General features: G+C 68.7%; 55 protein-coding genes (2 of these 55 running past the window's edge). 36 read left to right on the top strand and 19 right to left on the bottom strand.

The annotated features are described in order from the left end of the window. The 4 genes in view from DVH23_RS03715 to DVH23_RS03700 are tightly spaced (at most 57 nt apart) and all read left to right on the top strand, a layout consistent with a single transcriptional unit that may run on beyond the window. Positions 1-964: the 3' portion of an alpha-ketoacid dehydrogenase subunit beta gene (locus tag DVH23_RS03715; RefSeq protein WP_114576095.1), read on the top strand. Its footprint begins 26 nt before the window's first position; the window shows 964 of its 990 coding nt (coding positions 27-990); its start codon lies beyond the left edge, outside the window; it ends in the stop codon at positions 962-964. Next, positions 964-2,541 carry a 2-oxo acid dehydrogenase subunit E2 gene (locus DVH23_RS03710; RefSeq protein ID WP_114576094.1) on the top strand — a complete coding sequence of 526 codons (1,578 nt, stop codon included), beginning with the start codon at positions 964-966 and terminating at the stop codon, positions 2,539-2,541. The genes DVH23_RS03715 and DVH23_RS03710 overlap by 1 nt, the downstream gene beginning before the upstream one ends. A 57-nt stretch (positions 2,542-2,598) precedes the next feature. Beyond that, complete coding sequence (gene lpdA, locus DVH23_RS03705) at positions 2,599-4,074, top strand: dihydrolipoyl dehydrogenase (protein ID WP_114576093.1); 1,476 nt, start codon at positions 2,599-2,601, stop codon at positions 4,072-4,074. A gap of 38 nt (positions 4,075-4,112) precedes the next feature. Then, entirely contained in the window at positions 4,113-4,955 is an 843-nt protein-coding gene (locus DVH23_RS03700) for a sugar nucleotide-binding protein (RefSeq protein WP_114576092.1), read from the top strand. Positions 4,956-5,039: 84 nt separating this feature from the next. Here DVH23_RS03700 and DVH23_RS03695 read toward each other — a convergent pair whose 3' ends face one another. After that, positions 5,040-5,483, bottom strand: a complete 444-nt coding sequence (locus DVH23_RS03695; RefSeq protein ID WP_114576091.1) for a halocyanin domain-containing protein — start codon at positions 5,481-5,483, stop codon at positions 5,040-5,042. Between the two features lie 70 nt (positions 5,484-5,553). Further along, positions 5,554-6,246: a hypothetical protein gene (locus tag DVH23_RS03690; RefSeq protein ID WP_198667826.1), complete on the bottom strand. Its 693-nt coding sequence runs from the start codon at positions 6,244-6,246 to the stop codon at positions 5,554-5,556. Positions 6,247-6,492: 246 nt separating this feature from the next. Between DVH23_RS03690 and DVH23_RS03685 the strand changes: the two genes are divergently transcribed. Next, positions 6,493-7,701, top strand: coding sequence for a CaiB/BaiF CoA-transferase family protein (locus DVH23_RS03685; protein WP_114576090.1), 1,209 nt, complete (start codon positions 6,493-6,495; stop codon positions 7,699-7,701). Positions 7,702-7,711: 10 nt separating this feature from the next. Here DVH23_RS03685 and DVH23_RS03680 read toward each other — a convergent pair whose 3' ends face one another. After that, positions 7,712-8,326, bottom strand: coding sequence for a TetR/AcrR family transcriptional regulator (locus DVH23_RS03680; protein ID WP_114576089.1), 615 nt, complete (start codon positions 8,324-8,326; stop codon positions 7,712-7,714). A gap of 104 nt (positions 8,327-8,430) precedes the next feature. On the opposite strand from DVH23_RS03680, the gene DVH23_RS03675 reads away from it, so the two are divergent. From DVH23_RS03675 to DVH23_RS03645, 7 genes are all read left to right on the top strand, one after another. Continuing rightward, complete coding sequence (locus tag DVH23_RS03675; protein WP_114576088.1) at positions 8,431-9,786, top strand: amidohydrolase family protein; 1,356 nt, start codon at positions 8,431-8,433, stop codon at positions 9,784-9,786. Between the two features lie 46 nt (positions 9,787-9,832). After that, complete coding sequence (locus tag DVH23_RS03670) at positions 9,833-10,717, top strand: fumarylacetoacetate hydrolase family protein (protein ID WP_114576087.1); 885 nt, start codon at positions 9,833-9,835, stop codon at positions 10,715-10,717. A 233-nt stretch (positions 10,718-10,950) separates the two neighbouring features. After that, a complete protein-coding gene (locus tag DVH23_RS03665; protein WP_114576086.1) occupies positions 10,951-11,397 on the top strand; it encodes a DUF4870 domain-containing protein in 447 nt (148 codons plus the stop codon). Between the two features lie 3 nt (positions 11,398-11,400). Further along, positions 11,401-11,874 (top strand): hypothetical protein, encoded by a 474-nt coding sequence (locus DVH23_RS03660; RefSeq protein ID WP_114576085.1) that lies wholly within the window; start codon positions 11,401-11,403, stop codon positions 11,872-11,874. Between the two features lie 39 nt (positions 11,875-11,913). Further along, on the top strand, positions 11,914-12,795 hold the full coding sequence (locus tag DVH23_RS03655; protein ID WP_114576084.1) for a hypothetical protein: 882 nt from the start codon (positions 11,914-11,916) through the stop codon (positions 12,793-12,795). A 71-nt stretch (positions 12,796-12,866) separates the two neighbouring features. Beyond that, positions 12,867-13,580, top strand: coding sequence for a hypothetical protein (locus DVH23_RS03650; RefSeq protein WP_114576083.1), 714 nt, complete (start codon positions 12,867-12,869; stop codon positions 13,578-13,580). 276 nt (positions 13,581-13,856) lie between these two features. Further along, positions 13,857-14,849, top strand: a complete 993-nt coding sequence (locus DVH23_RS03645) for a hypothetical protein (protein ID WP_114576082.1) — start codon at positions 13,857-13,859, stop codon at positions 14,847-14,849. Between the two features lie 140 nt (positions 14,850-14,989). Here DVH23_RS03645 and DVH23_RS03640 read toward each other — a convergent pair whose 3' ends face one another. Then, on the bottom strand, positions 14,990-15,775 hold the full coding sequence (locus tag DVH23_RS03640; RefSeq protein WP_114576081.1) for a winged helix-turn-helix domain-containing protein: 786 nt from the start codon (positions 15,773-15,775) through the stop codon (positions 14,990-14,992). 364 nt (positions 15,776-16,139) lie between these two features. On the opposite strand from DVH23_RS03640, the gene DVH23_RS03630 reads away from it, so the two are divergent. The 6 genes from DVH23_RS03630 (at position 16,140) to DVH23_RS03605 (ending at position 23,231) form a co-directional block, all read left to right on the top strand. After that, positions 16,140-17,135, top strand: a complete 996-nt coding sequence (locus DVH23_RS03630) for a Gfo/Idh/MocA family protein (protein WP_114576079.1) — start codon at positions 16,140-16,142, stop codon at positions 17,133-17,135. Continuing rightward, on the top strand, positions 17,132-18,055 hold the full coding sequence (locus tag DVH23_RS03625; RefSeq protein WP_114576078.1) for an NAD-dependent epimerase/dehydratase family protein: 924 nt from the start codon (positions 17,132-17,134) through the stop codon (positions 18,053-18,055). The genes DVH23_RS03630 and DVH23_RS03625 overlap by 4 nt, the downstream gene beginning before the upstream one ends. A 51-nt stretch (positions 18,056-18,106) precedes the next feature. Then, positions 18,107-19,537, top strand: coding sequence for a polysaccharide biosynthesis C-terminal domain-containing protein (locus DVH23_RS03620; protein WP_114576077.1), 1,431 nt, complete (start codon positions 18,107-18,109; stop codon positions 19,535-19,537). A 168-nt stretch (positions 19,538-19,705) separates the two neighbouring features. Next, on the top strand, positions 19,706-20,941 hold the full coding sequence (locus DVH23_RS03615) for a hypothetical protein (protein WP_157972315.1): 1,236 nt from the start codon (positions 19,706-19,708) through the stop codon (positions 20,939-20,941). A 52-nt stretch (positions 20,942-20,993) separates the two neighbouring features. Next, positions 20,994-21,941 carry an NAD-dependent epimerase/dehydratase family protein gene (locus DVH23_RS03610; protein WP_114576075.1) on the top strand — a complete coding sequence of 316 codons (948 nt, stop codon included), beginning with the start codon at positions 20,994-20,996 and terminating at the stop codon, positions 21,939-21,941. 51 nt (positions 21,942-21,992) lie between these two features. Then, positions 21,993-23,231 (top strand): hypothetical protein, encoded by a 1,239-nt coding sequence (locus DVH23_RS03605; RefSeq protein ID WP_114576074.1) that lies wholly within the window; start codon positions 21,993-21,995, stop codon positions 23,229-23,231. Between the two features lie 27 nt (positions 23,232-23,258). Here DVH23_RS03605 and DVH23_RS03600 read toward each other — a convergent pair whose 3' ends face one another. Further along, on the bottom strand, positions 23,259-24,035 hold the full coding sequence (locus tag DVH23_RS03600) for a polysaccharide deacetylase family protein (protein WP_114576073.1): 777 nt from the start codon (positions 24,033-24,035) through the stop codon (positions 23,259-23,261). Between the two features lie 136 nt (positions 24,036-24,171). Between DVH23_RS03600 and wecB the strand changes: the two genes are divergently transcribed. The 5 genes from wecB to DVH23_RS03575 are packed head-to-tail and all read left to right on the top strand — an operon-like array spanning position 24,172 to position 29,489. Then, positions 24,172-25,290, top strand: a complete 1,119-nt coding sequence (wecB, locus tag DVH23_RS03595) for a non-hydrolyzing UDP-N-acetylglucosamine 2-epimerase (RefSeq protein ID WP_114576072.1) — start codon at positions 24,172-24,174, stop codon at positions 25,288-25,290. Continuing rightward, positions 25,280-26,518 (top strand): glycosyltransferase family 4 protein, encoded by a 1,239-nt coding sequence (locus tag DVH23_RS03590; protein ID WP_114576071.1) that lies wholly within the window; start codon positions 25,280-25,282, stop codon positions 26,516-26,518. Before wecB ends, DVH23_RS03590 begins: the two co-directional genes overlap by 11 nt. Beyond that, positions 26,515-27,765 (top strand): glycosyltransferase family 4 protein, encoded by a 1,251-nt coding sequence (locus tag DVH23_RS03585; RefSeq protein ID WP_114576070.1) that lies wholly within the window; start codon positions 26,515-26,517, stop codon positions 27,763-27,765. Before DVH23_RS03590 ends, DVH23_RS03585 begins: the two co-directional genes overlap by 4 nt. Next, entirely contained in the window at positions 27,758-28,687 is a 930-nt protein-coding gene (locus DVH23_RS03580; RefSeq protein ID WP_114576069.1) for a glycosyltransferase, read from the top strand. The genes DVH23_RS03585 and DVH23_RS03580 overlap by 8 nt, the downstream gene beginning before the upstream one ends. A 28-nt stretch (positions 28,688-28,715) precedes the next feature. Next, positions 28,716-29,489: a glycosyltransferase family 2 protein gene (locus tag DVH23_RS03575; RefSeq protein ID WP_114576068.1), complete on the top strand. Its 774-nt coding sequence runs from the start codon at positions 28,716-28,718 to the stop codon at positions 29,487-29,489. Between the two features lie 31 nt (positions 29,490-29,520). Here DVH23_RS03575 and DVH23_RS03570 read toward each other — a convergent pair whose 3' ends face one another. Both DVH23_RS03570 and DVH23_RS03565 read right to left on the bottom strand, forming a co-directional pair. After that, a complete protein-coding gene (locus DVH23_RS03570; RefSeq protein WP_114576067.1) occupies positions 29,521-31,119 on the bottom strand; it encodes a hypothetical protein in 1,599 nt (532 codons plus the stop codon). Further along, the gene (locus tag DVH23_RS03565; RefSeq protein WP_114576066.1) at positions 31,116-33,119 is read right to left on the bottom strand and encodes a hypothetical protein; all 2,004 of its coding nucleotides are present in this window, start codon (positions 33,117-33,119) and stop codon (positions 31,116-31,118) included. Before DVH23_RS03565 ends, DVH23_RS03570 begins: the two co-directional genes overlap by 4 nt. Before the next feature lie 85 nt (positions 33,120-33,204). On the opposite strand from DVH23_RS03565, the gene DVH23_RS23460 reads away from it, so the two are divergent. Beyond that, positions 33,205-33,474 (top strand): hypothetical protein, encoded by a 270-nt coding sequence (locus DVH23_RS23460; protein ID WP_157972314.1) that lies wholly within the window; start codon positions 33,205-33,207, stop codon positions 33,472-33,474. Here the strand turns inward: DVH23_RS23460 and DVH23_RS03560 are convergent. Continuing rightward, the gene (locus DVH23_RS03560; RefSeq protein WP_114576065.1) at positions 33,358-34,167 is read right to left on the bottom strand and encodes a hypothetical protein; all 810 of its coding nucleotides are present in this window, start codon (positions 34,165-34,167) and stop codon (positions 33,358-33,360) included. The two genes, DVH23_RS23460 and DVH23_RS03560, sit on opposite strands and share 117 nt — an antisense overlap. Before the next feature lie 153 nt (positions 34,168-34,320). On the opposite strand from DVH23_RS03560, the gene DVH23_RS03555 reads away from it, so the two are divergent. Further along, positions 34,321-35,241, top strand: a complete 921-nt coding sequence (locus DVH23_RS03555; protein WP_114576064.1) for a DUF1616 domain-containing protein — start codon at positions 34,321-34,323, stop codon at positions 35,239-35,241. Here the strand turns inward: DVH23_RS03555 and DVH23_RS03550 are convergent, their stop codons facing one another. From DVH23_RS03550 to DVH23_RS23455, 3 genes are all read right to left on the bottom strand, one after another. Next, the gene (locus DVH23_RS03550; protein WP_157972313.1) at positions 35,242-37,056 is read right to left on the bottom strand and encodes a glycosyltransferase family 2 protein; all 1,815 of its coding nucleotides are present in this window, start codon (positions 37,054-37,056) and stop codon (positions 35,242-35,244) included. Positions 37,057-37,132: 76 nt separating this feature from the next. After that, the gene (locus DVH23_RS03545) at positions 37,133-37,324 is read right to left on the bottom strand and encodes a hypothetical protein (protein WP_114576062.1); all 192 of its coding nucleotides are present in this window, start codon (positions 37,322-37,324) and stop codon (positions 37,133-37,135) included. A gap of 58 nt (positions 37,325-37,382) precedes the next feature. Continuing rightward, the gene (locus DVH23_RS23455) at positions 37,383-37,574 is read right to left on the bottom strand and encodes a hypothetical protein (protein ID WP_157972312.1); all 192 of its coding nucleotides are present in this window, start codon (positions 37,572-37,574) and stop codon (positions 37,383-37,385) included. 267 nt (positions 37,575-37,841) lie between these two features. Between DVH23_RS23455 and DVH23_RS03540 the strand changes: the two genes are divergently transcribed. Continuing rightward, positions 37,842-38,027, top strand: coding sequence for a hypothetical protein (locus DVH23_RS03540; protein WP_114576061.1), 186 nt, complete (start codon positions 37,842-37,844; stop codon positions 38,025-38,027). Positions 38,028-38,074: 47 nt separating this feature from the next. Here the strand turns inward: DVH23_RS03540 and DVH23_RS03535 are convergent, their stop codons facing one another. Then, a complete protein-coding gene (locus DVH23_RS03535; RefSeq protein WP_224828451.1) occupies positions 38,075-39,259 on the bottom strand; it encodes an MFS transporter in 1,185 nt (394 codons plus the stop codon). 213 nt (positions 39,260-39,472) lie between these two features. Here DVH23_RS03535 and DVH23_RS03530 point away from each other — a divergent pair, with 213 nt between their 5' ends. The 3 genes from DVH23_RS03530 to DVH23_RS03520 all read left to right on the top strand — a co-directional run bounded on the left by DVH23_RS03530 (position 39,473) and on the right by DVH23_RS03520 (position 41,825). Then, positions 39,473-39,946 (top strand): hypothetical protein, encoded by a 474-nt coding sequence (locus DVH23_RS03530; RefSeq protein WP_114576059.1) that lies wholly within the window; start codon positions 39,473-39,475, stop codon positions 39,944-39,946. A 66-nt stretch (positions 39,947-40,012) separates the two neighbouring features. Beyond that, positions 40,013-41,107: a Gfo/Idh/MocA family protein gene (locus DVH23_RS03525; protein ID WP_114576058.1), complete on the top strand. Its 1,095-nt coding sequence runs from the start codon at positions 40,013-40,015 to the stop codon at positions 41,105-41,107. A 61-nt stretch (positions 41,108-41,168) separates the two neighbouring features. Next, positions 41,169-41,825 carry a bacterio-opsin activator domain-containing protein gene (locus DVH23_RS03520; RefSeq protein WP_114576057.1) on the top strand — a complete coding sequence of 219 codons (657 nt, stop codon included), beginning with the start codon at positions 41,169-41,171 and terminating at the stop codon, positions 41,823-41,825. A gap of 131 nt (positions 41,826-41,956) precedes the next feature. Here DVH23_RS03520 and DVH23_RS03515 read toward each other — a convergent pair whose 3' ends face one another. From DVH23_RS03515 to phoU, 4 genes are all read right to left on the bottom strand, one after another. Further along, positions 41,957-42,199 carry a hypothetical protein gene (locus DVH23_RS03515; RefSeq protein ID WP_114576056.1) on the bottom strand — a complete coding sequence of 81 codons (243 nt, stop codon included), beginning with the start codon at positions 42,197-42,199 and terminating at the stop codon, positions 41,957-41,959. A 292-nt stretch (positions 42,200-42,491) separates the two neighbouring features. Next, on the bottom strand, positions 42,492-43,181 hold the full coding sequence (locus DVH23_RS23450; RefSeq protein ID WP_157972311.1) for a hypothetical protein: 690 nt from the start codon (positions 43,179-43,181) through the stop codon (positions 42,492-42,494). Positions 43,182-43,284: 103 nt separating this feature from the next. Beyond that, complete coding sequence (locus tag DVH23_RS23445; protein ID WP_157972310.1) at positions 43,285-47,136, bottom strand: hypothetical protein; 3,852 nt, start codon at positions 47,134-47,136, stop codon at positions 43,285-43,287. 451 nt (positions 47,137-47,587) lie between these two features. Beyond that, a complete protein-coding gene (gene phoU, locus DVH23_RS03505; protein WP_114576055.1) occupies positions 47,588-48,259 on the bottom strand; it encodes a phosphate signaling complex protein PhoU in 672 nt (223 codons plus the stop codon). Between the two features lie 108 nt (positions 48,260-48,367). Between phoU and DVH23_RS03500 the strand changes: the two genes are divergently transcribed. Next, positions 48,368-48,754: an AtzH-like domain-containing protein gene (locus tag DVH23_RS03500; RefSeq protein ID WP_114576054.1), complete on the top strand. Its 387-nt coding sequence runs from the start codon at positions 48,368-48,370 to the stop codon at positions 48,752-48,754. Next, a complete protein-coding gene (locus DVH23_RS03495) occupies positions 48,744-48,935 on the top strand; it encodes a hypothetical protein (RefSeq protein ID WP_114576053.1) in 192 nt (63 codons plus the stop codon). Before DVH23_RS03500 ends, DVH23_RS03495 begins: the two co-directional genes overlap by 11 nt. On the opposite strand, the gene DVH23_RS03490 is transcribed toward DVH23_RS03495, so the two are convergent. Next, on the bottom strand, positions 48,932-49,888 hold the full coding sequence (locus DVH23_RS03490) for a zinc-dependent metalloprotease (RefSeq protein ID WP_114576052.1): 957 nt from the start codon (positions 49,886-49,888) through the stop codon (positions 48,932-48,934). The genes DVH23_RS03495 and DVH23_RS03490 overlap by 4 nt on opposite strands. 167 nt (positions 49,889-50,055) lie before the next feature. Here DVH23_RS03490 and DVH23_RS03485 point away from each other — a divergent pair, with 167 nt between their 5' ends. The 4 genes from DVH23_RS03485 (at position 50,056) to hjc (ending at position 53,508) form a co-directional block, all read left to right on the top strand. Beyond that, positions 50,056-51,336 (top strand): adenosylhomocysteinase, encoded by a 1,281-nt coding sequence (locus DVH23_RS03485; RefSeq protein ID WP_114576051.1) that lies wholly within the window; start codon positions 50,056-50,058, stop codon positions 51,334-51,336. Positions 51,337-51,449: 113 nt separating this feature from the next. Further along, entirely contained in the window at positions 51,450-52,265 is an 816-nt protein-coding gene (locus tag DVH23_RS03480) for a CPBP family intramembrane glutamic endopeptidase (protein ID WP_114576050.1), read from the top strand. 110 nt (positions 52,266-52,375) lie between these two features. After that, the gene (locus tag DVH23_RS03475; protein ID WP_114576049.1) at positions 52,376-52,909 is read left to right on the top strand and encodes a DoxX family protein; all 534 of its coding nucleotides are present in this window, start codon (positions 52,376-52,378) and stop codon (positions 52,907-52,909) included. Between the two features lie 86 nt (positions 52,910-52,995). Then, positions 52,996-53,508, top strand: coding sequence for a Holliday junction resolvase Hjc (hjc, locus tag DVH23_RS03470; RefSeq protein ID WP_114576048.1), 513 nt, complete (start codon positions 52,996-52,998; stop codon positions 53,506-53,508). Between the two features lie 858 nt (positions 53,509-54,366). Here hjc and DVH23_RS03460 read toward each other — a convergent pair. Further along, positions 54,367-55,026 carry an SWIM zinc finger family protein gene (locus DVH23_RS03460; protein WP_114576046.1) on the bottom strand — a complete coding sequence of 220 codons (660 nt, stop codon included), beginning with the start codon at positions 55,024-55,026 and terminating at the stop codon, positions 54,367-54,369. Positions 55,027-55,182: 156 nt separating this feature from the next. Here DVH23_RS03460 and DVH23_RS03455 point away from each other — a divergent pair, with 156 nt between their 5' ends. Further along, the gene (locus tag DVH23_RS03455; protein WP_114576045.1) at positions 55,183-55,434 is read left to right on the top strand and encodes a hypothetical protein; all 252 of its coding nucleotides are present in this window, start codon (positions 55,183-55,185) and stop codon (positions 55,432-55,434) included. On the opposite strand, the gene priL is transcribed toward DVH23_RS03455, so the two are convergent. After that, positions 55,435-56,093, bottom strand: the 3' portion of a protein-coding gene (gene priL / locus DVH23_RS03450) for a DNA primase regulatory subunit PriL (RefSeq protein ID WP_114576044.1). Its footprint extends 409 nt past the window's final position; the window shows 659 of its 1,068 coding nt (coding positions 410-1,068); its start codon lies beyond the right edge, outside the window; it ends in the stop codon at positions 55,435-55,437.

Below are 56,093 nucleotides of genomic sequence, written 5' to 3'. Positions count from 1 at the left end.
CACGCTAGTCGAATCGGTCCGCGACGGCCTCGCCGGCGAGCTAGAGCGCGACGAGGACGTCCTGGTGATGGGCGAGGACGTTGGCGAGAACGGCGGGGTCTTCCGGGCGACGGAGGGCCTCCACGCCGAGTTCGGCGACGACCGGGTGATCGACACCCCCCTCGCCGAATCCGGGATAATTGGCACCGCCATCGGGATGGCCGCCTACGGACTGAAGCCAGTCGCGGAGATCCAGTTCCTGGGCTTCATCTACCCCGGATTCGACCAGATCGTCTCCCACGCTGCACGCCTGCGAACGCGCTCGCGCGGGCGATTCACGTGTCCGATGGTCGTTCGTGCCCCCTACGGCGGCGGGATCAGAGCCCCCGAACACCACTCCGAGTCCAGCGAGGCCTTCTTCGCCCACCAGCCCGGGCTCACCGTCGTCGTCCCGAGTACCCCACACGACGCCAAGGGGCTGCTCGCGAGCGCGATCCGCAGCCCCGATCCGGTGATCTTTCTCGAACCGAAGCTGATCTACCGGGCGTTCCGCGAGGACGTTCCGACCGAGCCCTACGAGGTGCCGATCGGCGAGGCCGCCGTCCGCCGCGAGGGAACGGATATTTCGGTCTACACCTGGGGCGCGATGGCCCGGCCGACGATGGAGGCTGCCGAGGAACTCGCTGGCGAGATCGACGTCGAGGTGGTCGATCTCCGGACGCTCTCGCCGCTCGATGAAGAAACGATCGTGGAGTCCTTCGAGAAGACCGGGCGAGCGGCGATCGTCCACGAGGCGCCCAAGACGGGCGGCTTTGGGGCCGAAATCGTCGCGACCCTCCAGGAGCACTCGCTGCTCTACCAGGAGGCACCCATCGAGCGCATCGCAGGGTTCGACGCGCCGTTCCCGTTGTATAGCCTGGAGGACTACTACCTGCCCGAACCGGCACGGATCACGGAGGGCATCAGGGAGGCGGTGGAGTTCTGATGGTCCGGGAGTTCACACTCCCCGACGTCGGGGAGGGAGTCGCGGAGGGCGAACTGGTCTCCTGGTTCGTCGAGGAAGGCGACGCCGTGAGCGAGGACCAGCCCGTCGCCGAGGTCGAGACCGACAAGGCCCTCGTCGAGGTCCCCTCGCCCGTAAACGGCACCGTCCGAACGCTCCACGCAGAGCCGGGCGAGGTCGTCCCCGTCGGGGACGTGATCGTCACGTTCGACGTCGAGGGCGAGTCCGCCGCGGAAACCGAAGCACCGACGACTGAAAACGGCGAACACCGCGACGAATCGACCGACGACGAGAGCGAGGAAACCGCGAGGGTCGAATCGAAATCCGAGGGGGAGCCCGAGACGCCCGACGACCGGGTGTTCGTCCCGCCACGGCTCCGCCGGCGCGCCCGCGAGGAGGGGGTAGACCTCGGCTCGATCGCGGGAAGCGGTCCCGGCGGCCGGGTGACGGAGGCCGACGTCTACGCCGTCCTCGGTGACGGCTCCGAGGCCCGTGAGACGACTCCCGCGACCGACGAGGGCGGTTCGGAGACGACCGAAGCGACGGCGACGGGCGCGGTCGCCGAGGCCGACACCGAGCCCGCAGCCGGAACGGCACCGACGACGGCCGCCGGGAGGGCGGGTGGAGAGGGTGCCGACCGCGACCGCACCCTCGCGGCGCCGGCGACCCGCCGGGTCGCCCGCGAGGAGGGCGTAGATCTGAATCGGGTGCCGGCGAGCGACCGGCGCGACGGCGAGGCGTTCGTCACGCCCGAGGCCGTCCAGGAGTACGCCGCGGCCCAGCGGGAGGCCCAGGAGGCCGACGCCCGGGCCGTCGCCGGCGGTCCGGCGAGTGACGAGGCGGGCGCCCGCGAGACCCGCACGCCGTTCTCGGGGGTCCGGAAACGGATCGCGGAGGCGATGGTCGAGTCGAAGTACTCCGCACCCCACGTCACCCACCACGACGCAGTCGACGTCACCGAACTCGTCGCCACGCGCGAGCGGCTCAAACCCGTCGCCGAGGAGCGGGGCATCTCCCTGACCTACATGCCGTTCGTGATGAAGGCGGTCGTCGCCGCCCTTGAGGCATTCCCCGAAATGAACGCGATGATCGACGAAGAGACCGACGAGATCGTCGAGAAGCACTACTACAACGTCGGCGTGGCGACGGCGACCGACGTCGGCCTGATGGTTCCAGTCATAGAGGACGTAGACCGGAAGGGACTGCTCCAGCTCTCCTCGGAGATGAACGAACTGGTCTCCCGGGCCCGCGAGCGCTCGATCAGCCCCGACGAACTCCGGGGGTCGACCTTTACCGTGACGAACGTCGGCGGCATCGGCGGCGAGTACGCCACCCCGATCATCAACTACCCCGAGGCCGCGATCCTCGCGATGGGCGAGATCAAACGCAAGCCCCGCGTGGTCGAAGGTGAGGACGGCGAGGAGACGATCGAACCACGGTCGGTGATGACCCTGTCGCTGTCGTTCGACCACCGGCTGATCGACGGCGCGACCGGCGCGCGCTTTACCAACGAGGTCATGCGGTATCTGGAGAACCCAGACCTGCTCCTGCTGGAGTAGGGGAAACTCGCGGCAATTCCTGCGATTTTATACGGTCGGCGGGCGAGGAAGGAACCAATGGTCGTCGGAGACGTCACAACCGGAACGGACGTGTTGGTGATCGGCGGCGGGCCCGCGGGGTATACGGCCGCGATACGGGCCGGACAGCTTGATCTGGACGTGACCCTGGTCGAGCGGGAGGCCTACGGCGGCACCTGCCTCAATCACGGCTGCATCCCCTCGAAGGCGCTCATCACGGCGAGCGACCTCGCCTACGAGGCGGGCCACGCCGAGGAGATGGGGATCCACGCCGACCCCGCGATAGACCTCTCGGGGATGGTCAACTGGAAGGACGGGGTCGTCGATCAGCTGACGGGCGGCGTCGAGAAGCTCTGCAAAGCAAACGGCGTCGATCTGATGGAGGGCACTGCCCGGTTCGCCGACGAGGGAACGGTCCGGGTCTCTCACGACGGCGACGGCCAGGGCTCGGAGTCGGTGTCCTTCGAACACGCCATCGTCGCGACGGGCTCCCGACCGGTCGAAATCCCGAACTTCGCGTTCGACGACGAGCCCGTCCTCGACTCGCGGCAGGCGCTCGCGCTCGATTCAGTCCCCGACTCGCTGGTCGTCGTCGGCGCGGGCTACATCGGGATGGAACTCGCGGGCGTCTTCGCGAAACTCGGGACCGATGTGACGGTCGTCGAGATGCTCGCGGGGATCATGCCGGGCTACGAACGCGACCTCGTCCGTCCGGTGAAATCGCGTGCCGAGGACCTCGGGATCGACTTTCACTTCGAACGGACCGCGACGGAGTGGGAGGACGCGAAGGACGGAATCCGGATCCACACCGAGCCCGCGGGCCAGGCGGCCGCCGATGGGGGTGGCCCGGCGGAGACAGCGGACGAATCCGACGCCGAGGACGAACTCGCGTTCGAAGCCGACCACGTCCTCGTCGCGGTCGGGCGTGCGCCGGTCACGGACACGCTCGACCTCGAAAACGCCGGAATCGAGACCGACGAACGGGGCTTTATCCCGACCGACGACCGCGCCCGGACGGAGGTCGATGGGATCCTCGCCGTCGGCGACGTCGCCGGCGAGCCGATGCTCGCCCACAAGGGCAGTGCCGAAGGGAAGGTCGCCGCCGAAGTCGCGGCCGGGGAGCCAGGGGCGATCGACTATCAGGCGATGCCCGCGGCCGTCTTCACCGACCCCGAGATCGCGACCGTCGGCCTCACCGAGGCCGAAGCCGAGGATGCAGGCTACGACCCTCTGATAGGAAAATTCCCGTTCCGGGCAAGCGGCCGGGCGCTGACGGTCGGCGAGACCGACGGCTTCGTCCGGATCGTCGCCGACGACGAGGGCTACCTGCTCGGTGCGGCGATCGTCGGCCCCGAGGCCTCCGAGCTGATCGCCGAACTCGGCCTCGCGATCGAACTCGGCGCGACCCTAGAGGACGTCGCGTCGACGGTCCACACCCATCCCACCCTCGCCGAGGCGACGATGGAGGCCGCCGAGAACGCGCTGGGTCAGGCGATCCACACGCTGAATCGCTGACGGTAACCGTTTTCACTCCGCTGGCAGTTTCTCCGATAATGCCGGAACGAACGCTCGTCGTCGGTACGAGCGGTTTCCTGGGGTCCGAAGTGACCCGTCAGCTCCGGGACGCCGACACTGACGTGGTCGGCACCGTTCACGAAGGGAAGGTCCCGATATCCGGGGTCGAGACGGTCGGGTACGACTTCTGGAACGACGATCTCGGGACAATACTCGACACGGAGGGGATCGAACGGGTCGTCTTCGTAGCGACCGTCGAGCGGGGGGACGGCCGGAATCGGGGGCTCTTCGACCGATCTCTCGATCGGTTCGTGGACGCCTGTCGCGACCGGCGGGTCGTCTACGTCTCGACGGACGCCGTTTTCGACGGTGCTGACGGCCCGTACGACGAGGGTAGCGATCCGTCTCCGGCGAGCGAGTACGGACGGCGCGTCCGGGCGTTCGAACGGGTCCTCGAAGATCACTGTCCCGACCACTGTATCGTCCGGCCGAGTTACCTCTATGGCTTCTCCGGGGGAACGCTCGATCCTCGACTCGCGGCTACGCGTGAGCGGATCCGTGACGGCGAGACGGTCGCGTACTTCGAGGATGCCTACAAGAGCCCGATCTCGATCGGCGACGCGGCCGAAATCGTCACCGACCTCACCCGCCACGAGGTGACTGGCGTCGTTCACGCCGCCGCCCCCAGAACGAGCATCCACGAGTTCCATCGGGCGGCGATGGACGCGCTCGGCGAGCCCGCAGGACGGGTCGTCCCGGAATCGGTTCCTCCCGAGTCCGACTACCCGCGCGATACGTCGCTCGTCTCGGGCCGGCTCGAGTCGGTCCTTGGAGCCGACCCGGGACCGGTTTCGGAGGCTCTCGAACGGTCGAGGCCCTGATTCGGACGGTCGGTTACAGGTCATTGCACCGCCGGTCGAAACACGGCACTTCGATCGACCGGTACATCGTTGTCACCGACCGTATCAGACGACGTCGACGGCGCCTTTCATCCCCTGGCGTTCGTGAGGCGTACAGACGTAGGCGTACCTACCCTCCTCCTCGAACGTGTGTTCGAACGTGTGGCCCGCCTCCCCGGTCTGGTCGCTCTCGAAGGTGCCCTCGCGTTCGACGACGTTGTGGCGGCCGCCCGCCCCGGTCCACTCCCAGACGACGGTCGCTCCCCGGTCGACCCGGATCGCCGTCGGGAAAAAGGCGAGGCCGTCCCTGCCGGCACCGACCTCGACGCCCGTCTCTCCCTCCCCGGTCCGGTCGACCGTCCCGGGATGGTCGGCGTTTCCGAGCCAGCCGCCGTAGTCGGGTTCGTTCTCGACCATCTCCTCGTCGGCGTAGGGGTCGTCCTCGCCGAGACAGCCCGCAAGCGCGAACGTGCAGGCGGCGAGGAGGGGGCGTCGCGAGGTCGATCGCATATCCCCGTTTTCGGGGCCGGCGCCATCACGGTTTCGAGCCCGCCCGGCGTACCCGACCCGCCGGGGCCGGTCAGCCGAGACCGAGCAGCGACCGCACCGTCCGGGTGCGGACGCCACAGTCGCCGGCGTACTCGCAGTGCTCGCACTTCGAGCGGTTGGTGGTCCGCTCGGGCACTCCCTCCATCCCGCGGACGGTCGAGAGCGTCCGGCGGTACTCGGCCTTCCGGCGGATCGAGAGCGTGATCCGACGGATCACGCCGTAGCGAGGGTACTCTACGCAGGCGGTCTCGATCCGTTGCTGGCGGTCCCAGGCCAGGGCCTTCGCCGCCGCGACGGCGTAGACCGACTGGGCGTGCCAGACACCCTGTTCGGGTGGCTCCCCGACCGAGACTATCGAGGGCACGAGGGGCTCCTCGAGCACCTTGTGGACGATCCCGTGGCAGTCCTTGCCCGCGACGTAGACGTCCCGCGCCGCGGGGTCGCGGATCGCCTCCCACCGACCGCTCTCCTCGAGCCGGTTCCGGGTGGCCTCGAGGGTCCGGCGGTACGCCGGGGGATCGACCGCGACCGGTTCGGCCGCGAGGTCGGCGTCGTCGGCCGCCAGCAGGTCCGAATACCGGACGGCGAGCGACCGCCGGTCGCCCACCTCGGGAGGCGGTTCGCGGTCGTCCTCCCGATCCCGGTAGTAGTACTTTCGGGGGCAGTAGGCGGCCGTGCGGAGGTCACTGAGCGCGACCAGCGAACCGTCGTCCGCGGGAGTCACGGGGCGTCTGGCCACCCGATCGTATAAAACCCGCGGACGGAGTGGATCGGTCGCGGACTCCCGCTCGCGGCGGTCCGTCAGGGGGATCGGCCCGCGGCCGGAACCATCGTCGACAGGTTTACCAGTCGGTACTCCGACTCCCTACAGGAGCGTGCGGTACGGTTCCATCCATCGTACCGTGGGCGGCCCGGCGGGAATCATGACATTCGAACGCATGCGGCGACTCGGCGACGCCGGAGAGGGGCCATGAGCGGACGGATACTCGAGGGCGTGACCGTTCTGGATCTCTCGACGTTCGTCACCGGTGGCTTCTGCTCGGCGATGCTCGCCAACCAGGGCGCGGAGGTCCTCAAGGTCGAACAACCCGGCTACGGCGACGCCATCCGCCACTCCGGACCGCCCTTCGTCGAGGGCGAGTCGCCGTACTACTGGACGCTGAACTACGGGAAGAAGAGCCTCGAACTCGACCTGAAGGAGCCCCGGGCACGGGAGGCGCTGTACGAGTTGGTCGAGGAAACCGATGTTTTCGTCCAGAACTTCCGGCCGGGCACCGCAGAACGTCTGGAGGTCGATTACGACACGATCGCCGAGCACAACGAGGACGTGATCTACCTCGCCATATCGGCGTTCGGCCAGACGGGTCCCTGGCGCAAACGCTCGGGGTACGACCTGCTGATCCAGGGGATGAGCGGGATCATGAGCGTCACCGGTGAGGCCGAGCGCCAGCCGGTGAAAGTCGGTCTGCCGATGACGGACCTGATCACCGCGATGTGGGCCGCCTTCGGCGCGACGACCGCGCTCTACCGCCGCGAGCGCACCGGCGAGGGCGAGTACGTCGATCTCGGGATGCTCGAGGCGACGCTGCCCTGGCTCACCAAACAGGCCGGGATGGCCTTCGCCGGCGAGAAGACCGGACGGATGGGGACGAAAGATCCCGTTCTCGCGCCCTACCAGACCTACGAAACCGCGGACGGCTACCTCAACGTCTGTGTCCTCAACGAGAAGCTCTGGGCCGAACTCTGTGGGGCCATCGACCGCCCCGACCTCCCCGAGGACGACCGCTTCGAGACGAACGCAGACCGGGTCGAACACGTCGAGGAACTCGAAGCGGAGCTGGAGGCGACCCTCCGTGAACGGACGACCGAGGAGTGGATCGAGGTCATCGCCGAGGACGCCGGAGTTCCGGCCGGGCCGGTCTACGACGTCGAGGAGGCTCTGAACAATCCCCAGATCGAGGCCCGGGGGACGATCACCGAACTCGAGCACCCCGAACTCGGGACGATCCCGGTGATCGAACACCCGCTGAAGTTCGAGGGCGCCGACAGCGGCTTCGAACTCCCGCCGCCGCTGTTAGGCGAGCACAACCGCGAGGTGTTCCGGGAACTGGGCTACTCCGAAGGAGAGATCGACGAACTGGCCGAGGCGGGCGTTTTCGGGGACGACGGCGGGGAGTGAAGTTCACCAGTCAGTCGTCGGCGGACAGCGAGTCGAGGACGAACTCGTCGATGGCCCGCCGCGCTTCCCGGGGGGCGTCCTCGTGGCCCAGCGCGATCCGGCGCCCGCGGGCGGCGTGGATGACGTCCGTGAGGAGTTGGCCCATCAACTCGGCGTCCACGTTTCGGAACTCCCCCTCCTCGATTCCCCGCTCGACGACCTCGACGACGCTCCCGCGGATCCGGTCGTAGTGGTCGTCGAACAGCGCCCGGTGGTCGTCGTCGTTCTGGGCGTAGGTGTAGAGTTCGTGGTAGACCTTCATCCGGTCCCAGTGGCCGAACTCCTCGAACTCTGGGCCGAACAGACACTGGTCGATCCGGGCGTCGAGTTCCGTCCTCGGGTCGGCGTCCTCCTCGACCTCGACGCTTCCCTCGTACTGGTCGATGACGTACTCGAGAAACGAGGACATGAGGGCGCGCTTTCCCTCGAAGTGGTAGTGGATCACTTGGCGGGTCAGGTCCATCTCCTCGCCGATGTCGCGCATCCGGAGGTCCGTGTAGCCGTGTTTGCTCAGCGCGCGGAAGGTCGCCTCCATGATCACGTCCTCGGTGTCCTTCGCCGAGACCGTCTCGCCGGGGTCGCTCATACCGACTCTCGTAGAGAGACCCACATAACACGAACGTTCCGATCCATCGCGTCCCTTACCGGGCGGTAAAGTTTTACCCTCGCGGTCAGATTACCGTACCGCCCATGACACGAACGATCGTGAAGAACGGAACCGTCGTTTCCCTCGATCCGGAGATCGGCCAACTCGAGGAGGGGGACGTCCTGATCGAGGAGGGAGAGATCGTCGAGATCGGACGCGGGCTCTCGACGGACAACGCCGACGTCATCGACGCCGAGGGCCGGATCGTCCTGCCGGGGTTCGTGGATTCGCACGTTCACCTCGCACAGACCCAGGTCCGGGGGATTGCGGGCGACTGGTCGCTCATGGGCGAGTACTTCGAGCACATGCTCGGTAACGTCACCGGACTCTACCGGCCGGAGGACATGTATCTCGGCGGCCTCTTCGGCGCCTTCGAGAAGCTCCATACGGGGACGACGACGGCCCTGGACTGGTCGTACCCGAACACGCTCGAACACGGCGATAGAGCGGTCGACGCGCTCCGGGACGCCGGACTGCGTGCGGTGTACACCTACGGCCCGCCGGGCGACGACGCCGCCAAGTGGTGGTTCGAGAGCGACGTCGGCCTGCCCGAGGAGAACGTTCGTGACCTCTACGAGGAACGGATCCGCGACGACGACCTGCTCGGCCTGGCGCTCGGGCTCCGGGGACCGGATTTCTGTACCGACGACATCGCCCGGGCCGATCTGGAACTGGCCCGCGACCTCGGCGTCCCCGCGACGGTCCACATGGGTGCGGCGTGTTGGCCCTCGTCGGTCTACGGCGACGACTACCAGGGCTTTGGCTGTCTCGAGGACATGCTCGATTCCGACGTCAACGTCGCCCACGGGAACCACTTCTCCCAGGAGGACGTAGACCACGCCGTCTCCCAGGGAGTCTCCTTCTCCTCGACCCCCGAGGTCGAGATGCAGATGGGCCACGGCATTCCGGTCACCGGGAAGGTTCTCGAAGCTGGCGGCCGGCCGGCCTGGGGCGTCGACGTCTGTTCGGACGTCAGCGGCGACGTGACTTCCCAGATGCGGATCGGGCTCCAGGTCCAGCGAATGTTCGAGAACCAGGCGATTCTGGAGGGTCACGAGGAGGTCACCGAGGTCGGGATCACCGCGCGGGACACCCTCGAGATGGCGACGATCGAGGGCGCGAAGGTCCTGGGGTTAGAGGAGGAGATCGGGACGCTCACGCCCGGCAAACGCGCCGACCTCATCACGATCAGAGCCGACGACTTCATGACGGCACCCTCCCACTCGCCGATCCAGACCGTCGTCTTCCAGGCCGATCCCTCCCACATCGACACGGTGCTCGTCGACGGCGAGGCGGTCAAACGCGACGGCGAACTCCTGAACCCCAAAGTCGAGGGGGAGTTCGACCGGTTCGTCGAGTCGGGCCTGCGCCTGATGGACGAAGCCGGGATCGATCTCTGAGTACGGACCAAAGTACCTACCACGACACCCATCCACGTATCCACCTATGCGCCTCGGACAATACCGAACGGAAGACACGAACCGCCCGTGGTGTGGCGTCTCGACCGACGACGGCGTCGTTTCCCTCCCGGAAGCCAGCGAGAGCGCCGGAATCGAGATCGGCCCGGGAACGACTGACCTGCTCGCCGGCTGGGAGTGGCAGCGAAAGGCCGAGTTGGCCGTCGAGTACGCCGCCGAGACGGGGATCGGCCTCCACGACCACGAAGCGGTCGAACGGGCCGCCCCCGTTACCGACCCCGGGAAGATCGTCTGCGTCGGGCTCAACTACCGGGACCACGCCGAGGAGGGCGACAACCCGATCCCCGAGGAACCCGTCCTCTTCTCGAAGTTCCCGACGTGCGTGACGGGGCCCGAAAGTTCGATCGCGTGGGACCCCGAGCTCACCGAGAAGGTCGATTACGAGGCCGAACTCGTCGCCGTCATCGGCCGGGAAGCCCGCCGGGTCGATCCCGAGGAGGCCATGGAGTACGTCGCCGGCTTCACCGTCGGCAACGACGTCTCCGCGCGGGACCTCCAGCACGGCGACGGCCAGTGGGTTCGGGGCAAGAGCCTCGATACGTTCGCGCCGATCGGCCCCGACCTCGTGACGACCGACGAGATTGAGGACCCCCACGACCTCGAGATCTGGACCGAGGTGAACGGCGAGCGCCTCCAGGAATCGACGACCGACCAGCTGATCTTCGGGATCGACGACCTCGTCGCCTTCTGCAGTCGGGCGTTTACCCTCCGACCGGGGGACCTGCTCTTTACGGGAACGCCCCCCGGCGTCGGCGTCTACCGGGAGCCGCCCGTGCTCCTGGAGGACGGCGACAGCGTGACGGTGGGGGTCGAGGACATCGGCGAGTTGACCAATTCCTGTCGGTACGGGTAGTCGGCCGGGAGACGGGCGGAACCGCTCGGATACGGGTCGACTCCCTCCCGCCTCCGGGACCGGAGCCGAACCCCCTCCCGTGGCAGACGCGGCGGGCCTCGACGGGTGTTTCACCCCCCGAGACGATCCCACCTCGTGAGACAATCCCACCCAATTAATATATCTGACTATCACCCCTGTTGACTGGTAGGAGAGGAACCGCCACGGGACGGCTATCCTCACCGAGACAACAAATGGCAAGCAAGACATCAGACGTGGATATCGAGGCGGAGGCTGCGGCGGAACCAACGGAGCCGACCGAAACCGGATCGGGACTGGACGAGAACGTCGCGGGGGCGCTCTCGTATCTGTTCGGGTTCGTCACAGGACTGATCTTCTTCCTGATCGAAAAGGAGAACCGGTTCGTGCGGTTTCACGCCGCCCAGAGCATGGTCGTTACCGGCCTGCTCTTCCTGGCGTACGTCGCTCTCAGCATCGTCGGGACCGTCATTTCGACGGTGCTGTTCGCGAGCACGAGCACGTTCCTCGTCGGCAGCATCGTCTCGCTGGTCCTCGGACTGGTCTGGCTGGCGCTCATCGTCGGCGGGTTCGCGCTCTGGGTCTACCTCATGGTCAACGCCTACCGGGGCGAGACCACCCGACTACCGGTGGCCGCGGGGATCACCGACAAACTGGTCTGAGCGGTGGTTCCCACGAACCGGGGGGAGAAACCGACGGCAAGGGTCGAGACCTACGTCGACGACGAATACGGCTACCGGCTCGTGTACCCCGCCGACTGGCGCGTCGAGGCCGAGCCGGCGGGCGGGGCGTCGTTCGACGACCCGCGGGGATCGGCCGGCGCGACCGTCACCGTCGACGACGGCGTCGACTGCACGCTGACGGCGTACGTCGCGGCCTTCCTCGACGCCCTCGAGGCCGACGACCACATCGGATCCCTCGAGGCCCTCGACCGCCGGGACGTCGCCCTTGAGGGCGGACGAACGGCGAGCGTGGTCGAGTACGCCTACCGCTCGGACGGCGAACGCTGGCGGCTCACCTACCTCTTCGCGCTCGCGGAGGGGACCGGCTACGTCCTCGGGGTGGACTGGAACGACGAGGACGACCTCGACGAACTCGCGACGCGGGTCGCCGAGTCGTTCGCCCTCGAGACGGACTGAGGACGGACCGGAACCCGAAAACGACACGGACGATACATCATGCACGAACCACGCGGACGAACCGGACTGGATCGCCTCTTGAACATTCGGCTCACTGCCCACACCCTCGTGGTGGTGGCGGTCGTCCTCTCGGTCGCCCTCGCCGGGTGTACCGGGATGGGCGGGCTCGGCGACCTCGGCGGCGAGGACGACGGCGTCGCGGAGGCAGACTCCGCCGACGACGGCGAGAGCGACGGGAACAGCGGCGACGACGCGGCGGACGACGGCGCCAGTTCGGACGGTGCCGGGGATAGCGACGACGCGGGCGATGGCTCGTCGGGAGCGGGCGCCGACGATAGCGACGGCGACGTCGGCCTCGACTCGATGGTCGGCGACGGCGCGGACGGCGAGTGGTTCAACCTGAGCGCTCCCGGCCACTATGCGTTCGATCTCGCCGGAATGGACGAGGAGACGGGTGAACAGGTCACCGGCCGGCTGGTCTACGACATCGAGGACGCGGGCAACGAGGAGGTGACGACGAGCATCGACTACGAGTTCGGTACCGAACAGTACCAGTCGACGACGACCGGGCCCGCCGACGAAGTGATGGGGCAGCTGTTCCTCACCCAGGCCCACGCGCCCGTGCTCGCCCTCCAGAGCGCTTCCCTGCTCTACTACTTCGAGATGGGCTTTACGGACCCCTCGGTCGGCAACCGCAAGCAGACCACGGTCGACGGCCAGACCCAGGTCACCGAAGTGGTCGAGGAACGCTCCTACGCGGGCGTCGACTGCTACTTCGTCGAGACGACCGTCGACGGCGAACTCTCCCAGCAGAGCTGCCTCCGCGGCGCCGACGGCGGGATCGCCCCCTACGTCGCGACCTACACCGAGGACGGCGACCTCGAGCTCGAGGTCGAACTCGCCGACTACGAGTCGCGGTGACGAGGGAGTTCACCATGGCGTCTGAACCATCCAACTCGGGTGGCACATCCGAAGGGCCTCGAGCACGTCCGATGGGAGTGCACCGCCGATCGATCGTGGGCGCTCTCGTTGGGTGCGTTACTCTGAGCCTGAGTGGCTGTCTCAGCACGGAGGCCATTACCGATCGGGTCAAAGCCGAAGCCACGGATCGCGCGGGTGACGAACTCGGCGAACGGGTTGGTATCGATATCGAGATTCCCGACGATCCACCCGAAACCAACGACGACGAGTGGCGACTGTACGAGTTCGGAGCCGGTGAACACTACGAGTACCGTGTCGAGAGCGAGGAAGACGGGGCTGGCGTCTTTCTCTGGACCGTCGAAGACGCCGGTGACGACCGTCTGACCGTCGAAACCGAGCTGACATACGAAGAGGGTGAAGAGTTCGCCCGGACGGTGACCGGAACCGAGGACGAGATCTTCTCGCAGCTGATGACGACTCCGGCTGCGATCTTCATCGGCTCGGGATTGCACTCGCCCCACGTCGCGGCCAACGAAGGCGTGTACGTCGGGTACGAGTGGCGCTTCGGCACTGAGGAGGGCAGCCTGCGGTACGCAGTCGAGGATACTGCCTCCTACGTCGGAACGGAGTGTTACGTGGCCGTAACGGAGATCAACGACACGGTCGTCCACGAGAGCTGTCTCGCACCCGAGCTCGCGTTTCCGGCATACGTCGCGTACTATGACGACGAGACGGGTGAGACGCTTCTCGAAATGGAGCTGGTCGAGTATAGCGGAAGCGAATAACACCCACTGAGACGGACCAATGAGAACGGAAGACACCGAAACCAACGGAGAACCGACCGACGAACGGGCCGAAGAAAGAACAACCGCGGATCCAATTGGTGTGGAGACACCCGATTGGGCATCAAGGATGATCGGAGCGGCCAGCGACCGTACAACCCGAGCCGATCAGCAAAGAGGGATTCGGGAGATGGGTCCTGTTGGAATCGCGCATGTGACTGGCTGTCTTGGTCGCAGCGAGACGTGGGCCGCCACGGTGAGTGACGACTTAGAACACCAATGAAACTACACTTCATCAAAGCGACCGGCGTCTTCTTTCGGACGTTGCCGTTCGTCGCACTACGACTCGCCGTCGGAGGGCTGTTCGGTCTCCTGACAGTTCTCTACTTCGGGGTCATTGGGTGGCTAGTACTTACGCTGCTGGACGCGGGGACCCTCTCCGGACCGATCGCCGGGATCGGGCTGTTCATTGCGACGCTTATCTTCCTCGGTGTGATGCGACTCGCAAGGCGATACGTCCTGTATCTGGTTGCCGCGGGCCACATCGCCGTCATCGCCCATATCGTCGACACGGGTGAGACCCCATCGAATCAGATCGCGTTCGGGACGAGCAAAGTAAAGGAGAACTTCGCGGGGGCGAGCGCACTGTTCGTCGTCGATCAGCTGGTGAAATCGGTCATCAGGCAGTTCAACAATACGGTGATCTCGCTGTCGAATCTCCTGAGTTTCGTCCCGACGCTCGGCAACATCCTTGCGGTGCTTCGCCGAGGGATCGCACTCGCCGCTTCCTACATCGACGAGGCAATCCTCGCACACGTCTTCCTCAACGAGGACCAGAACAACTGGCGGGCCGCTCGCGACGGGGTAGTGCTCTACGGCAAGACCTGGAAGCCGGTGCTAGCGTCGACGCTCATCATCGTCCTCGGAATGTATGCGGTTGCGTTCGGCGTTTTGTTAGGCTTGACCCCGTTGGCGGCCGTCTTCGGTGGCCTCTCGCCGACGTATGAGATCCTCGGCTGGGTCGTCGTCGGTGGAATTGCGCTGACGGTCTACCTCGGCGTGCTCCGCCCCTGGGTCAAGACGGTCGTGATTACGACGTTCCTCGTCGAATCCCGAGAGCTGACACCGGACAGCGACACGATGGACTTCATCGCGACTCGTTCGCAGAAGTTCAACGAACTCGTGGCCAACGCGGAAGCCGAAGCATCCGATGACCCATCACCTGGTGACGTCCCGGGTAATGAATTACCCCGCGACGAAAAACCAACATGAGGAGTTCGGCACCGTTCGGCCGGATTATTCGAGATCGATAGTTCTGATACGCAACCTGTGACTACAGTTCACATGGACATCGATTCGCTCCGGCCGGACCACGTCGGGGCCACCAGGAGATCCGACCCTCGACCCCGGAGCTATCGCCCGACCCACGCGTTCAGCGGCGTCGCCCGTTTCTGAAGCGATCGGAACCGGCCGTCGAGCCACGCCCACGCCGCCGGCGAGTCGGACTCGACGATCACCGTCGGCAGGCCGCTGGTCGGGTCGTGGCCCGACACCGAGACGTCGTCGCGGTCGACCGAGAACGTAAAGGGGACGGCCTCGTCGGGGACGACTCCGATCGAGAGGTGGGGCGCCTCGAGCGCGTCGAGGAACGCCTCGCCGCCGACGGCGTCGTGGGCCGCAAGCGCGCGCTCGGCGAACAGCCACTCGATGCGGTCTTTGGTGTCGACGATCTCCCGGGCGTCCTCGAGCAGTCCCGTCGGACTCGCGCTCGAGACGACGCCGCGGGGGTCGTGGGCGGCCTCGAAGCGTTCGATCGCGCGGTCGGCGACGCGGTAGGGGTCGGTCGCGTCGACGGTCGTCACCGTCGGATCGGTCAGCGTGTGGGCGTGGTCGAGCAGGTCGGGGTGGGAGACGACCTCGAACAGCGGGTCAAGGCGGTCGATCGCCTCGATGCCCTCGAGAAAGGTTTCCGCCAGCCGGCCGAAGGCCTCGCCCCGTGTGGTCGTCCGGTAGCCGTCCGCGGTCCGCTCTACGTACTCCTGGTCGGCGAGAGCGACCGTCATCCGGTAGACCGTCGTGCGCGAGACGTCGGTCGCCTCGGCGAGTTCCCGTCTCGTCCGCGGGGCATTCCGGCACGCCTCGAGGATCGGGGCGTACCGGAGGCGGTCCATCGCGTCCGCCCGTCGATCTCCGGCCATGCTCGCGTGGTTCGAGGAGCGCCGGTATAACGGTTCACTGACGAACGGGCTGTTCGCGGGTGAACAACCGTTCGAACGGTGGGTATATTTCTCCGTTCGTCAACCGATAGATGATGTCTGGCGGGCGGTCTATCGGTGGTGGGGGAAGGCAGTGGCGGTCGTCGCACCGACGATACGCCACTCGGTCGACGACGACGGGCCCGCTCGGACATCGATCGCGGAGATTGGAGAGGACGGTCCGAACGGGCCGGTTCTCCCGGGGCTCTCGATGTCGACGCCGGGGACCCCGGTTCGCCGACGCCGAAAACCGGACCGGGAGAGGAGCGTCGCCGGGGTTTAAGCGAAGGAGGGTCGAGAAGCCGGCATGGACGAGCTTGCTGTCGGGGTGATCGGTGGTGGCTGGATGGCGAGCGACTACCACCTCCCGACGTACGACGAGCACCCGGCGACCCGGGTCGCCGGGATCGCAGAACTCGACGACCGGCGTCGGCGCGAACTCGCCGAGCAGTACGGCGTTCCGGGCTACGCGACGATCGAGGAACTCCTCGACGGCGAGCGGATCGACGTCGTGAGCATCTGTACGCCGCCGGCGACCCACCACGACGTCTTCCTTTTGGCCGCGCGGGCGGGCTGTCACGTCTTCTGTGAGAAGCCCCTCGCGATCGACGCCGAGAGTGCTCGGGAGCTCCGTCGAGCGGCAGACGAGAACGGAATCATCACCCAGGTCGGCTACCTCGCTCGCTACTACGGCAACGCGGAGCGGGCGATGGCGATGCTCCGCAACGACCTGCTCGGGGAGCTACTCGAGGTCCGGACGAGCCACCACTCGACGCTGCCCGGCCAGCGGTGGTACTTCGATCCCGCCCTCTCGGGCGGCGGCGTCATGCGGGACCTGTTGCCCCACAGCCTCGACGTCTACATCGACCTCTTCGGCGAGGCGACCGTCGAGCGGTGTCGAACCCGCGAGATCCACGGCCGGGGCGTCGAGGACACCGCAACCCTCGAACTCCTCGCAGGGGAGGTCCCGATCGAGATCACGGTCGGCTGGACCCACACCGAAGGGTATACCCGCCACGTCGCCGTCGGCACCGAGGGCTGGCTCGAGTACGACGGCGAGCGCCTCGAGGGCGCCGTCCACGGCCGCCCCTTCGAGTTCGAGAACGGGGAGTCGCCGCTCGTCGACGTCGGGCTGACGAAGCTGTACGGCGCGACCGACGACGACGCCCACACCGAACGGATCCGCGATTTCGTCGAGCACGTGGTTCGAGGGGACCCCGAGACGCAGGCACCCGTGTCCCGGGGAGTACGCGTCGCGGAGACGATCGACTCGGCCTACGACTTCGCGGAGGAGAGCCAATGAGAACGCTCGTCACGGGCGCGACGGGATTCGTCGGGATCAATTTGATCCACCGGCTCGCCGAGAGCGACCGGGAGCCGATCGCCCTGCTCCGGCCCGGCGCCGACCGGCGCCGGCTCCCCGAGGGCGTCGAGGTCGTCCGCGGCGACATCCTCGATCCCGACTCCCTCGAGGGCGCCCTTTCGGGAATCGACGCCGTCGTCCACCTCGCGGCGTCGGTCTACCCCCACCCCGAGATGACCCGGATCAACGTCGAGGGCACGGAGAACCTGCTCGAGGCTGCGGCCGACGCCGACGTCGAGCGCGTCGTCTTCGCGAGCACGATCGGCGCCCACCCGGAGGTCCCCACGGATCTCGACTCCGTCTACCAGCGCTCGAAGGTGCGTGCCGACCGACTCTTCGCCGACGGCGAGTGGCCCTTCGAGCACACGATCCTCTATCCGACCTACATCCTCGGCCCGCGGGACTACCGGCTCACCCGCTACGACCTCTTTCAGCGGGCCGACTCGAATCGCCTTCTGGTCCCGCCGCTTTACACCTACGACGAGTACAACATCGTCCACGTCGGCGACGTCGTCGGGACGATCGGCGCCGCCCTCGCGGGGCGGACCGACCGCCGCGAGATCGTCTCGGGCCCCAATCTCACGAACATGGAGGTGCTCCGGTTCGTCGCTCGCGCCGTCGACACGCCGTGTCGGGTCGTGGACGTCCCCTACCCGCTGACGAAGTACGGGGTCGTTCCGGCGATCGACGCCGCCCACCGGCTGGGAGTCTCGCCGGTCGGGGGGAGCGGGTTCGCCGAGCGAAGCGACTACGGCACCCTTCGAGCCGACCTGACCGAGCAGTCGCCGGTCGCCCGGCGTGGCTGGCGGGCGGCGATCGCCGACACCGCTGCGTGGTACCGGGAGGTCGGGCTGTTGTAGATGCGAAAAACACGTCGCGGTCCCGATCCTGTCAGGCCCGTCTCGAGGGCGATGATCCCGCGACGGCTCAACGTCGCGCGGGCGGGCGGACTGCTGTTCGGGGTCGAGGTCGTCGGGGCCGTCGTCGCCTTCGCGAGCACCGTCTACTTCGCGTCGGCGCTCGGGGCGACCCTGCTCGGGGTCTTCTTCCTGTTCGAGGCACTCCTGAGCACCGTCGCGACGGTCGCCGACTTCGGGCTCCGGGGCGCCGTCGAGAAGCGGATCAGCGAGGGCCGGGAGGCCGCCGAGTTACTCGCGGCCGCCCTCCTCCTGAAACTGGCCTTTCTGGGCGCGCTCGCCGCCGTCGTCCTCGCGGCCAGGGAGCCGATCGCGGCCTACGTCGGCGCCGACGTCGCTCCCCTCCTGGTCGTCGCCGCGGTCCTCTACGAGTTCTCGGTACTCACCGTCCACGTCCTCCGCGGTGAGCTCCGGACCGAGGAGACCGCCGCTCTCTATCTCCTCCGCTTGCTGACCTACGTCACTGTGGCGGTCGCGCTCGTCAGACTGGGATACGGCGCCGAGGCGCTGATCTACGGGCTGATCGTGAGCTACGCCGTCATGTGTCTCGTGGGTGTCTCGCGGATCTCGGTCGGGCTCGCACGCCCCTCGATCGACCACTTCCGCTCGCTGATCGCGTTCGCGAAGTTCAACGGGATCTGGGCGCTTGGGGGGTACGTCTACAACACGATGGACCTGCTCGTCGTCGGCTTCTTCCTCAGCCAGGCCCACGTCGCGGGCTACGAACTCGCCTGGCGCGTGACGGTGATGGTCGGACTCGTCGGCGGGGTCGTCTCGGAGACGCTCTTCGCCCAGCTCAGTGCCTGGCGGAGCGCCGGCGAGGAAGAGCGAATCCGCCGGGCGCTCCGGGACGGCCTGACGGCGTCGCTGTTTCTCGTCATCCCCGCCTTTTTCGGCGCGCTCGTGCTCGCTCCCGAAATCCTCGGGTTCGTCTTCGGCCCGGAGTTCGCCATCGCCGCCGGGGCGCTCGCCGTGTTGATGGGCGAGAAGGTAGTCGCCGGGGTCAACAACGTGTTCGACGCCGCGATCCGGGCGTTCGACCGGCCCGACGTCGGCGCCTACGCGACCGTCGGCTCGCTGCTCCTGAACGTCGCCCTGAACGTCGCGCTCGTCCCCCGCTTCGGGCTCGTCGGCGCCGCGGCGGCGACGACGATCGCGATGGTCGCGAACACCGTCGTGCTCTGGTGGGCGCTCGGGCGGCTGACGACCCTCTCCGTTCCGGTCCCGGAACTCGGGGCGTGTCTCGGCGCGGCCGTCGCGATGGCGGTCGTCCTCGTCGGCCTCGAGACCCTGTTGCCGGTGACGACGACGGTGGCGCTTTTCGCCCACATCGGCGTCGGCGGCGCGGTCTACCTGCTCGCGGTCCTCGCCTCGCCGACCCTCCGGGGGAAGGCACTGACGGTCGGAACGCGCTTCATCGGCTAGTCGTGCCGCTGTACGCTTACAGGAAGACTCGACAGACGCCGAGCTGATTTCCGGCCAGTTCGTGGGACTGGATCGAACGGCGCTTCGGAATCGACCCCAGCGTAGTGGATGCCGGCAACGGTAGTTACCACCGTCAATTTGATGTGGTGTCCCTTCCCACGGGTGGTGATGCTCGATTCCTTCGGTAACGAGTCCGACGAACGATCGACTCGACTCTCCCGGCGGCAGTATCTAGCGTATACTGGCGTCGTGGCGGGTGGAGTGATCGGAGGGTCCAACCCGGCCAGCGCGACGAGCGCCGCTGCCGCCGACAGCGGCGTCACCGAGGGGGTCTTCGCGGACCTCGTGGACGGGAACGTGGTCGCGGTCGCCCCGGATCTGGAGGCACCTCGGAGTATCGATCCCGACGGACGGGAGACGCCAATCCAGGACGCACTGGACGTCCTCGCGGAAGGCGGCGGGGGCGAGGTTCGGTTGCCGCCGACGACGGTGTTCGAACGCGGGACGATCGAACCCCCTTCGGACACGGCGATCGTCGGCTTCGGTCCGACCGTCTCCGAGATCGCGATCGCCGACTCCGGGATCGACGGCATCCGCTTTGCCGACCCCGACGGCGTCGCACGCGTCCGTCTCGACGGCTTCGCGCTCAACGGGCCCGGGTTGGAGACCGACTCGGGGGCGGCGATCTCCCACGCCGAGGGCGACACCCAGGACCTCTCGGTCAGTCGCCTCGTCTTCTGGGCCTGGAACGACGCCGTCTACCGGGTCGAGGAGGGCGTCGGTCCCTTCCAGTGTCGCCACGATCTGTTGACCGTCTACGACTGTGACGCCGGAAACGCCGACGGCCTCTTCGAGTTCCGGTCGTGGTACGGCCCGGCGAACTGGTTCGGGACGGTCGCGGTCTACCCGAGCGCTCACCAGAGCGGCGAGAACTCGACGGTTTTCTTCACTCGCGGGGGAACCCAGCGCATTGAGTACCTGACGATGGGCGGGACGGCTGCGCCGGCCGTCCACCAGAAGTGGGACGCCCACGTCGAGATCGACCATCTCCACTGGGAACCGGTCGGCCTCGAATCGACTCCCGAGGCGGTCGTCCGACTCAAGGGCCACGGCCCCGCACGGATCGGGAGCGTCAAACACGTCACCGGGACGGCCGACTACCTCTACGAACTCGCGTACGACCCTTACATGGGTTCTCGCCCGGCCCGGAAGGCGCTGGGGGTCTACTACCCGGTCGGCTCCGAGGCAACGCTCGCGGCAAACGTCGTCGGCCTCGCGGCACCCAACGACCCCGACCACCCCTCCTTTTACTGGGGCAACACGGGTGACGTGGACGTCACCCACGCCGACGAGGAGACGGGCGGGTTCAGGGCCATGGGCGGCGCCGGAACCCCGGTCGGCTGAACCGCGGGACACGAGGATCCGTTTTAAGTGACCGTTCGGAGAACAGGACGGTATGACCGTTGACGGGTCGGCGGACGCGGCGGAGGGTCTCGAGGGCCAGCGGGTGTTGATCACCGGCGGCGGCGGGTTCGTCGGCGGCCACCTCGCTTCCGATCTCGCGAGCGAGGCGGACGTCCGCGTTCTCGACGATTTCTCGAACGGGAGTCGCGACCGGGTGCCTCCGGAGGCCGAGGTCGTCGAGGGCGACGTCCGCGACCCCGATCGCCTGCGCGAGGCGATGGCGGGCGTCGATTGCGTCTTCCACCAGGCCGCCGTCGTCAGCGTCGAGCGCTCCGTCGAGGCCCCCGAGGAGACCCACGGGGTGAACGTGGACGCCACCCTCTCGGTGCTCGAACGGGCCCGCGAGACCGACGCACGGGTCGTCTTCGCCTCGAGCGCGGCGATCTACGGCGCTCCCGAGTCCGTGCCGATCACGGAGGACGCCCCGAAACGGCCGAGTTCGCCCTACGGGCTCGAGAAGCTGGGTGCAGACCAGTACTGCCGGCTCTACGCCGATCTCTACGGCGTCGAGACGGTCGCGCTCCGGTACTTCAATATCTACGGGCCGGGCCAGTCGGGCGGCCCCTACAGCGGCGTCATCGCCAAGTTCCGATCGCAGGCCCGCGAGGGCGGCCCGATCACGGTCCAGGGCGACGGCTCCCAGACCCGCGACTTCGTCCACGTCTCCGATATCGTCCGGGCGAACCGCCTCGCGGCGACGACCCCCCACACGGGCGAGGCGTTCAACGTCGGCACCGGCCGGTCGATCGACGTCGCGACGCTCGCCCGGGTCGTGGGCGAGGCCGCCGGCGGCGTCGAGGTCGTCCACACCGATCCCAGAAGCGGCGACATTCGGAACAGTCTCGCCGACGTCTCGAAGGCACGGTCCGTGTTAGGCTACGAGCCGACGGTCGATCTCGAGTCGGGGATCGAGGCGCTCCTCGCCGACGGATCCACGTGAGCCCCCGCGGCCGGGGACACCCTCATGTAGCGGCGAACCGTACGGCTCCCGATGGCCGACCCCTCCGACGGTCGCTACGAGCCGGACGATATCGCCCGGGGACTCTCGCGGCGCCGCTACCTCTCCGCGACGGGCGTCGCGGCGGGCCTCGCTGGCTGTCTCGATCGGTCGTCGCTCCCGTTCGGCTCGAACCCCGCCCCGGCGGTGGTCTCCGATGAGGTCCTCGTCGCCCTCCTCGCGGGAGACGTGATCGCGCTCGCCGAGAGGGAGGGGCCACAGGCGGTCGATCCCGACGAGACCGACCGACCCGTCCGGGACGCCCTCGAGATCCTCGCGGACAACGGCGGCGGCGAGGTCCGCCTGCCGCCGACGGCAGTGGTCGAACGCGGGACGATCGAGCCCCCCTCCGACACGTCGATCGTCGGCTTCGGTCCGACCGTCTCCGAGATCACGATCGCCGAACCCGGAATCGACGGGATCCGGTTTACCGACCCCGACGGCGTCGCACGGGTCCGCCTCGACGGGTTCGTGCTCAACGGGCCCGGCCTCGAAACGGCGTCGGGCGCCGCGATCCGCCACGCGGAGGGCGACACCCAGGACCTCTCGGTCGGCCGGCTCGTCCTCTGGGGATGGACCGACGCGGTCTATCGCGTCGAGGAGGGCGTCGGTCCGTTCCAGTGTCGCCACGATCTGTTGACCGTCTACGAGTGTGACGCCGGAAACGCCGACGGCCTCTTCGAGTTCCGGTCGTCGTACGGGCCGGCGAACTGGTTCGGGACGGTCGCCGTCTACCCGAACGCTCACCAGAGCGGCGAGAACTCGACGATCCTGTTCACCCGCGGGGGAACCCAGCGCATCGACCACCTGACGATGGGCGGAACCGCGGCGCCCGCGATCCACCAACAGCGAGACGCCCACCTCGACGTCGGTCACCTCCACTGGGAGCCGGTCGGCCTCGAATCGACCCCCGAGGCGATCGTCCGACTCGAGGGTTACGGCCCCGCACGGATCGGGAGTGTCAAACACGTCACCGGGTCGGGGAACTACTGTTACCGACTCGAGTACGATCCGTATACCGACGCCCTGCCGGCCCGCAAGGCGCTCGGTGTCTACTACCCGACCCGCCCGGAGGCGACGCTCGCGGAGAACGTGGTCGCGCTCGCGGCGCCCAACGATCCCGATCTCCCCTCGTTTTACTGGGGCAATGCGGACGACGTGGACGTCACCCACACCGACGAGGGGACGGGCGGGTTCAGGGCCATGGGCGGCGCCGGCACGCCGGTCGGCTGATAGGGTCGGAGGAACGGTTTGCCGGCGCTACCGGAGCCGGCGCCATCCCTCCCGAAGGCGGTCGGCGACGCCGGTCAGCTCCCACTCGAGGCGGCTCCGGGGATGCGAGCCGTCGATCCGGGGGATCGAGAGGGGGTCGGTCCTCGGCCCGACCAGGCCGTCCCCGACCGTCGCGTACGAATGGCCGGCAGCGACGAGTTCGGCCGCCTTCGGAGAGGCGTCGCCGTAGGGGTAACAGAACCGATCGATCTCGCAATCGAAGCAGCTCTCGAGGGCCTCCTTCGCTCCGAGAATCTCCTCGCGGAGGCGCTCCTCGTCCTCGATCTCGCCCAGCCAGGGATGACTCCGCGTGTGGTTGCCGATCGTCACCAGCCCGGTCCCGACGAGGTCCTCTATTTCGCTCTCGGTCATGTAGGGGACGCCCCGCTCGGTCTCGCCGCCGATCCGGTCGGCGATCAGAAAGCAGGTCGCCGGAACCGAGAACTCGGAGAGGACGGGCGCGGCCTCGGTCGCGACGCTCCGGAAGCCGTCGTCGAACGTCACCGCGAGCCGGCGCTCGTCGCTCTCCTCGAGAACGGCCGGCAGATCGACGAACTCGTACTCGGCGGCGAGCCGGCGGATCCCCTCGCAAAACTCGGCGGTCGGGAGCGTCCGCCCGCGGGCGTTTCCGGTCCCCGACCCGACGGAGTGGTACATCAACACGGCGTTTCCGGTCGTCGGAACGAGCCGCGAGACGCCGACCCGGCGGTCGATCGCCGCCAGCGCGCTCCAAGCGGCGTCGGTCACGGGGGGGCGCTCGTCCATACTCCCGTATGGCGCGAGCGGTACTTAGTGTCTCGTCGAACGGACCGTCACCGAGCCCGAAAGGATAAGCGCGTTCGCGTCGAGGTCACGCCGAGAGACGTGTTCCGTACCGACTCGATACGGTGGGGGGATCGGCGTGGCAAGTGAGGACCCGGCGCTCGCGTTCGTGTTCGGCACCCGGCCCGAGTTCATCAAGTGTGCGCCCCTGATCAGGGGCGCCGAGCGCCGGGGGATCGGCTTCGAGGTGATCCACACCGGCCAGCACTACTCGCGGGAACTCGACGAGGTGTTCTTCGAGCAACTCGACCTGCCCGAGCCGACGTACAACCTGGAGATCGGATCGGGCTCTCCGGGCCACCAGACCGGCTCGATGATCGCCGCGATCGAGCCCGTGCTGTCGGCGGCCGACCCTGCCGTCGTCGTCGTCCACGGCGACACGAACTCGACGCTCGCGGGCAGCGTGACGACCTGCAAGCTGGAGAGTTCGCTCGCCCACGTCGAGGCGGGGCTTCGAAGCGGCGACCGGAGTATGCCCGAAGAACACAACCGGGTGCTGACCGACCACGCATCCGACCTGCTGTTCGCGCCGACCGATCGCGCCCGCGACCAGCTCGCGGCCGAGGGCATAGAGGCGGGGGTGTGGGTCACGGGCAACACCATCGTCGATGCCGTCCTCGAGGGTCGAGAGATCGCCGCCGAGCGAAGCGACGCTCTCGATCGGCTGGGTCTCGAGCCGGGCGGGTACGTGTTGCTCACCGCCCATCGCGGGGCGAACGTCGACGACCCCGACCGCTTTCGAGCCATCCTCGAGGGCATCGCGCGGGCGGCCCGCGAGCACGATCTGGACTGCGTCTATCCGGCCCATCCCCGAAGCGGGATGCGCCTCCGGACGTTCGGGATCGAGGTCCCCGACCCGATCCGGGTGATCCCTCCCGAGGACTTCCTCAGCTTCCTCGCCCTGGAGAGCGAGGCCGCGCTGGTGGTCACCGACTCGGGGGGCGTCCAGGAGGAGACGGCCGTCCTCGGGACGCCCTGCGTCACCGTCAGGGAGAACACCGAGCGCCAGGAGACGATCGAGATCGGATCGAACCGGCTGGCGGGGAGCGACCCCGACCGGATCGTCGCCGCCGCGCGGGAGATGGTCGGCGCCGGCGGCTGGGAGGCCCCCTACGGCGACGGTCGGGCGGCGGAGCGAATCCTCGACGCCCTGGAGGATCACATCGGCCGCGATACCCCGGAGGACCATGCCGGGTGAGCGCGGCCGGATCGCCGTGGTGAGCCAGCAGTACCCGCCCGAACTCGGGGGCAACGCCTCCCGCGTCGGCGACACGGCCCGCCAGCTCGCCCGCGAGGGCTGGGACGTCTCGGTCGTCGCGCCCCCCCGGTCGTACCCGCCGGGGACCTACCCCTGGTCCTGGACCCGCCACGAGCGCCGCGAGGACGAGGGCGTCTCCGTCCACCGTCTCTGGAGCGTCCAGCCGACCCGTCTCGATCCCCCAGTGAGCCAGCGCCTCGCGTACTACCTCACCTTCGCCGTCCACGCGACGCTCTGGCTCCTCTTCTATCGAAAGCGCTTCGACGCCGTCGTCTGTACGGCGCCGCCGCCGTTTACGGCGATCCCCGGGATCGTCGCGAGCGAGGTGACGGGAAAGCCGTTCGTCGCCGACGTCGGCGACCTCTGGATCGACGCGACCGCGAGCCTGGGGTTCGTCCGCGAGGAGAGCCTCTCGACGCGCCTCGCCCGCCGGTTCGAACACGCGGTCCTCATGCGCGCCGACCGCGTGCTCACCACCACCGACGAGATGAGCCGGCTGATCGAGCGCGCCCACGGCCCGGCGATCGGCGGGCGCCTCGTCGTCGTCCCCAACGCCGTCGATACCGAGCGGTTCCGGCCCGACGCCACGACCGACGGCGGCGAGGGCCACGATGGGGCGACCATCGTCTACACGGGGAACTTCGGCCACGCCCAGGACCTCGAGTCCTGCGTCCGCGCGATGGCCCACGTCGAGGAGCCGGCGACCCTCCGCCTGATCGGGGACGGCGACCTTCGCGGGAGACTCGAGGCCCTCGTCGCCGACCTCGGACTCGGAGACCGGGTCAGCATCGAGGCCCCGATCGACCGGAGTGAGGTGCCTGGCGTCCTCGCCGGCAGCGATATCGGGATCGCGACGCTTCGCGATTCCGATGGGCTCCGGTACGCGGTTCCCTCGAAGACCTACGAGTACATGGCTTCGGGTCTCCCCGTCGTCGGCACCGACATCGGCGCGCTCGCCGAGTTGCTCGCCGAGTCGGGCGCCGGCGTCGTCGCCGAGAACGACCCCGAGGCGCTGGCGGCGGCGTTCGACCGCCTCCATTCGGACCCCGACCTGCGCGCGGAGATGGGCCGGAAAGGGAGAAAACACGCCGTCAAGAACTACGACCGGGCGACGGTCGCCCGAGGGCTGGACGAAACCCTTTGTGACCTGATCGAGAGCCACGCATGACTGCAAATACCACAGCGGAACGGAGCCGAACGGAATCGTCCGCCGACGAAGACCCCTACCGCGTGCTCGCGTGTGCGAGCCACCACCAGAGCCACGTCTTCCAGGTTCGATCCCCGTTCAACCACCGGTCGCTCGACGCGATCAACCGGACCGACGCGAACCTGGACGTCGTCTCGCCGACGCCGTACGCGCCGCCGGTCGGCCCCCACTCCGAGTACGGCGACGTTCCCCAGACCGAGCGCTGGGGCACCTACACCGTCCACTACCCCCGATACTTCTATGCGCTTCCGAAGAGCCGCTTCTATCACGTCTCGGGGGACTCGATGCAAAAACGAGTGGGCCGCTACGTCGAACGGAGCTTCGAGACGCCCCACGACCTCGTCCACGCCTGTGACATCTACATGGACGGCTACGGGATGTTGCCCTACTGCCGGCGCCACGACCTCCCGCTGGTCGTGACGAGCCACGCGAGCGAACTGAAAAACTACGACTCGTTCAACCGGAAGACCCGACGACGCATCCGCGAGACGATCGACTACGCCTCCCGGGTGATCACCGTAAGCGACGAGCTCTCGGCGATCGCCCGGCGGTTCGCGCCCGCCTCGAAGGTGGCGACGGTCCCCATCGGCGAGGACCCCCGGAAGTTCCCGACCGACCGCCGCGAGGAGATCCGGTACGAACTCGGCGTCGGTCCCGACACCAAGCTCCTCCTGTTCGTCGGCGCCTACGTCGACGACAAGGGCGTCGGCGACCTCGTCAAGGCACTCCAGGGGCTCGACCGCGAGGACGTCTACCTCGTGACCGTCGGCCACGAGGGCGACCGCCGGTGGTGGCTGCTCGACCGGATGGGCGAGCTCTCCCACCCGGCCCACTCGTTCTGGCGGCTCGACCCCGTCGCGCTCCGGCGCTGGCAGATCGCCGCCGACGCGTTGGTCCATCCCAGCTGGGCCGAGGCCCGCCCCACGGTGATCTACGAGGCGATGGCCGCGAAGACGCCCGTGGTTGCCACGACCGTCGGCGGCATCCCCGAGATGGTCGACGACGGCGAGACGGGTCGGCTGGTCCCTCCGCGGGACGCCGGTGCGCTCGCGAGTACGCTCGATGACCTGCTCGATCGACCCGAAGAGCTCCGGGCGATGGGCGAGGCGGGCCACGACCGCCTGATCGAGCAGGGCTGGACCTGGCAGCGCCACGCCGAACGGACCGAGGAGATCCACCGCGAGGCGATGGGAGCAGACGATGGCTGACCCCCCGAAAGTCAGCGTCGTCGTCCCGACCTACCAGCGTGCCGCCGTCGTCGGCGGGGCGGTAGACAGTGCGCTCGCCCAGACCGTCGAGGAGATCGAGGTGATCGTCGTAGACGACGGCTCGACCGACGACACCGAGGCCGTGGTCTCGGCCTTTGACGACCCCCGCGTTCAATACGTCGCCCACGACCGAAATCGGGGCCGAAGCGCGGCCCGAAACACGGGAATCGCCCACGCCGAGGGCGAGTACGTCGCCTTCCTCGATTCGGACGACCGGTGGCTCCCCGCCAAACTCGAGCGTCAGCTCTCGGTCCTCGAGGAGCGCTCCCCGGAGTGGATAGGCGCCTACTGCGAGTTCCTGACGCCGCCGCCCTCCCGGCCGGCCGCCCTCGCGGGCTGGCTCTCGCGTGCGTTCGCCGACCCCGCGGTCCGGGAGGGCGGGCGCGCCCTCGCCCGCGAAATCCTGACGATGAACGTCCTCATGGGACCGGGATCGACCTTGCTCGTCGAGCGGGCCGTCCTCGCCGACACGGACGGGTTCGACGAGGAACTGGTCGATCACGAGGACTGGGACCTCGTGCTCCGGTTGCTCGCAGAGGGGAGGATCGCCCACGTCGATGACCCCCTCGTCGTCGTCCCCGAATCCGGCGGCGACCCGCCCGCGGAGGTGCTCGTCGATGCGAAACGGCGATTCCTCCACCGGCACGCCGATCTGATCGACGAACTCGAGGCGGAGGGAACCCCGATCCGGGCGATCCACGAGGTCTCGATCGCGGGGGTCTTCCTCCGGGAGGGCCGGCCCGTCGGCGCCCTTCCCTATCTCGGTCTCCGCACGCTCCGCGAGCCCCGCAACTGGCTCCGGCTGCCGGCGTGGACGGCCGTCGGGCTCCGCCACCACCTCGCCGGGCGGCCGAAACAGTGAACCCCGCGGTCGTCGAACCCCTCGAGCCGTGAGCAGTCACCCGACGGTCTCGGTCGTGATCCCCTACAGCGAGCGCTACACCCCCAGGGCGATGCTGGCGGAGGCCGAGCGGTCCGTCGAACGCCAGTCCGTCCCCACCGAACCGATCGTCGTCGAGGACGTCGAGACGGGTCCCGCCGACGCGAGGAACGCGGGACTCGACCGGGCAGAGACGAGATACGTCGCCTTCCTCGACGCCGACGACCTCTGGAAGCCGGACAAGCTCGAACGCCAGCTCGAGGCGCTTTCCGAAGGGGAGGCGGGGATCTGCGTCGAGGGCGAGCCGATGCCGGTCGAGGAGTTCGTCTACCGGACGTTCGTCGGCGGGATGGACTCGCTTACCTCCTCGATCCTCGTCGATACCGAGCGGGTCGATGCCCGTTTCGAGTCGGGGCTCGCCCGCGGCGAGGACCTCCTTTTCGTCATGGAGGCGGCCTCCGAGGCGGGGGTCCGTCTCCGTCCCGATCTCTTCGCCCGGCGGCGCCACCCCGACAGCGTGATGGCGAGCGGGATCGCCCCCGAGGAGTTCGTCGCCCACGACACCCGGTTTGCGTATCTCGTGGGCCAGCGGGTCCCCGAGGCCCAGCCCTATCTCACCACCTACTACGTCCAGACCTTTACTCGGGCCGGCACCCTGGCCCACGACGCGGGGGAGTACGACCGGGCCGTCGAGTACTTCTCGCGGGCGCTTCGCATCTCCCCGCATCCGTACACGCTCGCGTATCTCTGTCGGAGCCTGCTCGTCCGGGCGCTCTCCCCGTGAGCCGCGGTCGAGTCGGCCGGCGGTGCGGCGATCACGTCCGTCGCCGGGTCACCGCCGACGACAGGGTTCGCGCGACGGTTCGGACCTGCGTCGAGACGTGGTAGGCGTCGAGGAGGCTCCCGTTGGCGTCGATGGCGGTCACCTCGCCGTCGGTCGAGAGCGTGTGTCTGCCGTCCGGGTAGGCGCCGTCGGGGTCGGGCGCGATCCGCCCGACCCGTCGCTCCTCGAACGCCGTCGGCGACAGCGTCTCGACGCGGTTGATAGCGATCGCCCGGCCGTAGCCGCCGGCGCAGTCCTGGGCGGGCCGGTAGAGGGCACCCTCGCGGATCCAGGGGGTGCCCGCGGGCCGGGCCGATCGGACGTCCGTCTTCACCGGGTTGTTCGCGTGGGGGGTCCACTCGCCGGTCGGCGACGGGGCGCAGTAGACGTGGAGGTTCGTCTCGGGGAGGTCGTCGAGTCGCGTACAGAACAGCCACCACCGGTCGCCGTACTCGACGACCGAGGCGTCGAGGATCGGCAGGTCGAGGATCGTCCCGACTCGCTCCCAGTCGTCGGGGGCCGCGAGCCGGTAGAGGGCGACCTCCCCTCCCATCGCCGTCTCGGGGATCACGTACGGTTCCCCCTGGTACTCGAAGCAGTAGGGATAGGAGAGGTGAAACGGCCGTTCGAAGGCCGGACGGGCCGCCTCAAGCCGAAGGGGACCGTCGAGCGGGAGATACGAGAGGGTTCCCAGACCGGTCTCGTAGTCGTACTCCTCGAAGAAGAGGTAGCTCTCGCCGTCGATCCGGGCGGGAAACGGGTCCGCGACGAACCGCCGGGGGTCCGATCGCGGGATCCACTCGAAGGAGACGTCCTCGGGATTGCGGGCGACCTCGTGGATCGGTCGATCCGTGAGTCCGATCGTCCAGCCCGCGCTGCCGCCGCTTACGACCGCGCCGATCGCCCGGGCCTGCCGGCCCAGCAGCGCTCCGATCTCGCGGACGCCGGGCTCGAACGCCGGTCGGTCGGGAGCGTCGGCGGCGCCGACCGACGGTGCCGGTGTGACGCCGTATGCGAGGTCCGTCGCGGCCCGTGCGGGCCAGCCGGCCATCCCGAACAGCACCCGGTCGACGGTCCGGGCCGCCGAGTGGGCGACCGTCGGGAAGACGCCCTCGCGGAGGATCGCCCCGTCGAGCCGCGAGAGCGCGGTCCGGACGGTCACCTCGCCGGCCCGGATCTCGCGGAGGCCGGGGAGCGCGTCGCCGGGGGAGAACCGCCAGACCCCCTCGGAGAAGGCCGATCGAACCGCCTCGGAGAGCGGCCCCGAGTGGAAGTCGAGCAGGACGTCCACGCCGGCCGACGAGAGCCGCTCGGCGGCCCGCTCGTTCGACCGGATCCGGTCCGTGCCCTCGAGTTCGGCGGTGGCGTCGGTCGGCCGAAGCGCCTCGAGGCGCCGGTCGAGCATCGAGCGGTAGGCCCGCCAGGCCGGTCCGGCGTCACGTCCATCGGGATCGGAGCCGTCCACGAGGATCGCCCGTAGGTCGGCGGAATCGGCGTTCCGTAGCTCCCGGAGGCAGGCCACCTGCCAGGCCGGCAGCGTCGGTCCCCGGGCCCGGATCGCGAGACAGACCGGCGAGCCGGGGCCGGTCACGGCACCTCACCCCCGAAGACGCCGTCGAACCCGTCGGGGTCGGCGAGGACGTACGTCCCGCCCCCATCGTGGACGACGGTTCGCTCGGCTATCGCCCGGTCGAACCGGTCCCGGGAGACGCCGAACCAGGACCGATCCGGGGCTAGAAAACTGTTCCCGGCGCCGACGAGCACCGAGTGATCCGTCCAGGCCGAACGGACGACGGCCCGCTCGGACGACGTGGAGAGCCCGTCGGGACCGGCCCGCAGGCCGTCGGTCACCGCCGCGGAGGTCGCAGTCGAGTCGACCGCCCGGTGGGTGACGTAGTCGGAGGCGACCGGTCCCGTCGTGTGATCGTCTACGAACCGTGCCGTGGTCTCGATCGCGGCGTACTCCCGTTCGCTCATCGTCGTCTGTGCGTCGGGTTCGTCGAAGTACACCTCGTCGATGTCGTCGGCGGCGAGGGTCGTGAAGGCAGCGGACGTCCCGAGGGCGGCGACGAGGACCACCGCGAGTGCCGCGTACCGGCGATCGACCTGCGGGCGCCCGAGCGTCCGCACGATCCCGATCCCGAGCGGAAAGACGAGGAAGAAGGCCAGAACGAGGAGGACCCGTTCGACCTGTGGGATCGCCAGGGGAAGCGGGACGAAAAGCGGCGTCGCGGCGATGCCGACGACGAGGACGCCAGCCCGGTGGGCGTAGCGATCGAGCGAGGAGAGGACCTCGTAGAACCCGACGAGCGCGACGGCGGTGACCAAGGTGTAGTAGACGCCGGTCGGCAGCGCCAGCCACTGAAGGGAGCGGCCGACGCTATCGACGACCGGATCGACGCCGTAGAGGTAGACCGGCGCCGACTCCCCGCCGGCGAAGACTTCGGTGACCACCAGCGAGGCCGAGGAGGCGATGTCGAACAGGACGGTGGCCGGCGAGAAGACGAGGTAGGTCGCGATCACGAGAACGCCGAAGACGACCGGGAACGACCGCCGGAAGCGAAACAGTTCCCGGGGCGACGCGGCGCTTTCGCCCTCCGTTCGCGAGAGGAGGGAGGGTGAAAGCGCGACGACCGCGCCCGCGACGAGCACCGGCCCCAGCAAGAAGACGTACGTGAGGTGATGGGTTATCGCGAGCAGGCAGACGAGCCCGACGAGGTAGACACTGTACCCGCGGCGGCGACGCGCCGTCCGGGTGGCCGGAAGCGACGCCGCCGCGTGGAAGCCGACGACGACGAGCGCGATCGCGAGCGCCTGGGGGAAGAAGTACAGCGCGTGATAGGCGACCAGATCGACGGCGGTGACCGCGAGGGCGGCGGCGAGCCCGAGCCGGCGGTCGTCGAACAGCCGGGTCGCCAGCAGGTAGACCGTCGGGACGAGCGCCACGAAGACGACGGTCCCCGTCGAGAGGACGGCGTCGTACGGCCGGAGATGGCCCAGCATCGAGACCGCGCCCGCCAGGAGGTGAAATCCCGGGAAGTAGTCGTAGCCGTAGGGGAGGGAAGCGATCGTCCCCGTCGCCGCGAGGCGGTTGAGGGCGTTGACGTGGGCGAACGTGTCGGTTCCGCCGAAGTAGAAGCCGGTGGTGTGGTACTTGGCGAGTACCGGTACCGCGAACAGGACCGCGATCGAACCGAGGGCCGATCCCGTCGGCCCGCCGCGGCGTATCAGATCGACGGTGAGGAGGTAGCCGACCGGGAGAAAGACGGCGAGCGGGAGCAGTCTGTCGTCAGTCAGGACGGTCGCGGTGAGCGCGAGCGCCCCGAGGGCGAGGACGACCTTCAGCCGCCGGTGGCCGTCGCGGATGGCCGACGCGTCGGCCGGTGTCTCCCCCGCGCTCTCCCCTCGCCGGGTCGCCAGGTAAACCCCGAGTGCGATCGCCGCGCCGACGACGGTGAAGCCGGTTCGGACGGCCGGGGGGATCGGGAACGCCCCGATCGCCGCCAGCGCGGCCGTCCCGCCCGCGCCGGCGAGGACGACCGCGAGGGCGAAGGCGGCGACGGGGTCCCGGATGCCGCGTGGACTCCACATTGGCCTCCAGTTCCAGCCCGGCGAGTAAAACAGTACTGGCGGCCGGCGCCCGCGGTTTTAACCTTCCCGCCGACCCACATCGGGTATGGTCACGGCCGAACAGCGCCGGTTCGTCCGGCTCGTCGCTGGCTGGTCGCTCGCCGTCGTCGTCGGGCTCTCGGCGGCCGGGATGCTCTCGCCGGCCCACTGGCTGGTCGCGACGCTGCTTGGCTTCCTGGCGCTCGTCCAGATCACCGCCTCACGCTTCGTCGTCCCGCCCTGGCGGCGACGCCTCCGGCTCCCGATCGTCGCCGGGATCGGCCTCTTCTGTCTCGCCGCCGGCTACGAACTGGCCGTCCGGGCCGGCCTCCTCTGAGGAGGAGTCCGCGTCCGGTACCCACCGCAGTTCGATCGTCGCGCCCCGCTCGCCGTCCTCGTGGACGTCGGCGACGACCGGGTGGCCGGTTCGCGCGGCGAGACCGACCGCGAGAACGGACACCGCCGGGTGGTCGGTCCGGTCGAGCGCCGGCAGCGCCCAGCCGGCGACCGTCACCGTCGTCTCGCTGCCCTCGACCGAGACGGCCGGATCCACGAGGAGACCGAACCGGCCCGCGAGGTGGTCGCCGATCCGCGCGAGCGTCGCCTCGAGCGGCTCCCCCTCGGGCAGGTCGTCGGCGATCAGCCGATGGATCGTCGCCCCGGTCGGACGGACGCCGTCTTCCGTTCCCCTCTCGAGGGAGCCACCGCCCGGGCGGAGCCGTACCCGTCCGTCCTCGGTCGGAACGTACACCGGAGACCCCTCCATGGCGGTCTCGACGGCCTCGGCCGACGCCTCGAAGACGCTCTCGGCCACCGCCGGCGGGAGGTCGTCGCGGGTCGGAAGGAGGTGGTTCAGCCCCCCCGCGACCAGGAGGGTTCCCGAGAGCGCGACCAGGAGGTCACGACGGGGGATCGAGGCCGACGCGAGCGCGACGAGCAGCCCGAGGGCGCCACAGGCGAGAAGCGCCGTCGTCGCCGCCGTCGGAGAGGCGACGACCGAACCGTCGGCCCGCGTCGAGGACCCGCTCATCGGCCACGATCGGGCCGCCGGAACCGGTCGTGGCGGCCGCCGTCTCGATTGTGAGTCATTCGCGTTCGGCGACGACGTTCGGCTTCCTTAAGACTGTGCTGGCTCCGCGTGCCCACCAGGGGGCTTTTGTAGCCGCCCGGCCCACCACACCGTGTGACGGAGCCGCGTGGACCCCCCTCGACGAACGCCGATCTCGCCGCTGTGGCGGCGGCGTTGGTGCTCTTCGATGCGGTCGCGCTGGCGCCCCATCTCATCCCCGGGACGATCCGGGCGGCGCTCGTCGCCTGCTTCCTGCTCGTGGCACCGGGCTACGTCGCCGTCGCCGCCCTCTTTCCCGGCCCCACTGGGGGCGACGGGCCGTCGGCCCTCGAGCGGCTCGTTCTCGGCGTCGGGGCCAGCGTCGGCTGCGTCGTCGCCGTCGGTCTCGTCGCCGAGGGGTCGGGTGTAGGCGTCCGGTTCGGGCCACTGCTCGTCGGGATCAACGCGGTCACGATCGGCGCGGTTGCGGCCGCGGCGTCCCGCCGTCGTGCCCGTCGTGGCGGGGCGACGGTCGGGAAAGAGGGCGGGAGAGTCGCCGGATTTCGACGATTTCTCGTCGGCGACGGCCGCGTCGATCTCGGGCTCACAATCGCCGTCGTGGTCTGTCTCGGCGCGCTTCTGGGCGCGATAGCCCTGGACCCCGGCGAGGAACGAACCGCCGGCGAGGCGTCGTTGTTGGCCGAGCAGGACGGCGACCTCGTCGCCGCCGGCTACCCGACCGAGCTCGCGGTCGGCGAGGCGACGACCCTCCACCTCGCCGTCGGCGACGGCCGCGAGGAGTCCAGCGAGGCGACCGTCGTCGTCACGCTCGACGAACTCGAGGACGGGACCGTCTCCGCCTCGACGGCGGTAGACCGGTTCGTCCTCGAGCTACCCGACTCGGAACCCGTGGTCACCGAACACGAGGTCGTACCTCCCATTGCGGGCGAGGACCTGCGGCTCACGTATCTCGTCTACTTCGGGGCGGTTCCCGACGACCCCGCGCCGGCGACGGCCGACCGGCAGGTCCACCTCCGGGTCACCGTCGCGGAGTGACTAGCGCCCTCTGAGGAACATCGGATGCGTGTTGAGGACGTGAAAGAGGATCGCGAGGACGATCATGACCCCGCCGATCGCCGTCGCCACCGTGGCGATGGCGACCACCAGGAACAAGAGGCCGTCGGCCGGGAGACGGAGCGCCCACTGCGAGAGGACGGCGCCGACGACGACCGCCGCGAGACCGGGCAGGGCGAGCAGGGCGATCGGGTGGGCCCGTTCGAGGATCCCGGCGATGTTGTGGACGAGGCCGGTCCCGTGGGTGAGGGCGCTCTCACTGCTGCCGTGTTCGACGTCGTAGGCGATCGCCGTCCCGATCTCGTGGAAGTCGAAGCCGTCGACGCTCGCCTGATAAAGGATGTCTGTACTCGCCCACATGCCCTCGCCGATGTCCCAACCGCCGTGGATCGACGCGACCGCGGGGGCCGTGTACGCCCGGAACCCGCTCTGGGTGTCTCTGACCCATCCCGAGGGACGGACCCGGCCGAGGCTCAGGTTCGTCAGGAGGTTGACCACCCCCAGGCCGATCGAGCGCACGAACGGGATCTCCGTTCGCGCGTCGGCGACGTACCGGCTGGCGATCACGACGCCGGTCCCCGTCTCCTCCTGGGCGGCGACGAGCCGCGGGATCTCCGCGGGGTCGTGTTGGCCGTCGGCGTCGATCGTCACCAGGTGGGCGGCCTCGCGGTCGTGGGCCTCGGCGAAGATCGTCTTGAGCGCCCCGCCGTAGCCCCGATTGCGCTCGTGGACGACGACCGTCGCGCCGGCCTCGCGGGCCCGATCGGCGGTTCCGTCGGCGCTCCCGTCGTCTACTACGAGCACCTCGTCGGCGAACGCGCTCGCCCCGCGGACGACCTCCGCGATGGCTCCCTCGGCGTTGTACGCGGGAATGCCGACGAGGACGCGTGGCGCCTCGCTCGCGGGTTCGGATCGTCGCCCGATCGCGTAGATCTCGAACCCGCCCTCCGAAAACGCCTCGAGCGTTCGTGGATAGTCGATCGGCGGACAGCCCTCCGGCTGGAGGACGATCCCGGGATGGCCGGCCGAGCGGGCCCTCGCGGCGAGCGCCGCCCGGGCGTCGAGCCAGTCGTCGGAGCCCGGATCGACGACCGTGACGCCCAGGTCGTCGGCGATCTCGGCGAGTTCGGCCGTCCCGGGACCGATCGGGGCCAGAAACGTCCGCAGGCCCTGACAGCGCGTCTCGAGGATCGTCCGGTAGATCGCGTCGGCGTCCCGACTGCGAGCGATGATCCCGATCGCCGGAGCGTCGCGCTGGCCAGGCCGAACGCCCGCCGAGCGAGCGATCGTCCCGCCGTCGGCCGCCGGAGTCGACATCCCCTCGATTCGGTACGTCTCGGGAGTGCCATCGGGCCCGTTCGACCCGTCCGAACGGACCGCGAGCGGGACCCGTCGACCGTCGGGCGAGAGCCATCGGAGCGACGGCCGGGCCGGATCGGTCGACGGACGGCCGAGCACGGCGGCGATCCGGGGCGCTGGGAGCGGCCCGGAGTCGTCCGGGGACCGATCGGAGTCGAGTCGGTACGCCAGCGTCGCCGACGACCCCGCGGGGACCGTCACGATCCCGTCGATCGACCCGCCCTCTATGGGCGCCGATTCGTCCTCGGTCGCCGACCCATCGATCGCGAGGCGCCCCTCGGCAGGCAAGCCGTCCTCGAAGCGAACGGCGACCGGCCGATCGGCGTCCGGGACCACATGGAGGGCCACGGCCAACTGCCCGCTCCCGTCGGTCCGGACCGCCTTCTCGATGGTCACTCCAGCCTCCGTCACCGCCATCTCCCGACGCTCCTCGTCCAACTTCTGATCCCCCGATTCCCGGGACGACAGGACGGCTCATAAATATGTACGTCGAACCAATGGATCGCCGTGACGGTCACGTCCCTGTATGGAGGCCGGCGGCGACCGACGCCGAGCGGTATCCGGGACCGAGCCGTCCGTCGGAAACCGGCCCCGTAGGACGAGCATACCCGACGCCGTCGGCCGCCTCCTCGGGGTGTCGTGTCGGCCCACGGGGGATCGGCCATCGGGCGACCGGCAGCGCGGTGTCTTCGGCCTGGTCCGCCATCGATGGTTCTCGGCGGGGCGAGACGTCGGGGATCGGTGCGCAGGGGCGGCCGGCGGGATCAGGAACCGCTCTCCGCGTCCCGTTTCTCGGAGTCGCTTCCCGGCCGACGGACGCGGCGTTTGAGACGGGACACCGGTCCCACGAGAGCGGCCCGGAGCAGGCAGACCCAGCAACAGTCCTCGGCCCGTGCCCGATAGCAACCGGTCCGGTACTCCGGCGCGTGAACGTGTCCTTGCGGGCCTCGTTCCATACTAGCGACACTCACCGGAAGGCAATAAGTATTGTCTCCGTTGGAAATAGCCGACGCCCCTATCGACCGGGGCTTCGTCCGAAACCCGGGTCGTCGATCGGGAACCCGTGGATGGAATCGCGCTGGCACCGAATCGTAACCGACAGTTCGGTTCGACAGACTGTCGTTCGTCCCGAATTCAACCCGCTTGATCGCCATCCACTCCGATTGATCCACGAACGGTATCCGGGGTTCATGGACCCGTCCGTCCCAGTAGGGAGCACGCCCATGACCCACATCACGGAGAACGACCGGGCGGCCGGGCGGTGTGACGGCTGCGGGAACATCTACACCGTTCGGCTCTCCCCCGACGGGGAAATCGAGCCGATCGGGGTCCCCGCAGGATGTACGCAGTGTGGCGGCACCGAGTTCACCGTCCTCGGACGGGCCGACGGGTCGCCGTCGGCGCCGTAACCTACGTCGACCGCCGAGCCGTCGGGTCCCAACCCCGGCGGCGGGAGTCACCGTCCAGTCGGCAACCGCCCGGAACGAGCGAGAACGGCCATCCCGACGGCGATGGCGGCGACCGCGACGGCGTACCCCCGAAAGACCTCCGAGTAGGCGATCCCGCCCTGGGCGAACAGCCCGACCGCGACGCTTCCCGGCGCCTGGATGAGCATCATCGTCGCGCTGAATCCCGAGTAGGCGCTGGCACGGTTCTCGTCGGGCAGGGTCTCAAGGAGGTAGGCGTCGCCGACGGGGAACAGGCCGTGGATGACGACGCCCATCACGATCGAGACGGCGGCGATCCCGGCGACCCCGGAGACGACGGTAAAGGCGAGCAGGCAGGCGACGAATCCCCCGAGGACGGCGAGCAGGACGGGGAGATACGAGAACCGGTCCGCGAGGCGGCCGGCCACCAGAAACGAGGGGATGCCGGCGGCGAACATCACGGTCAGGAGGGTGTTAGCCGTTCCCGACCCGATCCCCTTGGCGGCGCCCAGATAGGTGACGTAGAAGTTGAACACGCCCTGCCAGACGAACCCCGTGAAGCCGACGAAGACGATGCCGGCGGCGACCAGGCGCCACTGGGCGGCGATTCCCGCCAGCAGGTCGCGGTCCTCGCGGCCGGCGTCGGGGAGGTCGGCCCGGCGGACGGCGACGGCGAGGACGGCGGTCGCGACGACCGCGAGGGCGGCGAGCGCGCCGAAGCCGAGCCGCCAGGAGCCGAGTGCGATCGTCGCGGTCACCAGGAACGGCGCGCCGACGGCGGCGACCTGAGAGGACATCCCGCGGATTCCGACCGCGAGCCCGATCCGCTCGGGGTAGAGTTCGCTCACGAGCGGGTTGGCCGCGATGAAGAAGACGCCGGTCGCCAGGCCGATCAGCAGGGCGCCGAGGACGGTCAGTCCGATCGTCGGCGAGAGGGCGGTAAACGCCGCCGCACTCGCGAGAAAGGCGCCCATCCCCAGCAGGACGCGGTGGCGGGAAACGAACGTGAGCAGGTAGCCCGTCGGGAGCCGAGTGAGCGCGCTCCCGATCCAGACGGCCGTCGCCGCAAGCCCCGCAGTCGCCGGACTCACGCCCGACTCGATGAAGAAGTCCACGAGGGGTGCAAACGCCATCCGGCCGTAGTTCACCAGAAAGGAGAGCAGACAGATCGTCCCGAACAGGCCCGCCCGCCCCGACGGTTTCGGCCGCGTCACGGCCGCGACCACCCACGCGGCTCCGGCGGTTCGGCCGACCCGCTCGCGGCGCGGGCGCCGACGGACGTCGCTCGATCCACGTTCGACACGTCCGGCGGTCTCTCCCTCGTGGAGTTGAACGCCTCGGTGTCGGCCGACCCTGCCTCTTTCGATGGGTGCCGACGCGTCCCTCGCACGCTGAAGCTTTTTGCCGCCGTCGGTTGATCGGTGCCCATGACGAGACACGTCAGCGACGAGCAGGTCCGCCACTGGCTCGACGACACCGTCCTCCGGTCGGTCGAGAGCCACGACGAGTCGGGAACCGAGTTCAACTTCGAGCTCGAGCTCTCCCGGCTCCCGATTCACGTCATCAAAGAGGAGCAGTGGGGACCGGTGCGGATCGTCGGGCGAAACGGGTTCGAGGGCGAGGGTGCCACGGAACTCCTCCGGGACGACGACCGGCGAAGCCAGTTGCTGCAGTCGATCGGGCCGATGCTGGCGGCGACGCCGGGCTTCTACACCTTTCTCGACGGGGAAGGCGCCCCCGCGGCGCTTCGCCACGCCTCGACGCTCCAGCTCGAGGCCCGCCTCTACCCCGAGGAGACGACCCAGCAGGCGCTGATGGACGGGGTGATGGGAATCGGCTCGTGTATGCGCTACGTCCGGGACGTCGTCGTCGCGATGACCCCGACCGAGCGCGAGGAGTGACTCCTTCGATCCCGCCCGCGACCGAGACACGCATCTATTTGGGGCGGGACTTTCTCTCCCGAATCGATGAGTACGACTGTCAGCCTCGGCGTCGTCGGCCTCGGTTTCATGGGCCGGACCCACGCCGACAACGCGGTGGAGTTCGGCCACGACGTGATCGCGGGCGCCGACGTCGTCGCCGAGACCAGGGAGGCGTTCGCGGGCGATTACGGCGCCGCGACCTACGAGTCCTTCGAGGAGATGTACGATTCCGAGGAGCTCGACGCGGTCGCGGTCTCGACGCCGAACGCCTTCCACGAGCCCGCCGTCGTCGCCGCCCTCGAGCGGGGCTATGACGTCCTCTGTGAGAAGCCGCTCGCCGACGACCTGGCGGGCGCAGAACGGATCGCGGCCGCGGCCGCCGACTCCGAGGGCTTCTGTATGGTGAACTTCCACAACCGGCTCTCGACGGCCGCGGAGGTCTTCACCGAGTATCAGGCCGAGGGCCGGTTCGGCGAGATCACCCACGTCGACGCTGACTACGTCCGCCGGCGGGGGATTCCGGGCGTGGGCTCGTGGTTCACCGAGAAGGAGCTGTCGGGCGGTGGCGCCGTCGTCGACATCGGTGTCCACGCGATCGACTTCGCGCTCTACCTGATGGAGTATCCGGAAGTCGAGGAGGTCTTTGCGGTCACCCGCACCGAGTTCGGCCACCGCGAGGACTACGTCGATCCCGGCGACTGGTACGACGAGACCGACGACGCCGTGTTCGACGTCGAGGACTCCGCAACCGCGATGATCCGGTGTGGCGACGACCGGACGATTTCCCTCGAGGTGACCTGGGCGGCCAACCAGCCCGACTCGACGGAGTTCCTCGCCCGCGGGACCGAGGCCGGCGCGACCCTCGAGCTGGGCGGCGAGGAACTAACGATCCACGAGGCCGGCCGGCAGGGCACCGACCACCTCGTCGACGCGACCGTCTCCGAGGGGTCGATCGACCACGCCGGCTGGGCCGGCAGCGATCGGCTCTTCCTCGAGGGGGTGGCGGCGGGCGAGGCCCCCGAGATGAACACCGTCGAGCAGGGGCTGTCGGTCCAGCGGGTGATCGACGCGATCTACCGCTCGGCGGAGTCGGGTACCTGTGTCGCCGTCGGCGACGAACGCCGGGACGACGCGGCGTAGACCGGACCACGTCCCCGCGACGAACGACAGCCTACTTACGCACGCAAGCCAACCGGTCGGTATGGGAGGAACGGTCGTCGAGATCGGACTGGCAGCCGAGGAGTTCGCCCTGAGCGAGACGACGGATCGCTTCGACGACCTCGAGTACGAGATCGAGCGCGTCGTCGCCCACGACACCGACCACGTGATGCCCTACGTCTGGATCGACGGGCCGAGCGTCGGCGACGTCGAGGACGCCCTCGAGGGCGACGACAGCGTCGCCGAGATAGAGTGTCTCGCGGATCTGGAAGAAGAGCGCCTCTATCGGATGGACTGGGTCGCACAGATCGACACGCTGGTGCAGATCCTGGTCGAGGAGGAGGGGGCGATCCTCTCGGCGGAGGGCAACGGCGACGACTGGCGCCTGCGAATCCTGTTTCCGAGCCGAGACGCCCTCTCGCGGACCCACGACTACTGCGAGGATCGGGGCCTCTCGATGGACATCTACACGATCTACAACGTCGACGACGGCCGCAAGGGCCGGTTCGGGCTAACCGACGGCCAACAGGACACGCTGGTTTCGGCCTACGACGCCGGCTACTACGAGATCCCCAGGGACACCTCGATGACCGATCTCGCCGAGGAGATCGGCGTCTCCCACCAGGCGCTCTCCGAACGCCTCCGGCGGGGCCACGAATCGCTGGTGGAAAACACCGTCATCATCGGGACCGAACGGTAGTACGGCGGCCACGGGAACGTACCGGAGACCGGTAGATCGAATCCCGCCGGAGCCCGAACGACCCCCGTTCGCCCTCTGCTCGAAGCGGAATCGAAACGACCAGCGGGCTGTCCTCGGAGCCGTGGATGCGATCAGTTCCCGTCGTCGGTGTCATCGCTTGCGTTTCGATCACCCTCGCCGTCGTCGGTTTCGGTCTCGTTTTCGCCACCGCCGAGCCCGATCTCGCTGAGGTCGATCGCGACGTCCGGGTCCCCGCTGTCGTCTTCTGGCTCGTCGTCGGGGTCCTCGTCGTCGTCGATACAGCCGGCGAGGCCGACAGCGAGGGCGGCGACTGTCGCCCCGAACCGTCGTCTGCCGAGTGGAGGGCCGGTCATGGTAGTTTCCCCTTCCGGCCGACGCCTATAACGGGGGGACAGCGTTGAGACCCTTGACGCCGATTCAGTCACGTCTCCCCGAATTTCTCGATCGCCTGAATCCACGATTTCGTCCGTTCAACGACAGCCATCCGCCACGAGAACCGTTCGCTTCGGAACCGACCGCCGGCCCGAACGCCGTCGCGTCGTCCGCCGAAACGACCGGTCTGACGGGTCTCGCCGGAGCGAACCCGGCCTTACGTCCTCGATAATCGTCCGGAACGGTTGCCCGCCCTCGCGTGAACGCGGGCGGTCAGCCGGTCTCGGTGACCTCGCCGTCGATCTCCGCGTCGTCAACGTCGACGCTCGAACCGGTGACCGAGCCGTCGACCTCGGAGTCCGAGCCAATCGTAACCGCGCCGCCGGCGTCGACGTCGCCGCCGATCTCGACGTCGGCCCCGACCGCTATCTCGCCGCCTGCCGCGAGGTCATCGTCGACGTCGGCACCGTCCTCGACCTTGATCGCTCCGCCGCTCTCGACCTCGTCGTCGATTTCTGCCTCCTCCCCGACGACCAGATCGCCGTCGGCAGCGATCGAACCGTCGACGTCGGCCCCGTTCTCGATCGTGACGGTCCCGCCGCTTTCGATCCCGCCGCCGGTCTCGGCCTCGCTTCCGACCGTGACCGGGCCGTCGGCCGCGATCGAGCCGTCGAGTTCCGTCTCCGGCTCGACCCGGACCGGGCCGCCTGCGGAGACGTCGCCCTCCTCCTCGCCCGAGATCGTGACCGCTTCGTCCCCCTCGGATCCCTCCTCGACACCGTCGGAACCGTTCCCGTCCTCCGAGCCCTCCGCGGGAGCGTCCCCCTCGTCCTCGGCGTCCTCGGCATCCGTCCCGTCGGCATCATCGGCCTCGTCGGCCTCGTCTACCTGCTCGGCTGCACAGCCGGCGAACCCTGCCGCGAGGACGACCGTTCCGGTCACGAGAACGTCTCGTCTGTTCATGACTCTCCTCAGCGAGGAACGTCGATAAGAATTGTGTCCGTCGAGTCGCCCGGTCGTAGCGTATCCATCGGGAACCGCGTCGTGCCGTTGGCAGCCGACGGCGTCAGCAGTCGGCGGGCCGGACGCGGTCGACCTCCTCGCCGTCGATACAGAGGGCGACGGTCGAGCCCTCGATCCCCTCCAGCGCGATCGAGGAAGTTCCGCCGGCTTCGACCTCGACCTCCCGGACGGTCTCGCCGTCGACAGTGATCGTCGCCGTCATCGCCGTCTCGCCGTCGTTTCTGACCTCGTACTGACCGCTGCCGTCCGCGCCGGTGCCGGTCGCGGACAGAGAGGCCGTCCCGGCCGAGCCGCCGTCCTCGTCGCTGCCGCCGGAATCGGTGTCCCCGTCCGGGTCGGCATCCGCCTCCGGATCGGTAGCCGCGTCCCCGTCCGACGTTCCCTCGGTGTCGTCGGTTCCTTCTGAGCCGTCGCCGTCGGAAGCGTCCCCACCCGTCTCTCCGCCCTCGCTCGCGTCTCCATCGCCCCCGTCGTCAGCCCCGTCCTGCCCGTCCCCGCCGTCGGGGTCGTCGTCCTCCTGACCGCCGTCGCCGGAGCCGTCTGCGGGTGCGTCGTCGTCGGACTCCTCCCCGTCTTCGGACGCTCCCTCGGAGCCGTCTTCGGCCGGATCGCCGTCCGCGGAGTCGTCCGACCCGTCCCCGTCGTCCGTACCGTCGGAGCTGTCGGAGTCGTCGCCGGTGTCGTCCTGCTGATCGCCGCCATCCCCCTCGTCGGAGCCGTCGGAGCCGTCCCCCTCGGAGGCCTCCTCGTCCGTCCCTCCATCGTCCTGCTGACCGCCGTCCTGCTGATCGTCGTCGCCCGCCTCTCCGTCGTCCTGCTGATCGCCGTCATCCTCGCCCGTATTCCCGTCGTCCTGCTGCTCATCGCCGTCCTGCTGGTCACCAGCATCACCGTCCTGCTGGTCCCCATCGCTCTGCTGATCGTCGTCGCCCGTTCCTCCATCGTCCTGTTGATCGTCGTCGCTGGAGCCCTCGCCGTCGGAGCCGTCCTGCTGGTCACCATCGTCCTCGGAGCCTCCGTCGTCGGGATCGTCCACCGCAGTCCCCACGCGCTCGAAGATCGTTCCCGGGTTGCCGACGACGAGTCCCGGATTCACGCCGCCCTCGTTGAGCGCGATCCCGTAGATGGTCGCCTCGGTCGGGGTCTCCGCGGTCGCCCACTCGCGGGTGGTCCGCTCGACGATCGTCCCTCCGGCGCCGGCCGTGACGACGTCGTCGTCGTCGGCGTCGATGGCGTTCAACTCACTGCCGCCGGCCCAGTGGGCCGTCCAGACCGCGCCGTTGTACCGCAGGACGGTGCCGTTGCCCGCGGAGACGTAGATCTCCTCGGGCGAGCGGGCGCTGACGCCGGTGTAGGCGGCGGAGCCGCCGTCGACACCGATGGTCTCCCAGGAGTCGCCGCCGTCGGTCGTCTCGTACACCTGGCTCGTCGTGTCGACGACGTATCCCGTCTCGCTGTCGACGAAGTCGATCCCCAGGGCGCTCGAGCCCCCGCCGGGTTTGATGACGTCACCCCAGTCGATGCTCCCGTCGGAGCCCTTCGTTCCGCGCAGATACTCGCCCGAACCGTTGACCAGGTGGACCGTCTCGGCCCCGAGTTCGCCCGTGACGGCGATCGCCTCCCACGTGCTCGTCTTCCGGCTCGTGCTGCCGTCTTCCTCCTCGATCTCGGGCTGGGAGTGGTCGGTCAGCTCCCCCTCGACGGCGTCGTACTCGCCGAGGGCGCCGCTGCCGCCCGCGAACCAGACCCCGCTCCCGAGATCGGTCGCCGCGACGGCGTTCAGCGTGTTCTCCCCGGCGCCCGGACCGTCCTCGACGACGACCGACCACTCGCCGTCCGACCGCTCGATGACGGTCCCGCCTTCCCCGACCGCGTAGGCGTTCTGGGCCTGAGTCACCCCGTGGAAGACCACCTCGACCGGCGCCTTGGCGGCCTCCCACTCCGAGGTCGATTCGTCGTCCTCGACCGGGGCGGCGCCGTACTCGCCGTTCTCGACGGCGGTCCCGCTCGCCCCGACGGCGGCGTGTGGGTAGTCGCCGCTCGCGTCGAGGCTCACGTCCTCCAAGGTGTTCTCGGCGTCGACGTCCGCGGCCCGAAAGCCCCGCGAGGTCTGCTCGTAGATCGTCCCCTCCGCGCCCGAGATCGCGGCCTCCTCGTCGGTCGCATCGGCCCCGAGCAGCCCGTTGCCGCCGGCCCAGAGCTTCGTCCAGACCGCGCCGTTGTACCGCAGGACGGTGCCGTCGCCTGCGGCGACGTAGATCTCCTCGGGCGAGCGGGCGACGACGTCGTTGTACCCCGCCGAGCCGCCGTCGACGCCGATGGTCTCCCAGGAGTCGCCGCCATCGGTCGTCTCGTACACCTGGCTCGTCGTGTCGGCGATGTAGCCTGTCTCGCTGTCGACGAAATCGATGCCGAACGCGCTCGACCCCCCGCCGGGCTTGATCACGTCACCCCAGTCGACGCCGCCCGCCTCGGTGACCGTTCCCCTGAGGTACTCGCCGGAGCCGTTGATCAGGTGAATCGTCTCCGAGTCCGCGGCACCCGTGACCGCGACCGCCTCCCACGTGCTCGTCTTCCGGCTCGTGCTGCCGTCCTCTTCCTCGATCTCGGGTGCGGAGTGGTCGGTCAGCTGGTAGTCGGTGACGTCGTACTGGCCGACGACGCCGCTGGCGCCGACGAACCAGACGTGGTCGCCGTCGTCGCTGGCGGCGACGTCGGTCAACGACGCCGGCTCGGTCGCCGGGAACCGCTCGACGACGGTCTCCCAGCCGTCGGCCCGGCGCGTGAGGACGACCCCGCCCTCCCCGACCGCGTACGGCCCCCGGCCCGACTGGGCGACGCCGGTCAGCGTCGTGTCGACGGGCGTCTCGATCGCCGACCAGTCGCCGGTCGTCGGCTCGGGGTCGTCCTCGGCGGTGTACTCGCCGCGCTCGACGATAGCCCCGCTCCCGCCGGCGGCGACGGCGGGAAACGCGTCGCTGCCGAGGGCGACCCCCGAGAGCGTGCTTTCGGTCGGCGTTCCGACCTCGGTCCACTCGCTGCCGTCGTACTCGTAGACGCTCCCGCCGGCACCCGCCGCCAGCCCCTCGCTTCCCTCGCGGGTGACGGTCTCGACCGTCGACTCGCCGACGGTCACCGGCGTCCAGTTGGCGCCGTCGTAGCGGTAGATGACGCCGTTGCCGGCGGCGACGTTGATCTCGTCGGCCGACACCGCCGCGACGTCCCGGAACTCCTCGCTGGCGCCGTCGATACCGATCGTCTCCCAGGAGTCGCCGCCGTCGGTCGTCTCGTACACCTGGCTGGTGGTGTCCGCGATGTAGCCCGTCTCGCTGTCGACGAAGTCGATGCCGAACGCGCTCGAGCCCCCGCCGGGCTTGACCACCTCGCCCCAGTCGACGCCGCCCGCCTCGGTCAACTGGCCGTTGAGGTACTCCCCTGAGCCGTTTGTGAGGTGGACCGTCTCCGAACCCGCCTCGCCCGTGACCGCGATCGCCTCCCACGTGCTCGTCTTGCCGTCGGGCGCGGAGTGGTCGGTCAGCTCCTCGTCGACGGCGTCGTAGCGGCCGATGACGCCGCTTCCCCCGGCGAACCAGACGTGGTCGCCGTCGTCGGTGACCCCGGCGCCGGTCAGTGCGTTCGATTCGACGGTCGGACCCCGTTCGAGAACGGTCTCCCAGCCGTCGGCCCGGCGTGTGAGGACGACCCCGCCCTCCCCGACCGCGTACGGTCCCTGGCTCGACCGGACGACGTCGTTGATCGTCCCCTCGATGGGGGCGTCGGCCGCCGTCCACTCGCCCTCCTGGGCGAGCGTTCTCGAGCCACCGACCGCCCCGGCGAGGACGGTACCAGTTCCGATCGCGAGAAACCGTCGGCGCGTCTGCGTCAAGCGCGTCATGAAAACGGATCGATTCCACGGTACACAGGACTATCATAAATTCGTGATGCTTTCAGCTTCCGAAACGCGGGGCGAGGACGGGAGATCGCCCGGAACTGAACGGACGGACAGCTTCCGCGCCGCGGACGGAAATATTATGGGACACTGAGTCACTAATAGGGTCGAAAAGAAAACGATCGCTCCCCAATCAGTCCGAAACGGACGTAATCTCCGCAGTAACTAGCTTTATTACTGTAACACCCGAAAGTGGTGATGTCGGCGCACCGCGCCGGCGACGCGAATCGACGTATCGCCATCCGACCGACCCTGTGAGTGCCGGTGGATCACTCATGTCCGATCACCGTGTGCGGCCATCCGTGGCTGTGTGGCCGCCGACTTCCCGACCGCGACCGGTCGCCCCGAGCGGATCGGTCGTACGGTCACCTATCCGACTTCTCCCGAGCACCAGCCGTCAGTAGATCAGTTCGTCGTCGTTCTCGACCATGTACAGCGTCCGGGCGGCGATGTTGACCGCATGGTCGCCGATCCGCTCCAGATCGCGGATGGTGAGCAGGAGCCGGGAGACGTCCTGGAGCAACCCCTCGACCTCGCTCGGCGTCTCGAGTTCGCGCTCGATCAGGTCCCGGACGACGACCTCGCTGGCACGCTCGGCGAATCGATCGACGTCGTCGTCGTGTTCGGCGAGTTCGTAGCAGGCCTCGACGTTCTCGGTGTCGTAGGCCGCCATCGCGTCCTCGATCATCTCCAGGGTGAGCGACCCCATCTCCTGGACGTCGACGTCGGGAAAGAGGTCGCGCTCGGCGTCGATGGTGTACTCCCCCAGGTTCGTCGCGAGGTCGGCGATCCGCTCGAGGTCGGTGATGATCTTGAACGAGGCCGCGATGAAGCGGAGGTCGCTCGCGACGGGCTGCTGGAGGGCCAGCAGGTCGATGCAGTCCTGTTCCAGGTCGAGGTACATCCGGTTTACCTCGTCGTCGCGCTCGATCACCTCGCGAGCGAGGGCCTCGTCCTTCCTGTCCAACGCGTCCAGGCCCATCCGGAGCCGTTCCATGACGACCTCGCTCATGTAGAGGACGTCGCCGCGGAGTTCCTCGAGCTGTTCCTGGTACGATTGTCTGGCCATACCGACCTCTCCCGTTCGGGAGGCATGTAGCTTGTGCCCACGACTGCTCGTTCACTGGCCGGTGCCGGGTCCGGTGGGCCTTTACTCGTGGCCCGCCGACCTCCGGCCATGACCGAACGCGCCGAGGACGCCGTCCGGGCCTACTACGACCGGCTCCGGAACGACGACCCGCTCGCCGACGCCTTCCGGGAGGGCGAGAGGACCGTCAAGTTCGGGATCACCGAGTCGCTGTTCGGGAGCGAGGCGGTCCGGGCGGCCCTCCGAGAGCAACGCGAGACGACCGCCGACTGGCACGTCGAGAGCCACGACCTCCGGGTGGAGGAGTACGACGACCTCGCCCGCTTCGCCGACGAGGTCACGATGGCCTGGACCGACCGTGAGGGCGGCGCCCGGCGGCGCTACGACAGTCGCTGGAGCGGGGTCGTAGAACGGATCGACGGCGAGTGGCTGTTCGTCACGATGCACGTCAGCGCGCCCCCCGAGGATGACGGGTAGACCCTCGGCCGACCCGGTCGGCTCGCGGCGTCTGAAGGCCGCCTTCGTCGCCCTGGTCGGGGGATCCGGGGGACTGGTCGCGCTCCAGGGCGACGCCGCGCCGCTCATCGTCGCCCTCGCGGTTCTCGGCGGGCTCCTCGCCGGCTTCGCCCTGCTCGCCTACCTGCGCTGGATCGTTTAGGGATCGAGCCGGCGGAGCCAGCGGTCGGGCTCGTCGATCTCGTCGTGGTTGGGCAGGTTCGCTGGGCGCTCCCAGACGGCGCCGGCGGCCGCAACGTCCCGCTCGGCGGCGACGTGCTCGAAGAAGGCCTTCCCGCGCTCGTACTGGCGGCGCTTGAGCCCGAGCCCGATCAGCCGCCGGAACAGCTGCTGGAGGGGGTTTCGTCCCTGCCGGCGGGCCTCTAACTTCTCCCGGAGGTCCGCGTACTCGTCGTCGAAGGCGTGGTCCATTAGGAGCTCGGCGTACCCCTCGACGACGGTCATCGTCGCGTCGAGCTCCCGGAAGGCCTTCTTGTCGAAGCTGCCCTCCGAGAGCTCGTCGATCCCTCGTTGCATCCGCTCCTCGAGGTGGTCGGGGAGCCAGGGCGCGGCCGCGAACTCCGCGGCGTGGGTGACCTCGTGGTAGGCGATCCACCGGCGAAAGCGGTCGTACTCGACGTCGAGGGCGTCAGCGGCGTCGACGATGTTCGGCCGGAGGAAGTACAGCGCGTGTTCGCGTGTCGGGTCGTCGGCCAGCAGGAGGGGGTCGTACTGGCCCAGCACGTTCCGGCCGAGAAAGGAGAGCATGACGGTCATCGTCCCGGTGTTTACCGTCCGGGCGACGCCAGGGAAGGCGCCGACCCGGGACTCGACGGGCGCCATCACCCGCTCGAAGGTCTCGACGTTGGCGTCGATCCAGTGGTGGCGGTTCTGGATCTCGACGGTGCCCGGAAGCTCGAACTCGAGGCCCGCGATCTCCGAGACGTCGTCGCGGGCGTCCCGGACGTCGCCCGCGTAGGCCGCCCGCTCGCCGGGCTCGAGGTCGATCGAGCCGGGGTCGGTGGCGGCTTTCGCGGCCTCAGCGGCGGCCCGCCAGTCGACGGCCCGATCGCCCGACGCGCCGGCGACGGTCCGGGCGCTACGATAGAGGTTCACGCCGCTCGATAGGGGGAGGCGAGCCAAAAGGGTTCTCCCCCGTCGGAGTTCGGTCGGCGGTCGCCGCGACCACTTTCGGGGAGCACCGGACCATCACCTCCCGCAGAGATCGTCCGCTCTCGGGCCCCTTCGGTAGCGTTTTGGGGACGGCCCGTCCACCTCGGGCCATGACCGACTATCCCCCGATCGGCGAGCAACTCGACGACCTCGAGGCGGCTCGCGAGGAGGGCCGTCGAAAGATGGAGTGGGCGGCCCAGCACATGCCGATCTGTACGCGCCTGCGCGAGGAGTACGAGGAGGAACAGCCACTGGAGGGCCAACGGATCGGGATGGCGATGCACGTCGAGGCGAAGACGGCGATCCTGGTCGAGACGCTCGCGGAGGCCGGCGCGGAGGTCGCCGTCACCGGCTGTAACCCCCTCTCGACCCACGACGACGTCTCGGCGGCGCTCGATAGCCACGACTCGATCACGAGCTACGCCAAGCGCGGCGTCGACGACGAGGAGTACTACCAGGCGATCGAGGCAGTCATCTCCCACGAGCCGACCGTTACCGTGGACGACGGGATGGACATGATCGCGGCAATCCACGAGGACCACCCCGAACTGATCGAGGGGATCCTGGGAGGCTGCGAGGAGACCACCACCGGCGTCCACCGGCTTCGTGCGATGGACGCAGACGGCGCGCTCGAGTACCCCGTCTTCGCGGTCAACGACACGCCGATGAAGCGGCTGTTCGACAACGTCCACGGCACCGGCGAAAGCTCGCTGGCCTCGATCGCCATGACCACGAACCTCTCGTGGGCGGGCAAGAACGTCGTCGTCGCGGGCTACGGCTACTGCGGGAAAGGCGTCGCGAAGAAGGCCGCCGGACAGAACGCGAACGTCATCGTCACCGAGGTCGAGCCCCGTCGGGCCTTGGAGGCCCACATGGAGGGCTACGACGTGCTGCCGATGGCCGAAGCCGCCGAGGTCGGCGACGTCTTTCTGACGACGACCGGGAACCGCGACGTCATCGTCGAGGAACACTTCCCGGAGATGAAAGACGGCGTCCTGCTGGCGAACGCCGGCCACTTCGACATCGAGATCGACCTCGAGGCCCTAGACGACCTCGCCACCGAGCGCTACGAGGCCAGAGACGGCGTCGAGGCCTACGTGATGGACGACGGCCGGCGGTTGAACGTCGTCGCCGAAGGTCGGCTGGTGAACCTCGCGGCGCCCGTCGCCCTGGGTCACCCGGTCGAAGTGATGGACCAGAGCTTCGGGGTACAGGCCGCCTGCGTCCGCGAACTCGTCGAGAGCAAGGCGTACGGGCCGGGCGTCCACGACGTGCCGGACGAACTCGACAAGGAGATCGCCGAGATCAAACTCGAGGCCGACGGCGTCTCGATCGACTCGCTCACCGATACCCAGACGGAGTACATGGGAAGCTGGGAGCACGGGACCTGAACGGGTTTACTCGGGGTCCGGTTGGTTTCGACGGCCATTCATGTGGGGGCGGTTCGGAAGAGGAGCGGTTCGGAGAGAGGAACGCCCAAGGGAGTTCCCTTCCTACGGGGGGCATGGACACGCTCACCGAGGCCGACGGCCGGGTCCGGTCGGTGCTCGTCGCGGTCGCGTTGACGGTCGCCGGGCTCCTCGCCTCCCAGGTGACGACGCTGCCGGCGATCCTGGTCGAACCCGACCTGGCTCTCGACCCGTCGGGCGTCGGCCGCGGGCTGCTGGTCGCCTTCTTCATCCTGAACTTCCTCGGCTTTGCGGTCGCGGGCGCGGCCTATCTCGCCTACACCGGGCTGGGCTGGTCGTTCGTCGATCTCCGAACGCCGTCGCTTCGCGACTGGAAGTACGCGATCCTCGGCATCGTCGCGAGCTTCGGGTTCGTGATCGTCGTCAGCGTGCTCGCGACGGTCGCCGACCTCTCGGCGACCGACAACCAGGTCGTCGACTACATCGGCGACGACTCGACGATGGCGCTCTATCTCATCGTCATCGCCTTCCTCTTCAATGCCCCCGCCGAGGAGTTCCTCTGGCGAAACGTCATCCAGAAGCGCCTCTACGCCGCCTTCTCCCGGATGGGGGCCGTCGTCGTCACGAGCCTCGTCTTCGCGGGCGTCCACTTTCCCGTCTACGCGGCGACCGCGCCGAGCCTGGACCCGACCGGCCTCGCCGGCGTCCTCGTCTCGCTGCTCGTGGTCTTCGGCGGCTCGATCGTCTTCGGCTACGTCTACGTCCGGACCCGGAACCTCGTCGTCCCCATCGTCGCCCACGCCGGCTTCAACGCGATCCAGTTCGGGTTCCTCTATCTCACCATCGAGTACGCCCCCGAGGACCTCGAGGCGGCGATGGCGCTCGTCCGGCTCGCTCTTCCCGTTGGGTGAGGCGAATCCGTCGGTTTCGACCGCCATAGCGCCCGATTCCCGGCCGATGGGAACCGTCGGCTCGTTATACGTGGTCGGGACGCGTCGATCCAGACGTGAGGTGACCGACGATGGAAACAACGCTCGAGAACCGATTGGAGAGCCGCCTCGGGGGGATCACCCTCGAGGGGAGACCACACCAGCTCGGCGCCTGGGCCGTCGTGGGCCTGCGCCTGCTCATGGGCTGGGTCATGCTGTCCGCGGGCTGGGGGAAGGCCACCGGCGGGTTCAGCGCCGAGGGCTACCTCGCGAACGTCGATCCGGCGAGCCCAGCCAGCGGACTCTACGGAGCGATGGCCGCCGACGCGACGCTGATGGCCGCGGTGGACGTGATCGTCCCCGGGACCCAGCTCCTGATCGGCGCCGCGTTGATCCTGGGTGCCGCCGTCAGGCTCGCCGCGTTCGGCGCCACGCTCCAGATGGTGCTGTTCTACTTCGGTAGCTGGGACGTCGCCAACGGCCTCGTCAACAGCCAGCTGGTGTACGCCGCCGTCTTCCTGACGCTGGGCGCGCTGGCCGCGGGCCGGATCCTCGGGGTCGACCGGCTCGTCGAGGCCCACCGGATCGTCCGGGAGCGCCCGGTCCTGAAGTACCTGCTTGGCTAACCTATCCTCTCCTCCCGACCCTCCATCGCTCCCCGACGACCGCGCCACTCCGCCCGGTTTATTATCGCCCGCGAGCGATCCCGTGTATGTCCCACGCGAAGGGCGACCGGCGCGAGCGCGAACTCGTCAACGCCCTCGACGAGGCCGGCTTCGCGGTGATGCGCGCGCCCGCGAGCGGCGCCGCGACCGACCGGGAACTACCCGACGTGCTCGCCGGCGACGGCGAGACGTTCTACGCGATCGAGGCCAAATCCAGCGCGGGCGACCCGATCTACCTCTCCGGCGAGGAGGTCGAGGCGCTGACCTACTTCGCCCGGAACTTCGGCGCGAAACCCCGCATCGGCGTCCGCTTCGACCGCGAGGACTGGTACTTCTTCCATCCCGCGGACCTCTACGTCACCGACGGCGGCAACTACCGGGTGAAAAAGGAGCGCTCGCTCGCCGACGGCACCGACTTCGCGGAGTTCGTCGGCGACACCCAGAAGGTCACCCTCTCGGAGGTCACCGACGACGGGCCCGACCCCGAAATCGTTCGGGTCCTGCAGGCGGTCGAACAGGGGGAGTTGTCGGTCGAGGAGGGCGCGGCAATGTTGGAGTGAGCCGCCCGAACGCGACGCTCATACTCCATCAGGTATGCTCACTGCAGATGCGAACGTTGCACGCGGTTTGGCACCACGCCGAGACGGTGCTCGTTCAATACAGAGCGTCGGGCTCATTTCTCATAGACTTTCTCACAATCGAGACTTGAGGTCTCTCTAAAGGTTTCTCTGCACCAGAAGTTATTCGTGATATGAGTTTGATACTCCTCTATGGAGGGCAGAATATCACGTCGAACAGTTATCTGCCTCAGCAGTACCTCGCTTGCCAGTAGTCTTAGCGGTTGCAACACTCTGATCGATCAGGACGAACCTGAGCGTTTCACACTTTGTCGTCTCGAGATTTTCAACAGAGATCAGGACACCGAACATACGATCGAGATCCACGTACAAGCCGATGGCGAGACGGTTCATCGGGGCACATATGACATACCGAGCGCAACGGGCAGCACCGTCTCTGATAAGGAGTTCGATCCTCGTGATTGGTTCGATGGAACGATACGAACGCTCACAGTAGAAGGCCGGGTCGATGAGCAAGATCATGTCGGTCCTCGAGAGATCACGGCATCACAGGTTAGCGAACAAACGGAGGTGATCTACAAGATTGCTGAAGACGAGTCACTCGAGATAAGTACTCTAGTAGCGGGCAGTGCGTGTGATCGCAATGAACCGTAAGCTAACCTTTTGCTCGCTCTGGCGGCGTTCGATCGCTCGGCAAACGGGTAGTAAAAACACTCGTCACTCCCTCGGCTCACGGGCTCCGGCCGTTCGCTCGCGGATGCTGCGCTCTCTATAGCCCGCGCTAAGCACGGGAATCAGGGTAAGCGGGTTGGGGAAACAACTCTCCGAACGCTATGCTCCCTAGACGGGTTGTGCCTCGCCCGCCGACTCGCCGCCATCGGACTTCCGTAGACGGGTCCGGGGGAACGTGTAGACCCGCAGATCCCGGGGGACCGGGCCGTTGCGGGCGATCCGTGCGTGGGGGTAGACGGCGCCGACGACCGGGACGTCGGGCTCGTAGCCCGCATTGGTGCCGTACTCCGCGACCGTGGAGCCGGCCTCGGGGATCTCGACGCTATCGGCTCGAAGGTCGGAGGCGCCGACGACGGTCAGCCGGTCGCCAGTTTCTCGGTCGCGGACCGTGTCGCCCGGCGCGAGGGTGTGTTCCTCGCAATAAACCGGTTCGGGGGCGTCCTCGGCGACGAAAACGGGTTCGTCGCAGTCGCCACACGGGACCGCGCGCTTGCCCGGCGGCGGCGTCCGACCCGCGGTGATCTCGATTGCGACCCGGCGGACGTGCTTGCAGCGGGCGTCCCGGAAGACGTGATCCGGGCAGGTACAGCGGCCGGCCTCGAGGTCGACGAGGTAGGTGTGGTCGCTCTCGGAACCGACCTCGTAGAGGCCCTCGCCGAGCGCGAGGACGGACATCCGTTCGGTTCGTGCGCGCCGCGACCGGTCGTCCAAGACCGACGGCTCGTCGGGCAGCGGGAGGCGGGACTTCCGTGACGCGGGTGTGTTCATGGGTTGCGTCATGTGGGTTGATCTCGGGTGATTGGGGGACGGTTCGCCTGTATCGGGAGTAGGTGCCGAGGCTACCTAACACCCTCGCCTGCGTCCTCCAGGCCCGAAACCGGCCGCGTCGAAGGCCTTTTGACCCGTCCGCTGGAACCCCGAGTAATGCTCGAGCGCGACCGGATCGTCGAAATCGTCGCCGCCGTCGGCGCGGTCGGGGCGATGATCGCCGCGATGTACTGGATCGGCACGACCTACGGCAACGGCGGCGACCTCGGCACCGACGGCGGCCAGCTTCTGGTCGCCGTGATCGCCGGGTTTGTCCTCCTGCTTACGGCCGTCGGGATCGCGCTTGCGTACGCGCTGAACGACCCCGAGGACGGCCTCGACGACGCCGACGGCCCGAACGCCGCCTGATCAGGCCTCCTCGAGTTCCGCCTCGCGCCAGTCCTCTATCTCCTCGTCGTCGGCGTCGTCGAGCCGGCGCTCGTAGTAGGCCATCGGGTGGGAGATCCGCTCACAGAGGTCGTCCATGTTGACGCAGTCGCCGTACGATTGCATCGTCGCACACGAGGGCGCCGAATACTCCGTCGGGGAGGTCTCCCCGCGGATGTGGTCGGTCTGGTAGCGAGTCATCTCCTCGCCGAAGCTCGAGTTCACCCGGTAGAGTTCGACGATCTCGTCGGTATCCATCCCGATGCTCGCGAGGAAGGCCGTGATCGCAAACCGCGAGTGGTGGGGAAGGTGCTCGCCCTTCCGGATGTCGTCGAGCAGGGCGGTCATGCAGGGGGGAAAGAGGTCGGGGACGACGGTGTCGATCTCGCGGGTAAGCTCGAGGTCGGCGAGGATCTCCCGAACCCGGGCGACCTCCGCCTCGAGGGAGTCGACGATCTCCTCGGGCACCGCGAAGGGCAGCCCCTCCTCGACGCGGGCCCGGACCGCCTCCCGGAGGAGCGCGTGGAGTTCGGTCTCGTCGACCGGGACCTCGCCGTCGGACAGCGCCCGGTTGACCAGGCGCCACTCGTCGCCCCAGCAACCCGCCGCCAGCGGGAGGTAGGCGCCGACGCCGATCCGGT

The sequence above is a fragment of the Saliphagus sp. LR7 genome (assembly GCF_003344565.1).
In the GTDB taxonomy this organism is placed as follows: domain Archaea; phylum Halobacteriota; class Halobacteria; order Halobacteriales; family Natrialbaceae; genus Saliphagus; species Saliphagus infecundisoli.
This window is presented reverse-complemented; position numbering and strand designations above follow the sequence as displayed.

What these genes read in the sequence shown, in the direction of transcription:
- DVH23_RS03710 (WP_114576094.1), top strand. Translation starts at nt 964, where the DNA reads ATGGTCCGGGAGTTCACACTCCCCGACGTCGGGGAGGGAGTCGCGGAG.
- lpdA (WP_114576093.1), top strand. Translation starts at nt 2,599, where the DNA reads ATGGTCGTCGGAGACGTCACAACCGGAACGGACGTGTTGGTGATCGGC.
- DVH23_RS03700 (WP_114576092.1), top strand. Translation starts at nt 4,113, where the DNA reads ATGCCGGAACGAACGCTCGTCGTCGGTACGAGCGGTTTCCTGGGGTCC.
- DVH23_RS03695 (WP_114576091.1), bottom strand. Translation starts at nt 5,483, where the DNA reads ATGCGATCGACCTCGCGACGCCCCCTCCTCGCCGCCTGCACGTTCGCG.
- DVH23_RS03685 (WP_114576090.1), top strand. Translation starts at nt 6,493, where the DNA reads ATGAGCGGACGGATACTCGAGGGCGTGACCGTTCTGGATCTCTCGACG.
- DVH23_RS03680 (WP_114576089.1), bottom strand. Translation starts at nt 8,326, where the DNA reads ATGAGCGACCCCGGCGAGACGGTCTCGGCGAAGGACACCGAGGACGTG.
- DVH23_RS03675 (WP_114576088.1), top strand. Translation starts at nt 8,431, where the DNA reads ATGACACGAACGATCGTGAAGAACGGAACCGTCGTTTCCCTCGATCCG.
- DVH23_RS03670 (WP_114576087.1), top strand. Translation starts at nt 9,833, where the DNA reads ATGCGCCTCGGACAATACCGAACGGAAGACACGAACCGCCCGTGGTGT.
- DVH23_RS03665 (WP_114576086.1), top strand. Translation starts at nt 10,951, where the DNA reads ATGGCAAGCAAGACATCAGACGTGGATATCGAGGCGGAGGCTGCGGCG.
- DVH23_RS03655 (WP_114576084.1), top strand. Translation starts at nt 11,914, where the DNA reads ATGCACGAACCACGCGGACGAACCGGACTGGATCGCCTCTTGAACATT.
- DVH23_RS03650 (WP_114576083.1), top strand. Translation starts at nt 12,867, where the DNA reads ATGGGAGTGCACCGCCGATCGATCGTGGGCGCTCTCGTTGGGTGCGTT.
- DVH23_RS03645 (WP_114576082.1), top strand. Translation starts at nt 13,857, where the DNA reads ATGAAACTACACTTCATCAAAGCGACCGGCGTCTTCTTTCGGACGTTG.
- DVH23_RS03640 (WP_114576081.1), bottom strand. Translation starts at nt 15,775, where the DNA reads ATGGCCGGAGATCGACGGGCGGACGCGATGGACCGCCTCCGGTACGCC.
- DVH23_RS03630 (WP_114576079.1), top strand. Translation starts at nt 16,140, where the DNA reads ATGGACGAGCTTGCTGTCGGGGTGATCGGTGGTGGCTGGATGGCGAGC.
- DVH23_RS03625 (WP_114576078.1), top strand. Translation starts at nt 17,132, where the DNA reads ATGAGAACGCTCGTCACGGGCGCGACGGGATTCGTCGGGATCAATTTG.
- DVH23_RS03620 (WP_114576077.1), top strand. Translation starts at nt 18,107, where the DNA reads ATGATCCCGCGACGGCTCAACGTCGCGCGGGCGGGCGGACTGCTGTTC.
- DVH23_RS03615 (WP_157972315.1), top strand. Translation starts at nt 19,706, where the DNA reads ATGCTCGATTCCTTCGGTAACGAGTCCGACGAACGATCGACTCGACTC.
- DVH23_RS03610 (WP_114576075.1), top strand. Translation starts at nt 20,994, where the DNA reads ATGACCGTTGACGGGTCGGCGGACGCGGCGGAGGGTCTCGAGGGCCAG.
- DVH23_RS03605 (WP_114576074.1), top strand. Translation starts at nt 21,993, where the DNA reads ATGGCCGACCCCTCCGACGGTCGCTACGAGCCGGACGATATCGCCCGG.
- DVH23_RS03600 (WP_114576073.1), bottom strand. Translation starts at nt 24,035, where the DNA reads ATGGACGAGCGCCCCCCCGTGACCGACGCCGCTTGGAGCGCGCTGGCG.
- DVH23_RS03590 (WP_114576071.1), top strand. Translation starts at nt 25,280, where the DNA reads ATGCCGGGTGAGCGCGGCCGGATCGCCGTGGTGAGCCAGCAGTACCCG.
- DVH23_RS03585 (WP_114576070.1), top strand. Translation starts at nt 26,515, where the DNA reads ATGACTGCAAATACCACAGCGGAACGGAGCCGAACGGAATCGTCCGCC.
- DVH23_RS03580 (WP_114576069.1), top strand. Translation starts at nt 27,758, where the DNA reads ATGGCTGACCCCCCGAAAGTCAGCGTCGTCGTCCCGACCTACCAGCGT.
- DVH23_RS03565 (WP_114576066.1), bottom strand. Translation starts at nt 33,119, where the DNA reads ATGTGGAGTCCACGCGGCATCCGGGACCCCGTCGCCGCCTTCGCCCTC.
- DVH23_RS23460 (WP_157972314.1), top strand. Translation starts at nt 33,205, where the DNA reads ATGGTCACGGCCGAACAGCGCCGGTTCGTCCGGCTCGTCGCTGGCTGG.
- DVH23_RS03560 (WP_114576065.1), bottom strand. Translation starts at nt 34,167, where the DNA reads ATGAGCGGGTCCTCGACGCGGGCCGACGGTTCGGTCGTCGCCTCTCCG.
- DVH23_RS03545 (WP_114576062.1), bottom strand. Translation starts at nt 37,324, where the DNA reads ATGGCGGACCAGGCCGAAGACACCGCGCTGCCGGTCGCCCGATGGCCG.
- DVH23_RS23455 (WP_157972312.1), bottom strand. Translation starts at nt 37,574, where the DNA reads ATGGAACGAGGCCCGCAAGGACACGTTCACGCGCCGGAGTACCGGACC.
- DVH23_RS03540 (WP_114576061.1), top strand. Translation starts at nt 37,842, where the DNA reads ATGACCCACATCACGGAGAACGACCGGGCGGCCGGGCGGTGTGACGGC.
- DVH23_RS03530 (WP_114576059.1), top strand. Translation starts at nt 39,473, where the DNA reads ATGACGAGACACGTCAGCGACGAGCAGGTCCGCCACTGGCTCGACGAC.
- DVH23_RS03525 (WP_114576058.1), top strand. Translation starts at nt 40,013, where the DNA reads ATGAGTACGACTGTCAGCCTCGGCGTCGTCGGCCTCGGTTTCATGGGC.
- DVH23_RS03520 (WP_114576057.1), top strand. Translation starts at nt 41,169, where the DNA reads ATGGGAGGAACGGTCGTCGAGATCGGACTGGCAGCCGAGGAGTTCGCC.
- DVH23_RS03515 (WP_114576056.1), bottom strand. Translation starts at nt 42,199, where the DNA reads ATGACCGGCCCTCCACTCGGCAGACGACGGTTCGGGGCGACAGTCGCC.
- DVH23_RS23450 (WP_157972311.1), bottom strand. Translation starts at nt 43,181, where the DNA reads ATGAACAGACGAGACGTTCTCGTGACCGGAACGGTCGTCCTCGCGGCA.
- DVH23_RS23445 (WP_157972310.1), bottom strand. Translation starts at nt 47,136, where the DNA reads ATGACGCGCTTGACGCAGACGCGCCGACGGTTTCTCGCGATCGGAACT.
- phoU (WP_114576055.1), bottom strand. Translation starts at nt 48,259, where the DNA reads ATGGCCAGACAATCGTACCAGGAACAGCTCGAGGAACTCCGCGGCGAC.
- DVH23_RS03500 (WP_114576054.1), top strand. Translation starts at nt 48,368, where the DNA reads ATGACCGAACGCGCCGAGGACGCCGTCCGGGCCTACTACGACCGGCTC.
- DVH23_RS03495 (WP_114576053.1), top strand. Translation starts at nt 48,744, where the DNA reads ATGACGGGTAGACCCTCGGCCGACCCGGTCGGCTCGCGGCGTCTGAAG.
- DVH23_RS03485 (WP_114576051.1), top strand. Translation starts at nt 50,056, where the DNA reads ATGACCGACTATCCCCCGATCGGCGAGCAACTCGACGACCTCGAGGCG.
- DVH23_RS03480 (WP_114576050.1), top strand. Translation starts at nt 51,450, where the DNA reads ATGGACACGCTCACCGAGGCCGACGGCCGGGTCCGGTCGGTGCTCGTC.
- DVH23_RS03475 (WP_114576049.1), top strand. Translation starts at nt 52,376, where the DNA reads ATGGAAACAACGCTCGAGAACCGATTGGAGAGCCGCCTCGGGGGGATC.
- hjc (WP_114576048.1), top strand. Translation starts at nt 52,996, where the DNA reads ATGTCCCACGCGAAGGGCGACCGGCGCGAGCGCGAACTCGTCAACGCC.
- DVH23_RS03460 (WP_114576046.1), bottom strand. Translation starts at nt 55,026, where the DNA reads ATGAACACACCCGCGTCACGGAAGTCCCGCCTCCCGCTGCCCGACGAG.
- DVH23_RS03455 (WP_114576045.1), top strand. Translation starts at nt 55,183, where the DNA reads ATGCTCGAGCGCGACCGGATCGTCGAAATCGTCGCCGCCGTCGGCGCG.